Below are 57,671 nucleotides of genomic sequence, written 5' to 3' on the forward strand. Positions count from 1 at the left end.
ACCAGACGCCGGAGCAGGCGCTGGAACTGGTGAAGGCCCTGCAGCGCGGGGAGAAGCCCGCTCCGACGCGCGGTCCGGCGCTGTCCGACTTCCGCGGCGCGGAGCGCCAGCTGGCCGGGTTCTTCGACGACCTCGAGTCCACTGCGGCGGGCCCGTCGGCGGCGGTCGAGACGCTGCGCGGCGCGCAGCTGGCCCACGAGCGCGGCTGGACCGCGCCGAGCATGCCCGACGACGTGGAACTGCCGCCGGTGCCGGAGAAGAAGTGAGGGCATGGCCATGAGCGAACCGAACACCAGCCCGGTGACGCCGGTCCTGACCAAGCGGTGGCTGTCGCCGAACTCCTGGACGCTGCGCACCTACGAGCAGCTGGAGGGCTACACCGCGCTGCGCAAGGCGCTGGCGGGCACCCCCGACCAGCTCGTCGAGCTGGTCAAGTCGGCCGGGCTGCGCGGTCGCGGCGGGGCCGGGTTCCCCTCCGGGGTGAAGTGGAGCTTCATGCCCAAGGAGCCCACCAAGCCGCACTACCTGGTCATCAACGCCGACGAGGGCGAGCCGGGCACCTGCAAGGACATCCCGTTGATGATGGCCGACCCGCACTCGCTGATCGAGGGCTGCATCATCGCCAGCTACGCGATGCGCGCCAACAACTGCATGATCTACGTGCGCGGCGAGGCGCTGCACCCGATCCGGCGGCTGAACAACGCGGTGCGCGAGGCCTACCAGGCCGGGTACCTGGGCAAGGACATCCTGGGCTCCGGGTTCGACCTGGACATCGTGGTGCACGCGGGCGCCGGCGCCTACATCTGCGGCGAGGAGACCGCGCTGCTGGACTCGCTGGAGGGCAAGCGCGGGCAGCCGCGGCTCAAGCCCCCGTTCCCGGCCGCCGCGGGCCTCTACGCCTGCCCGACCACGGTGAACAACGTCGAGACCATCGCCACCGTGCCCTACATCGTCAACGGCGGCGCCGACTGGTTCCGCACGATGGGCAGCGAGAAGTCGCCCGGCCCGAAGATCTACTCGATCTCCGGGCACGTGGAGCGGCCGGGCCAGTACGAGGCGCCGCTGGGCACCACGCTGCGGCAGCTGCTGGAGCTCGCGGGCGGCATGAAGGACGGCATCCCGCTGAAGTTCTGGACCCCCGGTGGTTCGTCGACCCCGATGTTCACCGCCGAGCACCTGGACGTGCCGCTGGACTTCGAGGGCGCGGCCGAGGCCGGGTCGATGCTGGGCACCACCGCGGTGATGGTGTTCAACGAGACGGTGTCGGTGCCGTGGGCCGTGATGAAGTGGACCCAGTTCTACGAGCACGAGTCCTGCGGCAAGTGCACCCCCTGCCGCGAAGGCACCTACTGGCTGGCGCAGGTGCTGGAGCGGATGGTCGACGGGCGCGGCACCCAGGAGGACATCGACACCCTGCTGGACGTCTGCGACAACATCTTCGGCCGCTCGTTCTGCGCCCTCGGGGACGGCGCGGTGAGCCCGATCGTCAGCGGCATCAAGTACTTCCGCGAGGAGTTCCTCGCGCTGTGCGACAAGAACAAGACCGGCGAGCCGGAACTGGTAGGAGCGGCCCGATGACGGTGGCACCAGAATCAGAAGCCCGCCCGGTGCCGGAGGGCTACGTCCGCCTGACCATCGACGGGATCGAGGTCGATGCGCCCAAGGGCGAGCTGCTGATCCGCACCGCCGAGCGGATGGGCATCACCATCCCGCGCTTCTGCGACCACCCGCTGCTGGACCCCGCCGGGGCCTGCCGGCAGTGCCTGGTCGAGGTGGAGATGGGCGGGCGGCCGATGCCCAAGCCGCAGGCGTCGTGCACCATGACCGTCGCCGACGGCATGGTGGTCAAGACGCAGCGGACCTCGCCGGTGGCGGACAAGGCGCAGCAGGGCGTGATGGAGCTGCTGCTGATCAACCACCCGCTGGACTGCCCGATCTGCGACAAGGGCGGCGAGTGCCCGCTGCAGAACCAGGCGCTCAAGCACGGTCGGGCCGAGTCCCGCTTCCACGAGACCAAGCGGACCTTCGCCAAGCCGGTGCCGATCTCCTCGCAGGTGCTGCTGGACCGGGAGCGCTGCGTGCTGTGCCAGCGCTGCACCCGGTTCTCCAAGCAGGTCGCCGGAGACCCGTTCATCGAGCTGCTGGAGCGCGGGGCGCTGCAGCAGATCGGCATCGGCGAGCAGCAGCCGTTCCAGTCCTACTTCTCCGGCAACACCATCCAGATCTGCCCGGTCGGCGCGCTGACCAGCGCGGCCTACCGGTTCCGGTCCCGGCCGTTCGACCTGGTGTCCACGCCGGGCCAGTGCGAGCACTGCGCGTCGGGCTGCGAGATCCGGCACGACTGGCGGCGCGGCAAGGTGATGCGGCGGCTGGCCGGGGACGACCCGGAGGTCAACGAGGAGTGGATCTGCGACAAGGGCCGGTTCGCCTTCCGCTACGCCACCGCCGCTGACCGCATCACCCGACCACTGGTCCGGGAGGGCGGCGAGCTCCGCGAAGCGTCCTGGACCGAGGCGCTGCAGGCCGCGGCGAAGGGCCTTGCCGAGGCGCGCGACGCGCGCGGGGTCGGCGTGCTGCCCGGCGGTCGGCTGACCGTCGAGGACGCCTACGCCTACTCGAAGTTCGCGCGGATCGCCCTGCGCACCAACGACATCGACTTCCGCGCGCGGCCGCACTCCGAGGAGGAGCTGCGGTTCCTGGAGTCCACCGTGGTCGGGGTGACGCCGGGGACCGGGGTCACCTACCGGGACCTGGAGTCCGCGCCCGCGGTGCTGTGCGTGGCCTTCGAGCCGGAGGAGGAGTCGCCGATCGTCTTCCTGCGGCTGCGCAAGGCGGCCCGCCAGGGCGGGACCAAGGTGTTCCACCTCGGGCCGTGGTCCTCGCCGGGCGTGGAGAAGACGACGGTCATCGTGCACAACGGCGGCCCGGTCGGGACCGGTGAGCTGGTGCCGTGCGTCCCGGGTAGCGAGGCCGCCGCGCTGCGGTCGCTGCCGCCCCAGGTGGAGGAATCGCTTCAGCAGCCGGGTGCGGTGCTGGTCGTCGGCGAGCGCGCGGCGCAGGTCCCCGGGCTGTACTCGGAAGTCCTGCGCGCCGCGCAGCGCACCGGTGCCAGGGTCGCCTGGATCCCGCGCCGGGCGGGGGAGCGCGGCGCGGTCGAGGCGGGCGCGCTGCCGACGCTGCTGCCCGGCGGTCGGTCGGTCGCGGACGCCGCGGCCCGCGCCGAGATCGAGCAGACCTGGGGCGTGGGCTCCGGCGCGCTGCCCGCTGCCGTCGGCCGCGACCTCACCGGCATCCTCGCCGCCGCGGCGTCCGGGGAGCTGTCCGGCCTGGTCGTCGGCGGTGTCGACCCCAACGACCTGCCCGACCCGGCGCTGGCCGAGCGGGCCCTGCGCCAGGCGGGCTTCGTGGTCAGCCTGGAGCTGCGGCCCAGCGCGGTCACCGAGCACGCCGACGTGGTGCTGCCCATCGCGCCGAGCGCGGAGAAGGCGGGCAGCTACCTGAACTGGGAGGGCCGCCGCCGCGAGTTCCGCACCACCCTCGAGGGCACCGGGGCGCTGCCGGACTGCCGGGTCCTGGACACCCTCGCGGTGGAGATGGACGCCGACCTGTTCACCCAGACCCCGGCCGCGGCGGCCGCCGAGCTCAACCGGATCGGCCCGAACACCGGCGAGCGGCTGCCCGCGCCGGACGCCCCGGCGTCCACCGCGCCCGCGCCTGGCCCGGGCCAGGCGGTGCTGGCGACCTGGCGCCAGCTGCTGGACAACGGCTCGCTGCAAGCCGACGAGCCGAACCTGGCGGGCACCGCGCGCCGCACCGCCGCCGTGCTCTCGCCGCGCACCGCGCAGCGCATCGAGCTCGGCCCCGAGCAGCGCATCGAGGTCCGCACCGCCAAGGGCGCGATCGTGCTGCCGGTGGAGCTGGCCGACATGCCCGACGACGTCGTGTGGTTGCCCAGCGACTCCGGGCCCTCGCGGGTGCACCGCGCGCTCGGTGCCGGGCACGGCGCGCTCGTCGACATCGCCGCCACCACGCCGATGTCCCCCGCGGCCACCAACGGCCACGGCACCACCCACCTCGACGGGGGGAGAGCATGACCACAACCGCGGAACTGCTCGCCGACGACCCGCTCTGGCTGATCCTGCTGAAGGTCGTGGCGATCTTCGTCTTCCTGGTCGTCATGACGCTGCTGACGATCTGGGCGGAGCGCCGGGTGATCGGCCGGATGCAGAACCGGCCCGGCCCGAACCGGGCGGGCCCGTTCGGCATCCTGCAGTCGCTGGCGGACGGCCTGAAGCTGGCCTTCAAGGAGGACATCCGCCCGGTCCTGGCCGACAAGTGGATCTACTTCCTGGCCCCGGTGATCTCCGCGACGCCCGCGCTGGTGTCGTTCTCGGTGATCCCGATCGGCCCCGAGGTGACCATCTTCGGCGAGCGCACCGCGCTGCAGCTGGTGGACCTGCCGGTCGGCCTGCTGGTGGTGCTGGCCTGCGCATCGGTCGGCGTGTACGGCATCGTGCTGGCCGGGTGGGCGTCCGGGTCGCCGTACCCGCTGCTCGGGTCGCTGCGCTCGGCGGCGCAGGTGATCTCCTACGAGATCGCGATGGGCCTGTCCTTCGTCGCGGTGATCATGTACGCGGGCACGATGTCCACCTCGGGCATCGTCGAGGCCCAGGAGAGCGGCTGGTTCTTCCTGCTGCTGCCGTTCAGCTTCGCGGTCTACGTGGTCTCCATGGTCGGCGAGACCAACCGGGCCCCGTTCGACCTCCCGGAGGCCGAGTCGGAGCTGGTCGGCGGCTTCCACACCGAGTACTCCTCGCTGAAGTTCGCGCTGTTCTTCCTCGCCGAGTACATCAACATGGTCACCGTCTCGGCGCTGGCGACCACGCTGTTCCTCGGCGGCTGGCACGCGCCGTGGCCGCTGTCGCTGGTCGGCGACGGGATGTTCAACACCGGCTGGTGGCCGGTGCTGTGGTTCCTCGGCAAGACCCTGGCGTTCCTGTTCTTCTTCATCTGGCTGCGGGGCACGCTGCCCCGCCTGCGCTACGACCAGTTCATGAACCTGGGCTGGAAGGTCCTGGTCCCGTGCAGCCTGCTGTGGATCATGGCGGTGGTCGTGATCCGGGCGCTGCGCAACGACGAGGCGGTCAGCACGCAGCAGTTCCTCATCGGTGGTGCCGTGGTGATCGCGGTGCTGCTGGTGGCCACCTTCCTGATCCCGGACCGCCGTCCGGCCCAGGACACCGACGAAGTACCGCTGGCCGGCAGCGGCTACCCGATTCCGCCGATCGACCTGCAGGTCCCCGAGTCCCCGCCGCGCCCGGTGCGCGCGGGGGCCGCGGGCGAGGTCGAGCGCGCGGAGGGCGAGGAGGCGCCTCATGGGAATGTTTGATCCGATCAAGGGCTTCGGCGTCACCTTCTCGACGATGTTCAAGAAGGTCGCCACCGAGGAGTACCCCGAGGTCAAGAAGATCCCGGCGCCCCGGTTCCACGGCAGGCACCAGCTCAACCGGCACCCGGACGGGCTGGAGAAGTGCGTGGGCTGCGAGCTGTGCGCCTGGGCGTGCCCGGCCGACGCGATCTTCGTGGAGGGCGGGAACAACACCGAGGAGGCGCGCTACTCGCCCGGCGAGCGCTACGGCAAGGACTACCAGATCAACTACCTGCGCTGCATCGGCTGCGGGTTGTGCATCGAGGCGTGCCCGACGCGGGCGCTGACGATGACCAACGAGTACGAGACCGCCGACGACAACCGCCAGGACCTGATCTACACCAAGGAGGACATGCTGGCGCCGCTGCTGCCCGGCATGGAGCAGCCGCCGCACCCGATGCGGCTGGGCGAGGACGAGCAGGACTACTACGTGCGTGGTCCTGAGCTGGCCCGGCAGCGCGGGGTCCCGGCGGACGAGACGGTCGAGTCCGGGCACGAGGAGGCCAGGCGATGACCCTCGCAACCGCGCAGGTGCTGGCGCAGGGCGCCCCCGTCGGAGCCGGTGAGACCGCGGCCTTCTGGATCCTCGGGCCGCTGGCGCTGGTCGGCGCGCTGGGCATGGTGTTCGCGCGCAACGCGGTGCACTCGGCGCTGTGGCTGGTGCTGACGATGCTGTGCCTGGGCGTGCTCTACATGGCGCAGAGCGCGCAGTTCCTCGGGTTCACGCAGATCATCGTCTACACCGGCGCGATCATGATGCTGTTCCTGTTCGTGCTGATGATGGTCGGCCGCGACTCCTCCGACTCGGTGGTGGAGGTGCTGCGCGGGCAGCGGCTGTGGGCCGGGCTGGGCGGCATCGGCCTGGCCGCGCTGCTGGTGACCGGGCTGGCGCGGGCGTTCACCGACGTGCCGGTGGCCGCGCCGCTGAACCCGTGGGACCCGCAGGGCGGCGGGGCGGGCGGCCTCGGTCGGCTGATCTTCACCGACTACCTGTTCCCGTTCGAGCTGACCTCGGCGCTGCTGATCACCGCCGCCATCGGCGCGATGGTGCTGGCCTACGGCGGCAAGGGCCGCGGCCCGAAGCTCAGTCAGAAGGAGCGGGCCAACGCCCGCTTCCGCGGTGCGCGCCCCTCGCCGCTGCCCGGCCCGGGCGTGTACGCCACCACGAACTCGGTGGCGGTCCCGGCACTGCTGCCGGACGGTTCGGTGGCGCCGGAGTCGCTGTCCGAACTGCTGGAGAACCTGCCCGCCGACCGGCTCGGCGAGGAGCGCCGGGCGGTCTCGGGCGACACGGCCGCACCCGACCCGCACGCGCTGACCGGCGGGCACCACGAGGAGTCCCCCGAGGTGCCCGAGCAGCAGGCGGCGGAGCCGAGCAGCAACGGCAACGGGTCGAGCGGCGGGCACGAATCCGAGCACGTCGCTGGCGAGGAGGTCCGGCAGTGACTCCCACCTACTACCTGCTGCTGTCGGCGTTGCTGTTCACCATCGGCGCGGTCGGCGTCCTGGTGCGGCGCAACGCGATCGTGGTGTTCATGTGCGTCGAGCTGATGCTCAACGCGGTCAACCTGACGCTGGTGACCTTCGCCCGCATCGAGGGATCGGTGCACGGGCAGGTCATGGCCTTCTTCGTGATGGTGGTCGCGGCGGCCGAGGTGGTGGTCGGCCTGGCCATCATCATGTCGATCTTCCGGACGCGTCGCTCGGCCTCGGTCGATGACGCCAACCTGCTGAAGTACTGAGAGGGCGCGTGGTGACGGCAATGATGACTACCGGGGCCTTCCTCGCCAGCCCCGAAGTGACGGCGGCTGCCGGTGGCATCCAGCAGAACGCCTGGCTGCTGGTCGCGTTCCCGGCCCTGGGCGCGCTGGTCCTGCTCGTCGCCGGACGCCGGGCCAACGGCTGGGGGCACGTCCTCGGCTGCGCCACGGTGATCGCGTCCTTCGTGTACGGGGTGCTGCTGTTCAGCTCCGTCGCCGGGGCACCGCAGGGCGAGCAGCTGCGGGAGCTGCACCTGTTCTCCTGGATCCCGGTCAACGCGCTGCAGGTCGACTTCGGGCTCCGGCTGGACCCGCTGTCCATGGTGTTCCTGCTGCTGATCACCGGTGTCGGATCGCTGATCCACATCTACTCGGTCGGCTACATGGCGCACGACCAGGAGGGCCGCACCGGCCGGGACAACACCGAGCGGCGCCGGTTCTTCGCCTACCTGAACCTGTTCGTGGCCGCGATGCTGGTGCTGGTGCTGGGCAACAGCTTCGTGACGCTGTACCTGGGCTGGGAGGGCGTCGGCCTCGCCTCCTACCTGCTGATCGGCTTCTGGCAGGGCCGCCCGTCGGCGGCCGCGGCGGCGACCAAGGCGTTCGTGATGAACCGGGTCGGCGACGTCGGCCTGGCGCTGGCCATCTTCCTGCTGTTCGCGAACCTGGGCACCACGCAGTACACCGAGGTGTTCGCCCGTGCCGGGGAGCTGTCGCCGGGCGTGCTGCTGGCCATCACGCTGCTGCTGTTGTTGGGTGCCTGCGGCAAGTCCGGCCAGGTGCCGCTGCAGGCGTGGTTGCCGGACGCGATGGAGGGCCCGACACCGGTCTCCGCGCTCATCCACGCCGCGACCATGGTCACCGCGGGCGTGTACCTGATCGCCCGCGCCAACCCGCTGTTCTCGCTCTCGCCGGGCGGGCAGCTGGCGGTGACCATCGTCGGTGCGGTCACGCTGCTGGTCGGGTGCGTCATCGGCTGCGCCTACGACGACATCAAGAAGGTCCTGGCGTACTCCACGGTCAGCCAGATCGGCTACATGATGCTGGCCGTCGGGCTCGGCCCGGCCGGGTACGCGCTGGGCATCATGCACCTGCTCACCCACGGCTTCTTCAAGGCGGGGCTGTTCCTCGGCGCCGGTTCGGTGATGCACGGCATGAACGACGAGGTCGACATGCGCAAGTTCGGCGGCCTGCACCGCTACATGCCGATCACCTTCGCCACCTTCGGGCTCGGCTACCTGGCGCTGATCGGGTTCCCGTTCCTGTCCGGCTTCTACTCCAAGGACGCCATCATCGAGGCGGCGTTCGGCCAGGAGGGCTGGCGCGGCTGGGTGTTCGGCGGCGCGGCGCTGCTGGGCGCGGGCATCACCGCGTTCTACATGACCCGCCTGGTGCTGATGACGTTCTTCGGCGAGAAGCGCTGGAAGGGGTTGAAGGCCAGCAACGGCAAGGACTTCCACCCGCACGAGTCGCCTGCCGTGATGACCGCGCCGATGATCGTGCTGGCCATCGGCTCGGTGGCGGCGGGCATGTTCTTCGCCGGTGGCGACCGGCTGGTCGGCTTCCTGTCGCCGTCGCTGGGCGAGCTGCAGGAGTCCGGCCACAGCGCCATCCCGCACGCGGCGATCCCGGTGCTGACCGTGGTGATCTCCGCGCTCGGCGCGCTGGTCGCCTGGCTGGTGGTCGGGCGCAAGCCGGTGCCGGTGGAGCGCCCGGTGCGGGTGTCGCCGGTCGTGCGCGCGGCCCGCGCCGACCTGGGTGGCAACGCGCTGAACAACGCCATCGCGGTCAAGCCCGCGTTCGGCCTGGCGCGCGGACTGGTCACTGTGGACAACAAGGGGGTGGACGGCGCGGTCAACGGCCTGGCCGGGGTCCTGGGTTTCACCTCCGGGCGGTTGCGCCGCTGGCAGACCGGGTTCGTCCGGTCCTACGCCCTGTCCATGCTCTTCGGCGGCGTCGTGGTGATCGCCGCCCTGATGGCCGTGGGGATCCCGACATGACGACCTCATCGCGCACCGGACCGTGCGTCCACTATGGAAATGCCTGTTCGGGTGAACTCCGGGAGGAGATCCGATGACACCCCCTGCGTCAACCTCAGTCGTCCCGAACCGCACCTCAGGGGAACGTGACGCAAACCAGCCACAAGAAACCGCGAAACGGGAGATCGGGCTGGGCGCGACCACCACTGCAAATCGCGGAGAGGCGGAACAGTGACCCTGCTCGTCGCACTGATCCTGCTGCCGATCGTCGGGTCGGTGGTGGTGGCGCTGCTGCGCGGCCACGCGCCGGTGGCGAAGTGGACCGCGCTCGGGTTCTCCCTGGCGGAGGTCGCGCTCGCGGCCGCCGCGTGGGCCGCCTACGACCCGGCCGGACCGCGGCTGCAGCTCACCAGCTCGGTGCCGTGGATCTCGGCGTTCGACATCAACCTCTCGCTCGGCGTGGACGGCATCGCGCTGGTGATGATCGCGGTGATCGCGCTGCTCACCCCGCTGGTGCTCGGCTACAGCTGGGGCGAGCGGCTGCCGGAGGGCCGCACGCACGGCGGGTTCTTCTCGCTGCTGCTGCTGGAGCAGGCGCTGACGGTGGCGGTGTTCGCCGCGACCGACCTGTTCCTGTTCTACGTGCTGTTCGAGATCATGCTGGTGCCGATGTACTTCCTCATCGGCGGCTACGGCGGCGAGAAGCGCACCTACGCCGCGGTGAAGTTCTTCCTGTACTCCTTCCTCGGCGGCCTGATCATGCTGGCCTCGGCGATCGGCGCCTACGTCTACGCCGCCGACGTCACCGGTCGCGGCACCTTCGACTGGGCGCAGCTGGTCCCGGTGCTGCGTGACGCGCCGACCAGCGTGCAGGTGTGGCTGTTCCTCGGCTTCTTCGCCGCGTTCGCCATCAAGGCCCCGCTTATCCCGTTCCACACCTGGCTGCCGGACGCCGCGCAGCAGGCGCCGATCGGGGTCGCGGTCATCGTGGTCGGCGTGCTCGACAAGGTCGGCACCTTCGGCTTCCTGCGCTACAGCCTGCCGCTGACGCCGGACGCCTCGCAGCTGCTGGCCCCGCTGGTGCTGGTGCTCGCGGTGGTCGGCGTGCTCTACGGCTCGTTCCAGGCGTTCGGCCAGACCGACTTCAAGCGGTTCATCGCCTACGTCTCGATCGCGCACTTCGGGTTCATCGCGTTGGGCATCTTCGCGTTCACCTCGCAGTCGCACGTCGGCGCGGTGTCGTACATGGTCAACCACAGCATCGCCACCGGCATGCTGATCCTGGTGGTCGGCATGGTGATCACCCGCGGCGGCTCCACCCGCATCGCCGACTACGGCGGCATGGCGAAGGTGACCCCGCTGCTGGCGGGCACCCTGCTGATCGCCGGGCTGAGCACCCTGTCGCTGCCCGGCACGAACTCGTTCATCAGCGAATTCCTGGTGCTCATCGGTTCTTTCGAGACGCAGCCGGTGTACACCGTGCTGGCCACCGTCGGCATGGTGCTGGCCGCGGTCTACGTGCTGTGGCTCTACCAGCGCACCATGCAGGGCCCGGTGCGCGGCGACGCGCTGCTGGGCACCGCGGGCGGGCCGGGCGCGGTGGCCGACCCGGCCAAGCCGGGGGCGCACCGGCTGCGGGTCGCCGACCTCGGCGCCCGCGAGATCGCCGTGCTGACCCCGCTGATCGTGCTGGTACTCGCGTTGGGCTTCTACCCGAAGCCGGTGCTGGACGTGATCAACCCGTCGGTCGCGGCAACCATGAGCGAGGTCGGCGTCACCGACCCCGTGACCTCGCAGGGAGGTAACTGACAGTGGGTGTCTTGACGAGGGATCTGAGTGCGCTGGCGCAAGTGCGACCCGTCGAGGTCCCGCCGATCGACTATGCGGCGATCGCCCCGGTCCTGGTCATCCTCGGCGCGGCCTGCCTGGCCGTCCTGGTCGAGGCGTTCCTGCCGCGGCACCAGCGCTGGTCGGTGCAGGTCGGGCTGAGCCTGCTGGCGATCGTGGTCGCCGGGGTGGCGCTGGCGCTGCACGCCCGCTCGGGCGGCACCGGAGTGACCACGCTGTCGGACACCCTGGCGATCGACCAGCCGACCCTGTTCCTGTGGGGCACCCTGCTCGCGCTCGGCCTGGCGGCGATGCTGCTGATCGCGGACCGCTCGGTGGAACCGGGTGGCGCGTTCGTCGCGGAGTCCCGGGCCGCCGAGGGCCCGGGCACCATGAGCCGGGCCGCCGCCGCTGTGTCCGGCATGCGCACCGAGGTCTTCCCGCTCGCCCTGTTCTCCCTCGGCGGGATGATGGTGTTCATCGCGGCGAACGACCTGCTCACCATGTTCATCGCGCTGGAGGTGCTGAGCCTCCCGCTGTACCTGATGTGCGGCCTGGCCAAGCGGCGCCGCCTGCTCTCGCAGGAAGCGGCGGTGAAGTACTTCCTGCTCGGTGCCTTCGCCTCGGCGTTCTTCCTGTACGGCCTGGCGCTGCTCTACGGCTACGCGGGTTCGGTGAAGCTGCAGGCCATCGCCGACGCCACCGCCGGTTCGGACCGTTCCGACACGCTGCTGTTCGCCGGGCTCGGCCTGCTGCTGGTGGGGCTGCTGTTCAAGGCCTCGGTCGGCCCGTTCCACACCTGGACCCCCGACGTGTACCAGGGCGCGCCGACCGCCGTGACCGGTTTCATGGCCGCCTGCACCAAGGTCGCCGCCTTCGGCGGGATCCTGCGGGTGCTGCAGGTCGCGTTCCAGGCGTCGAGCTGGGAGTGGAAGGGCGTGCTGTGGGCCATCGCGATCGCCTCGATGGTCATCGGCGTGGTGCTCGGCCTCACCCAGAGCGACATCAAGCGGATGATCGCCTACTCCTCGGTGGCGCACGCCGGGTTCATGCTGATCGGTTCGATCGCCCTCACCGATCGCGGCCTGTCCGGCACGCTGTTCTACCTGCTGGCCTACGGGTTCACCACGATCGCCGTGTTCGGTGTGATCAGCCTCGTCCGCCGGGCCGATGGTGAGGCAACTCACCTGTCCGACTGGGCCGGGCTGGCCAAGCGCTCCCCGCTGGTCGCCGCGGTGTTCGCCTTCCTGCTGTTCGCTCTCGCCGGCATCCCGATGACGAGCGGTTTCATCGGGAAGTTCGTCGTCTTCGAGGCCGCGCTGGCCGACGGGATGGCGCCGCTGGTGGTGGTGGCCCTGCTGGCCAGTGCGGTTGCCGCCTTCTTCTACCTTCGTGTCATCGTGCTGATGTACTTCAGCGAACCGGCCGCGGACGGGCCCACCGTCAGCGTGCCGGGTGCGTTCACGACAGCCGCGATCACGCTCGGTGTGGTCGTCACGCTGTTGCTGGGCGTGCTGCCGACCTTGGCGCTGGACTGGGCGAACGTCGGCGGCTTCGTGTCGTAGAGTGCACGCCGGTAGGGCGATCGTTGGGGGAGCGAAGGCGACGGTGACGTGAGCAGGCCAGCGGGAGACCCGATCAGCGAGCTGATCAAGGGCAGTGGGATCGGGATCGACATCGCCGACGCGGCGTTGGCCGACTCGGTGCAGCAGGGCATCGGTCGGGTGGAGCAGTTGCTGCACGACTCGGTGCAGAGCGACTTCGAGTTCGCCACCCGCACCTCGCTGCACCTGGTCGAGGCGGGGGGCAAGCGGTTCCGCCCGCTGTTCACCCTGCTGGCCGCGCAGTTCGGGGACCCGCAGGCCGACGAGGTGATCACCTCCGCCGCGGTGGTGGAGATGATCCACCTGGCCACGCTGTACCACGACGACGTGATGGACGAGGCGACCATGCGGCGCGGCGCGACCAGCGCCAACGCCCGCTGGGACAACTCGATCGCCATCCTGACCGGGGACTTCCTGTTCGCCCAGGCCTCGGCGCTGATCGCCGACCTGGGCGCGGAGGCGGTCCGCGCCATGGCGCGCACCTTCGAGCTGCTGGTCACCGGGCAGATGCGGGAGACCGTCGGGGTCGGTCCCGACGACGACGCCGTCGAGTTCTACCTGCGGGTGATCTTCGAGAAGACCGGTTCGCTGATCGCCACCGCGGGCCGGTTCGGCGCCTGGTTCTCCGGCGCGGACGCGGCGACCGTCGAGTCGCTGGAGCGGATCGGCCGGTTGGTCGGCATCGGGTTCCAGATCTCCGACGACATCATCGACATCGCCTCGCCCGCTGACGAGTCCGGCAAGACGCCGGGCACCGACCTCCGCGAGGGCGTGCGCACCCTGCCCATGCTGTACGCGCTGGCGGACCCGGACACCGACCCGCGGCTGCGCGACCTGCTGTCCCGCCCGCTCACCGAGGACGCCGAGGTGCGCGAGGCGCTGGAGCTGCTGCGCGCGTCGAACGGCCTGGAGCGCACCCGGGCGACCTTGGACGAGTACGCCAACGACGCCCGCAAGGAGCTGGCCTCGCTGCCGGGCACCCCGGCCCGCGAAGCCCTGTCGGGGCTGGTCGACTACGTGGTGGCCCGGACTCGCTGAGTGGTGTTCGAGGTGATCACGAGCAGGTCACACCGCCTCGGTGCGGCGGTGCTGCGTGGTAGGCATTCCGGGACCGACCGGCGGCGCCGCCGGAGCCCGTGAGGAAGGACATCTCTCGTGATCACCTGGCTGTTCACCCAGGTGTGGCTGTGGAGCCTCGCAGCGTTCGCGCTCGGCGCCCTGATCACCTGGTTGCTGTTCGTCCGCCCGCTGCAGCGGCGCCTGGCCGAGTTCGCCGCCGAGTACCCGGACTACGAGTACGACGAGGCGGACTACCAGGATCCGGACACCGCGCGGGAACCGATGGACCTGCTGGACCAGGCTCGTCCCCGCGTCCCGGACGAGCCGCCGATCGGCGACTGGGACCGCCCGCCGCGCGCGTGGGCGGACCCGCGCCTGCGCCCGGCGGAGGACGACGACACCGAGAACTCCTGGTTCCGCAAGTGGGACGAGGAGGCGCAGCACGCGCCGGACGACCCGCCCGACGTGGCGGTGACGGCGGTGCAGCCGCGCGTCCCGGCGGCTGCGGAGCCGCTCCCCCCGCGGAACGGCTCGGACACGATCGCCTGGGGCACGGCGGACACCATCGTCCCGGAGGCGGACGCCGCTCGTGACGAGAAGCCGGACCGCGACCGCAAGCCGGTCGAGGAGGCGGACACGGCGGTGACCCCGGTCGCTGGCGTGGCCGAGGTCGCGGAGAACGCGGGGACGCCGGTCGCTGACGCGGCGGATGCGCCGGTCGCTGGGGGAGCCGACAGCACCGTGGCGCCGGTCGCGGAGCACTCGGGGACGCCGGTCGGTCAGGAGGCCGACACCGCGGTGACGCCGGTCCAGCGCGAGGCGGCGCCCGAGGTGCAGGAGAACCCCTCGGCGGCGACCAGCTTCTCCGGCCAGCTGGCGGACGCGGAACGCCTGTCCGGGCAGCTCCGGTCGCTGTTCGAGTCGGAGCCGAAGGGCGACACCCCGTACGTGCCGCCGGTCGGCGCGGAAGCGACGCAGGTCATGCCCGCCGTCGTCGACGACGAGGACGTGCCGCCGCTGCCGCGCCGCACCCCGGGCGCCGGCCCGCACCCCGGTCGCGACAGCGGCTGGTCCGGCCCGATGGTCAAGGGGCATTCGGCGTCCCGGCAGTACCACACCCCGGAATCGCCGCAGTACGAGGAGATCGTCGCCGACGTCTGGTTCCGCTCCGCGGCCGACGCAGAGATCGCCGGGTTCGAGCCCTGGAACGGCCAGCGGGCCCGCGACTGACCGCTCACTCCGGCTGGGGCTGGCGCTCCAGGAGCCGGGACAGGACGACGGTGGAGACGGTCCGGCTCACGAACTCGACCGAGCGGAGGCGCTCCATCGCCTCCTCCAGGTGGTGGATGTTCGCCGCGCGCAGGTGCACGATCGCGTCCGCCTGGCCCGAGACGGTGTAGGCCGCGACCACCTCCGGCAGCGGTTCCAGGCCGGTGCGGATGCGGTGCGCCGGGACGTTCCCGGAGCAGTGCACCTCCACGAACGCCTCGGTGCCCCAGCCCAGCGCCTCCGGGTCCACCACCGCGGTGAAGCCCTGCAGCACGCCGAGGTCGAGCAGCTTGTCCACCCGCCGCTTCACCGCCGGGGCGGACAGCCCCACCTCCGAGCCGATCTCCGCGTAGCTGGCCCGGGCGTCGGCGACCAGGTGCGAAATGATTCGTTGATCCAAGGCGTCCATACGCAACATTCTGCCGCAGAAATCAAATGGAGCGGCGTTGATGCCTGTTCCCGCCACCGCTTACATTTCGATTCATGACGGTCATCGCCGATCAGGCTGCCCAGACGATCCAGACCCCGCGAGCCACCCCGCGGCACTACCTGATGTGCCCGCCGAAGTACTTCACCGTCGAGTACTCGATCAACCCGTGGATGGACCCGGGCGCCCCGGTGGACACCGACCGGGCGATGGCCCAGTGGGACGAGCTCAAGCGCACCTACGAGCGCCTCGGCCACACCGTCGAGGTCATCGAGCCGCAGCCGGGCCTGCCGGACATGGTCTTCGCGGCCAACTCGGCGACCGTGATCGACGGCCGGGTGCTCGGCGCCCGGTTCCGCGCGCCGCAGCGGGCGGCGGAGGCCGAGCACTTCCGGCGCTGGTTCACCACCCGCGGCTACCGCGACCTGGTCATGCCGTCCCGGATCAACGAGGCGGAGGGCGACTTCGCCTGGACCGGGCAGGTGCTGCTGGCGGGCTCCGGCTTCCGCACCGACCCGGAGGCGCACGCCGAGGCGCAGGAGGTGCTGGGCGTTCCGGTGGTCTCGCTGCGCCTGGTCGACCCGCGCTACTACCACCTGGACACCGCGCTGTTCGTCCTGCAGCGCGGTGCGGACGCGCGGATCGCCTACTACCCGGAGGCGTTCTCGGCCGGGTCCCGCCGGGTGCTGCAGCGGATGTTCCCGGACGCGGTGATCGCCTCCGCCGCCGACGCGGCCTGCCTGGGCCTGAACGGGGTCTCCGACGGCAGGCACGTGGTGCTGCCGAGCGAGGCGACGGGCCTGGCCGCGCAGCTGGCCGACCGCGGGTACGAGCCGGTCCTGCTGGACATCTCGGAGCTCCGGAAGTCGGGCGGCGGCCCGAAGTGCTGCACGCTCGAACTGCACTCCTGACCGAGGGGGCGGACGCGGAGGGCGCCGCGCACCAACGGCGCCCTCCGCCTGGAGCTGCAACCACATCGAGTCCTCCACAACCCCCGGCCTGTCGGGCCCCGACACGCCGGGGGGCCGCGATTCCAGTGGAAACCACGGGAATCGCGGAGGGATCACTGCTCCAGGACGGCCTGGATGCCGATCTCGATGTCGATGGTGGGTCCGACCACCGCGATGCCCTTGGCCAGGGTCGCCTTCCAGTCCACCGAGAAGTCCTCGCGGCGCAGCGTCGCGGTGGAGCGGCAGGCGACCCGCAGGTCGCCGTCGAAGCCCGGCCCCTGCCACTTGCGCTGGCCCAGGTAGGTGGTGGCCAGCTCGACCGGGCGGGTGGTGCCGCGCAGCGTCAGGTGCCCGCTGACCGACCAGCGGTCCGCCCGCAGGTGGGTGAACCGGTCGCTGGTGAACCGGATGTGCGGGTGGTTGGCCACGTCGAAGAAGTCCGCCGAGCGCAGGTGGTCGTCGCGCATCTTGACGCCGGTGTCGATGCTCGCCGCGTTGATCGCCACCTCGATCCGCGAGTCCTCGAACCGCTCGGCCACCTGCACGACGCCGTCGAACTCCTTGAACATGCCGTGGATCTTGGACATGCCGATGTGCGGGGCGACGAACCGGATCTCGGTGTGGTACGGGTCGAACCGGTACCGGCCGGGCAGCGGCGGCTCCAGCGTCTCGTCCGGTGCCAGCTGGATGGTGCCGAGCTGCACGTGCCGGTTGACCCCCACCTCCACCTGGGTGCTGTGGCGGCGGTAGCCACCCGCGCTGATCAGCAGCCGGTGCGTGCCGGGCGCGATCGAGGTGGCGAAGCTGCCGTAGCTGTCGGTGGTGCCGTGCGCGGTCTGCTGGTTGAGCCGTCCCGTCAGCGTGACGGCCGCTCCCGGCAGCAGCTGCCCCCGCTCGTCCTGCACCTGGCAGGTGATGACGCCGCTGTCCAGCGGCGTCGGGAGGAGGTTGGCGACACCGGGGCGCGGCGAACCGCTCCTGCCCGCGGTGCGCCGTCGCCGCAGCTTGGCGAAGATCATCTGGGTCCTTCCTGCCCGACCGCCGGGTACGGTGGACAAAGTTTCAAATTCAACTACCGGCGGGTCATGCTAGATCGCGGCGCCGGAGCACCTCGCGTTGCCTTCGGCACATCCGCCCAGCGGAACTACGACTCGCGCCGGCTCGTTCTCTGGGTGACCTTCGAGAAGAGCGGGGAGGAGATCGTCCGCAGCGGCCATCCGGTTGGGTGTCGGCCCCCGTTGGGCCCTTGGTGGAGGCAGTCACGGTGCACAGTCACTTCAACGGTGTGAAGACGGCGTTGCTGCTCGGCGGCATGAGCGCGCTGGTGCTCCTGGTCGGGTCGCTGTTCGGGCGATCCGGCCTGGTCATCGCGCTGTTCGTGGCGCTGGGCATGAACGGGTACGCCTACTTCAACTCGGCGAAGTTGGCGCTGCGCGCGATGCACGCCCGGCCGGTGTCGGAGGCCGAGCAGCCCGCGATGTACCGGATCGTCCGGGAACTGGCGACCTCGGCCAAGCAGCCGATGCCCGCGCTCCACGTCAGCCCGACCCGCGCCCCGAACGCCTTCGCCACCGGCCGCAACCCGCGCAACGCCGCGGTGTGCTGCACGACCGGGATCCTTGAGCTGCTCAACGAGCGCGAGCTGCGCGCGGTGCTCGGGCACGAGCTCTCGCACGTGTACAACCGGGACATCCTGATCTCCAGCGTGGCCGGGGCGCTGGCCAGCGTGGTGACCTTCCTGGCCAACTTCGGGTTGTTCTTCGGCATGTCCGGTGGGCACGGCGAGGACCGCCCGAACCCGTTCGCGATGCTGCTCGTCGCGCTGCTCGGGCCGATCGCGGCGGCGGTGGTGCAGATGGCCGTCAGCCGCTCCCGCGAGTACCAGGCCGACGAGTCCGGGGCCCACCTCACCGGCGATCCGCTCGCGCTGGCCTCCGCGCTGCGGAAGCTGGAGCGCGGCACCCAGCAGGCACCGCTGGCGCCGGAACCGCAGCTGGTGTCGCAGTCGCACCTGATGATCGCCAACCCGTTCCGCCCCGGCGAGCGGCTGACCAAGCTGTTCTCCACCCACCCCCCGATGGCGGACCGCATCCGCCGCCTGGAGGGCATGGCGGGCCGCCAGCTGCCCCCCGCCTGGTGAGGCGGGGTCAGGCGCCGACGCGGCGGGCGATGTCCATCACGTACTGGCCGTAGCCGGACTTCGCCAGGCGGGCCCCGAGCTCGTAGCAGTCGTCCGCGGAGATATAGCCCATGCGCAGCGCGATCTCCTCCAGGCAGGCGATCCGCACGCCCTGGCGGTGCTCCAGGACCTGCACGAACTGCCCGGCCTCGACCAGGGAGTCGTGCGTGCCGGTGTCCAGCCAGGCGAACCCGCGGCCCAGCGAGGTCAGCCGGGCCCGGCCTTCGCGCAGGTAGGCGAGGTTGACGTCGGTGATCTCCAGCTCGCCGCGCACCGACGGGCTGAGCCCCTTGGCGATGTCCACCACGTCGTTGTCGTAGAAGTACAGGCCGGTGATGGCCATGTTGGACTTCGGCTCGGTCGGCTTCTCCACGATGGACACCAGGCGGCCCTCGTCGTCCACCTCGCCGACGCCGTAGCGCTCCGGGTCGCGGACCGGGTAGCCGAACAGCGTGCAGCCGTCGAGGTCCCGCACGCACTGCTGGAGGATCCCGGAGAAGCCCTGCCCGTAGAAGATGTTGTCGCCGAGCACCAGTGCCACCGGGTCGTCCCCGACGAAGTCGGCGCCGATCACGAACGCCTCGGCGAGCCCGTTGGGCTCGGGCTGCTCGGCGTAGGAGATCTCGATGCCGAACTGCGACCCGTCGCCGAGCAACCGCTGGAACAGCGGCAGGTCGGCGGGCGTGGTGATGAGCAGCACCTCCCGGATCCCGGCCAGCATCAGCACGGAGATCGGGTAGTACACCATCGGCTTGTCGTACACCGGCAGCAGCTGCTTCGACACGACCTGGGTCAACGGGTGCAACCGGGTCCCACTACCCCCAGCCAGCACGATCCCCTTCACCTGCGCACCTCCACGTAGAACCCCCCAACGAACCGCAGCACCACCCCAGCACACCAACCACCACCAACCAAAGCGACCACCACCAGTCCAGCACCCCGGAGGAAACCCCGACCCCAGGCACTGAGACCAGTCGCACCCGGCGGTTGGCTGCTGACCGGCGTTGCCACCACCGTGCCAGCGGCAGCGAGGCGATTTCGGCAACCAGCCAAGGCGTTGAGACCAGTCGCACATGGCGGTGCACCGGTGACCGGCGTTGCCGCCACTGTGCGAGCGGCAGCGAGGCAAGCCCGGCGATCAGCCATCGTCAGGCAAGCGGCGAAGCCGCTTCCAGCGGTGAACAGCAACCGCGACGGGCGTCCGGCACTGATCGCAAGGTCGTCGCATGCGCCGCAGGCGCATAGCCCACCCTCGCAACTGGCACCGCCGCGGGCCCTCAGCGTTCGCCTGGCGAGGACGGCCCAACTGCCGTGTAGTGGCATACATCAAGTTGGGCACCCGCAGTCCAGGCGGACGCTGAGGTTCCGCTACCCGCACCGCCACGCAAACCAGCCACTAGAGGAAAAAGATCAGCGGAAGTTTTCGAATTGCAGGGGGGCGTCGAAGTCCGACTGCTTGAGGAGCTGGATGACCGCCTGCAGGTCGTCCTTCTTCTTGCCGGAGACGCGCAGCTGCTCGCCCTGGATCTGGGCTTGGACGCCCTTGGGGCCTTCGTCGCGGATCTTCTTGGAGATTTTCTTCGCCACGTCCTGCGAGATGCCCTGCACGATCTTGCCGGTGACCTTGTAGAGCTGACCCGAGCTGGCCGGTTCGCCCATGTCCAGGGCCTTCAGCGAGATGCCCCGCTTGATCAGCTTCTCCTTGAAGACCTCGATCGCGGCCTTGCAGCGCTCCTCGGTCTCGGACTCCAGCGCCACCGCGTTCTCCCCGGACCACTGGATCTTGGTGCCGGTGCCGCGGAAGTCGAACCGGTTGGCGAGTTCCTTGGCCGCCTGGTTCAGGGCGTTGTCCACCTCTTGGTGGTCCACCTTGCTCACCACGTCGAAGGACGGGTTTGCCACGTGTCTTACCTCCCGTTGAGACGCAGCCTCGTGTCGTGCGAACACGCTACCGGGTGCGGCGGCGGGCCGGGCGGGGACGAACCGGAGTCCGCTCATGACGAAACCGGCCCCGCGACCTGCTGGTCACGGGGCCGGTTCGGCGGGTGCCAGGTGGAGGATTCGAACCTCCGAAGGCAATGCCGGCTGATTTACAGTCAGCTCCCTTTGGCCGCTCGGGCAACCTGGCGTGCGCTCACCAGCAGCGCTGGCTTGCGGGAAAAAGAATACATCCCCGCGTCGACCGGGTTTCGCCGGGGGTGGCCCTGCGGTGGGTTCAGTCCCGCTCGGCGTCGTAGATCAGCGCGTTGGCCTGGGCGGAACCGGTGTCGAGCGCGGCTCGCGCCGCTTCCGGCAGGGTGCTGCGGAAGTCCGGTCCGGCTGCCTTGACCAGCACCAGCAGCCGCTTGGCGAGGCCGCGGGCCTGGGTGAGCCGGATCTCGTCGGCGGCCAGCGTGCGCTGCGAGTCGGTGAGCATCCTGCGGTAGCGGTGGTCGAGTTCGGCGTGCTGGTCGACCACTCCCAGCGCCCGCTGGAGGTCGGTGAGTTCCGCGGTGCTGACCTGGACGAAGTACGGATCGGGCACGGGTTCGCAGCGTACGCGAGGTGTGGCGCATTGACGGCAGGTCCGGTTCCGGTGCGTTTCGTCCGGCTAGCCTGGGGTCATGGCCATTGACCGGGCGGCGCGCGCGAGGCGGCGGCAGGAGCAGCGAGCGGCTGCGCGACCGGAGGCCGAGCCGCGCCCAGGCGGGTCGGCGGTGCTGGGGGTGGAGGGCCTGTTCAGCGCGGGCGCCAAGCACCAACTCGAGCAGCTGGCCTGGGTGGAAGTGGTGAAGGAGGACGACCGGGAGTCCGGCGGCGGCCCCCTGGACCTCGAGTCCGACGTCATCCACCTGGACCCCCGCAACTGACCAGCCCGCTGCGGCCAACCACAGTTTCAACTGAAACTGTACTCCCCGGGTACCCACGACCCAGGCACACACAACCACAGTTTCAACTGAAACTGTGGTCCCTCTCGGGTGTCCAGGGCCACAGTTTCAACTGAAACTGTGTTCCCTCTGAGGTGTCGAGGGTCGCAGTTTCAATTGAAACTGCGGTTCCTGGGCGTGGACGATCGCAGTTTCAATTGAAACTGCGGTTCGCCGGGTGGCCCGGGGTGGACGGGGCGGGGTGTCAGGGGTGCCAGCCGGTCCACCGTTTCACCTGGATCACGATCAGTCGTCCGGTCGGGGGTTTTCGGCGGTATTGCGGGTACTTCTCGACGAGCGCGGCGACGAGGTTCGGGTGCTCGGCCGCGCCGGTCACCTCCGCGTGGCCGTCGGCGCGGGTCCACCACAGCTGGTCCCAGTCCTCGTCGTAGTGGTCCGCGAGCAGCGTGACCTGCGGGTTCTCCGCCACGTTGCGCAGTCTGCGGAGATCCGCCGTCCGCTTCGGCTTGTGGTCGACTGCGGTGACGATCACATCGCCGCGGACCGCGAAGACGATCGGCACCAGGTGCGGCCGCCCCGCGGCATCCGCGCTGGCCAGGCGGGCTACCCGCGCCCGCTGGAACCAAGCGCGGGCCTGCTCCCGGTCGATGCGCACGATCCCGTTCACTCCGTATGTTCGACGTGTGCCTTCGAGCGCTCCATCCACCCCAGGGTCCGCCACCGACGTCGGCCCCGGCTACCGCGAACAGCTCTACTGGCTGCGCTACCAGGACTTCTTCCCCGGGGCCCTGCGGGTCTCCGCGGCGAACGCGCCAGCTGAGCAGTGGTGGTCGTGGCGGGACGTCCGGGTGCACGTCGACCGCGTCGCGCGCGAGCACGCGCCGACCAAGCTGATCGCGCTGCACGGCATCGGCACCTACGGCCGGGTGCTCGCCCCGTACGGGCGGCTGCCGACGCTGGCAGACCTCGAGTTCATCGCCCCCGACCTGCCCGGCTTCGGCCTCACCCGGGCGTCCCGGCGCGGCACCACCTACCAGGACTGGGTGGACTGCGTCCTGGACCTGGTGGAGCTGGAGCGCGCCCGCGACGACCGCCCGATCGTGCTGCTCGGCGTGAGCACCGGCGGTCGGCTGGCCTACGACGTCGCCGCACGCGCCGGAGGCGGGGTGGCCGGGGTGATCGCCACCTGCCTGGTCGACCCGCAGCGCAGCGAGGCGCGCCGCCGCCTGGCCGCCCGCCCGGAGATGGCCCGCTGGTCGGGGCTGCTCGGGCTGGTGCCCGGCCCGTTGTCGACCGCGCGGGTGCCGACGCACTGGCTGGCCAACATCGCCGCGGTGTCCAACCACGCCCAGCTGGCCAACCTGGTGTGGGCCGACCCGGTCGGCGGCGGCAGCTGGCTGGCGCTCGGCTTCGTCCGCAGCTGCCTGGCCGCGCCGCCCGCGGTACAGCCGGAGGACTTCACCGGCCCGCCGGTGCTGCTGGCGCACCCGGCGGAGGACAACTGGACCCCGCCGCTGCTGTCCCAGCGATTCCACGACCGGATCGCCGGGCCGACCCGCTTCGCCGCGCTGAGCGGTGCTGGTCACCTGCCCGTCGAGGAGTCCGGGCTGGCCGACCTGGACCGCGCGGTCCGCGACTTCCTGGACGAGTTCGGACTGCAGTGGTGACCCCGCGTGATCGCCGTGCGCGGACCGTGCGCGGCGGTTTGGTTGCTGCGGCAATCCTCACAGGATCCTCGCGGTCGGTGCGCTGAGCCCAACGAGCGCTGGTGCTCGTGGATCGTTGTGAAATATTTGCAGGTCAACTCCCGATATCGGATGAAGATGTCCGGACCTGCTGTCGGCATCGGCGCCGATGTTCGCGTCCGCCAGGTGCGACGGGGGCCATTCGCCCCTGGCCAAGGCGTGCGGGCGTGCGTCACGATCGGCAACGGCGTTTTCATGGCACGCCCGCACGGCTCGGGCGGGGAGGAGCGTGGATGATCGGGCGTCACCGCTCCCTCGGTCCGCAGTCCGATCTGGAGCCCACGCGACCGCCGGTGCGCCCCGAGGTCGACCCGGCGCGCCGCCGCGCCTTCACCGGCTTCTCCTTCGCGGTCCTGACCGCGGGTGTGCTGGCCTCCGTGCTGGCCTCGGTCGTGCTGCCCTTCCACTACCGCGCTGACCTGCTGTTCCTCGGCCCGCTGCTGGCCATGGGCTTCCTGCTGGCCGAGCAGCTGACCATCGACGTGGACGTCAAGCGGGTCGGCTGGACGATCTCCTTCACCGAGATCCCGCTGATCCTCGCGCTGCTCACGGTCCCGTTCGAGGTGGCGCTGGCCGCGAACCTGCTGGCCGGACTGGGTGCGCAGGTCGGCCGCCGGGCGGCCACCCACGTCGCCTACAACGCCGGGGTCATGTGCCTGGAGATCGCGGTGCCCTTCGCGGTCGCGCACGCGGTCAACCAGGCGCTGGTCACCGTGGCCCCGATCTGGTTCGGGCCGGTCGTGGGCACCCTGACCTCCTCGCTGATCAGCTGCGGCCTGGCGCTCGCCGCACTGCACGTGCTGGGCGGCGCCATGCGGGTCGCCGCCGGGGCGCGGCTGGCGGTTCGCACGTTGGCCGTCGGCCTGCTGAACACCTCGGTCGGCCTGGTCAGCTACGAGGTGGCGCTGAGCACCCCGTGGGGCTGGCTGCTGGTGGCGCTGGTCGCCGCCGCCGTGATCGGCCTGTACCGGGCCTACTCCGACCTGATGCGCGAGCAGCGCGACCTGGAAGCGCTCAGCGACGTCAGCCTGAGCGTGGCCCGCTACGGGCAGCGCAGCGCGCAGAGCCCGGGCGAGACCGTGGAGGCGGAGCCGGAGGCAGGGGAGTGGGAGCCCGTCGCCGAGCGGATCCGCGAGCAGCTCAACGCCACCCGGGTGGTCCTGCGCCTGCGGTTGGACCCGAGCGGCGAGGTGAGCACGCTCGTCGCCGGCGAGACCCTGCCGGACGCGGCTTGGCAGGCCGCCCCGTCAGCGCTTCGCGACGACCCGCTGCTGCAGCTGCCCGGCAGCCACGTGCGCTCGTTCCGGACGTTGGAAGCCCCGGAGGAGGTCCGCCGGGCGTTGCGGCAGCGCGGCGCGTACGAGGCGCTGGTCGTCCCGCTGCGCGGCGCGACGCAGCTGCTCGGCGCCGTGGAGGTGCACGACCGGGTCAGCCGCTGGCGCGGCTTCGGCCGAGCGGACGTGCGGCTGCTGCACACCCTCGCCAGCCACCTCGCCACCGCCATGGACAACCGCCGCCTGCTCGCGCGGCTGCGCCACGACGCCTACCACGACCCGCTGACCGGGCTGCTCAACCGCACCGGGTTCCGCGAGATGGCCGCGGAGGAGCTGCGCAACGGCCGCACCGCGGTCGTGCTGCGCGTCGACCTCGACGTGCTCACCACGGTCAGCGAAGCCCTCGGCTACACCTGGGGCGACCGGATGGTGGTGGCCGCAGGGCAGCGGATGGGCGAGGAGCTCGGCGACGCCCCGCTGGCCCGCCTGGAGGCCAACTCCTTCGCGGTCCTGCTGCTGGACCGCAGCGAGTCCCAGGCCCACGAGGTGGCCCAGCAGCTGCGCGAGACGATCGCCCGCCCGTACCCGCTGGACCGGATCGTGGTGGAAGCCGCCGGCGTCGCCGGGTACGCCTCGTCCGCGCCCGCCGACGGCGAGTGCGAGAACGACATCGACACCCTGCTGCAACGCGCCGACGTCGCGGTGCGTGCGGCGCGCAACGGCGAGGACGGGGTGCGCGGCTACGCGCCCGCGATGGGTCAGGTGTTCCTGCGCCGCTTCCAGCTGGTCACCCAGTTCCGGCAGGCGCTGGACACCGGCCAGGTCGAGGTGCACTACCAGCCCAAGGTGGCGCTGCCGGAGCGCCGGGTGGTCGGCGCGGAGGCGCTGGTGCGCTGGTCGCACCCGGAGTACGGGCGGCTGGACCCGGACGAGTTCGTGCCGCTGGTCGAGGCCACCGGCCTGGTCGACGCGCTCACCTCGTTCGTGATGGAGTGCGCGCTGATCAAGATCCGGCAGTGGCTGGACGGCGGGCTGCGCATGTCGGTGGCGGTGAACCTCTCGGTGCGCAACCTGGCCGACGAGACCTTCCCGGACCGGGTGGGGGAGGCGCTGCTGCGCCACGACATCCCGCCCGAGCTGCTCACCTTCGAGCTCACCGAGTCCAGCGTGATGGCCGACCCGGAGCGCTCGCTGCCGGTGCTGCGGCGGCTGCACGCGATGGGCGTGGTGCTGGCGGTGGACGACTTCGGCACCGGGTATTCGTCGCTGGCCTACCTGCGGCAGCTGCCGGTCGACGAGGTGAAGATCGACAAGAGCTTCGTGCTCGGCATGGGCACCGACCTGGGTGACATGGCGGTGGTCCGCTCGATCGTCGAGCTGGGCCACTCCCTGGACCTGGCGGTGGTCGCCGAGGGCGTCGAGGACGACGCGGCCCGGGACCAGCTGGTGCGGATGGGTTGCGACGTGGCGCAGGGCTACCTGATCTCCCGGCCGCTGTCCGAGGAGCGGTTCGAGGCGTGGTTGCAGGCCCGCACCAAGCGCGACGTCGGTGCCCGGTCCGAGACCGTCCTCACACTCCTGCACTGATCCCGGTTCCCCCGCCCAGAACGCCCAAACGGGCCAAAAAAGTGGCCTTGACCAGGGTTTTCACCAAAAGGGGACCCCCCTGTTCCAGGGGTCTGCGGGGGTGTGTAAAGTTCTAGACGTTCCGCAAGGACACGCCCCAATAGCTCAGTCGGCAGAGCGTCTCCATGGTAAGGAGAAGGTCTACGGTTCGATTCCGTATTGGGGCTCGAAAGACAGCCGCAGTGCTCGGTAAACTAGGTGCTGTGGCTGTTTTGCGTGGGATATCCTGCGTCGGCTGAGGCTGCCGGTGCTCGCATCGAAGGTCCCAGCATGGCGGTGTAGCTCAGTCGGTAGAGCAAGCGGCTCATAATCGCTGTGTCGCCGGTTCAAGTCCGGCCACCGCTACCAGTCACCGGTTCGCGCGGATCACCCGCGAACCGTCCCAGCAGTACCACCGAGACAGAAAGGCACCCCCGTGGCCGCCACCGACGTCCGACCCAAGATCACGCTGGCGTGCGAGGAGTGCAAGCACCGCAACTACATCACCAACAAGAACCGGCGCAACGACCCGGACCGCTTGGAGATGAAGAAGTTCTGCCCGAACTGCGGTACGCACAAGCTCCACAAGGAAACCCGCTGAGCTAGGTGTGCTCGCGGAACGCGCTCGCCTGTCTGGGGTTTCCTTGGTGTTGATCTGGGGGGCCGAGCCCCCCAGGCCCCCACGGTGCGGTGGTTGCCTCTCGCTGGCTGCTTGCGGGGGGTGGCGTTCCCGGCCTGGTCAGTGACCAGCCTTCGTGGCTTTGAGCCCGTCCCCGGCATCCGGGGGCGGGCTTTTTCGTGCCCTAGGTGTGCTCGAGCTCGCGCTCTCGGGCTTCGTGCGTCGACTGCGGTCGCCGTGCTCGCGGTTCGCGGCTTCCTGTGCCGACTGTTGTCGGGTGCTCGATGGTTCGGGCAGGAGCTGCCCACCCCACCCACCAAGGTCAAGCAAGAAGCCCGGACCCTGCTCGTGGTGTTAGGGCTTCTGGTTGGGGTGGGGGGGCTGTTTGTGGGGTGGGGCACTGGTGTTCGTGTGGGGGGATTTGGGGTGGGTGGGGTCGGGTAGCCTGCGCGGGTGCCGCTTGACCAGTCGTTCGTTGGACGTGAGTACCCCCCTACCGCTCCTTACGAGGTGGGGCGGGAGAAGATCCGGGAGTTCGCCGCTGCGATCAAGGACGAGTCGCCGCTGCACCGGGACGTCGCGGCCGCGCAGGCCGCTGGGTACCCCGACGTGATCGCGCCGCCCACCTTCGCGGTGATCCTGTCCATGGGGTCGCACGACGCGATCGTCGAGGACCCGCAGCTCGGGTTGGACTACAGCCGCGTGGTGCACGGGCAGCAGGAGTTCACCCACCACCGGCCGATCCGGGCCGGTGACCGGCTGGTCACCGTGGTGCACGTGGACGACATCAAGACCCGTGCGGGCAACGACTTCCTCACCGTCCGGTCCGAGATCAGCACCGTCGACGGCGAGCCGGTGTGCACCGCGAAGTCGATGCTGGTGGCCCGCGGCGCGGCGGAGGGCGAGGCGTGATGAAGGTGCGGATCTCCGAGGTCGCCGTCGGCGACCAGCTGCCCGAGCTGAGCGTGCCGCTCACCCGCGCCGACCTGGTCCGGTACGCGGGCGCCTCCGGCGACTTCAACCCGATCCACTGGAACGAGCGGTTCGCCACCGAGGTCGGGCTGCCGGACGTGATCGCGCACGGCATGCTCACCATGGCCCTGGCCGGTCGCGTGGTCAGCGAGTGGACCGGGGACCCCGGCGCGATCGTCCACTGCAGCGTCCGCTTCACCCGGCCCGTCGTGGTGCCCGACGACGGCACCGGCGCCCGGGTGGACCTCGCCGGCAAGGTCTCGGCGATCAACGACGACGGCACGGTCAAGGTCGCCATCACGGCCAAGAGCGCGTCCCAGGGCGTCCTGGGCGGCGCCACTGCCCTCGTCCGCCTGCCCCAGTAGCGGGTCAGGGGCACCCGCGGGTGCCCCTGACGACTACTCCGCCTCGGAGAGCAGGGACGCCAGGCGGGTCACGCCGGTGACCAGGTCCTCGTCACCGAGGGCGTAGGACAGCCGGAAGTAGCCGGGTGTGCCGAAGGCCTCACCCGGGACCACCGCCACCTCGGCGTGCTCCAGGGCCAGCGCCGCCAGCTCCACGCTGGTCTGCGGCCGCACCCCGCGGATCTCCTTGCCCAGCAGCCCCTTCACCGACGGGTACGCGTAGAACGCGCCCTGCGGCTCGGGGCAGCTGACACCGGGGATCGCGGACAGCAGCTCGACCATCTTGCGGCGGCGCCGGTCGAACGCCGCGCGCATCTCGTGGACCGCGTCCAGCGAGCCGCTGACGGCCTCCAGCGCGGCCCGCTGCGAGACGTTCGCGACGTTGGACGACAGGTGCGACTGCAGGTTCGTCGCCGCCTTGATCACGTCCGCCGGGCCGATCATCCAGCCGACCCGCCAGCCGGTCATCGCGTAGGTCTTGGCGACGCCGTTGAGCACCACGCAGGTGTCGGCCAGCTCGGGCACCACCGCGGGCATCGACACGTGCCGGGCGTCCCCGTAGACCAGGTGCTCGTAGATCTCGTCGGTGATCACCCAGATGCCGTGCTCGACGGCCCAGCGGCCGATCGCCTCGACCTGCTCCGGCGGGTGGATCGCGCCGGTCGGGTTGGACGGCGAGTTGAACAGCAGCACCTTGGTCCGCGGCGTGCGCGCCGCCTCCAGCTGGTCGACGGAGACCAGGTAGCCGGTCGACTCGTCGGCCGGGACCACCACCGGAACTCCACCCGGAAGCGTGATCGCCTCCGGGTAGGTGGTCCAGTACGGGGCGGGCAGCAGCACCTCGTCGCCCGGGTCCAGCAGCGTCTGGAACGCCTGGTAGACGGCCTGCTTGCCGCCGTTGGTGACCAGCACCTGGCTGGGCTCGACGGAGTAGCCGGAATCCCGCTGGGTCTTCGCGGCGACGGCTTCGCGCAGCTCCGGCAGGCCCGCGGCCGGGCTGTACCGGTGGTTCTTCGGGTCGGAGCAGGCGGCGATGGCGGCGTCCACGATCGGCTGCGGCGTCGGGAAGTCGGGCTCCCCGGCGCCGAACCCGATCACCGGGCGCCCGGCGGCCTTGAGCGCCTTCGCCTTGGTGTCCACGGCCAGCGTGGCGGACTCGCTGATGCCGCCGATCCGCGCGGACACCCGCGCTCCGGTCTGGCGGTCTGGGTCAGGTGTGGCCATGCCGGCATCCTGGCAGACGTGGTGGTCGCCACGCTCCTCACCTGCGGTGGAGTTGTTCTTGGCGCGGCGCAGGGGGGTGCCGTTGGAAACCGGTTGTCGGTGTGCCGTACACTTTCGAACCTGGGATGCCTGAGCACCGTGGAACTCCGGTTCCATGGCGGTGCAGGGTGTCCCGAACTGCGGTCGAGCTCGATGGCCGCGGAGGGGTGTAGCTCAATTGGCAGAGCAGCGGTCTCCAAAACCGCAGGTTGCAGGTTCAAGTCCTGTCACCCCTGCGTCGATGCGACGGTGAGCGGAGGATTGGCGTGAGCGAGGACCGCGAGCAGGAGCAGGGCGGGGCGCGCGACGACGCCAACCGTCCGTCCAGCGCTGCGGCGCGGCGCGAGCGCCGTGCTTCCTCCCGTCCGGCCGGCCGCAAGGGCCGGTCCGGCGAGTCGGGTTCCGGCTCGACGCGCACAACTGAGTCGAAGGGTCGGCCGACCCCGTCGCGGGACGGCCGGCAGGGTCGGGTTTCGCTGTTCCGGAAGATCGGACGCTTCCTGCGCGAGGTCGTCGCCGAACTGCGCAAGGTCATCTGGCCGACGCGCAAGTCGCTGGTGACCTACACGTTCGTGGTGCTGGTGTTCGTCAGCGTCATGGTGGCGTTCGTGGCCGGCGTGGACGTGCTCTTCGCCAAGGGCGTGGGCTGGCTGTTCGGCTCCGGCTGAGCCTCCAGGCCCGCGCTTGAGGGTGGTGCCGGCGGAGCAACGGACCCGGCACGGAACGCACGAGAGGAAGCGAGACCGACTGTGACCTCCCACGAGGGCCAGGAAACCACCGGCCTCACCGACGAGCAGGTGCAGCCAGCGGCCGACGAGGTCGAGGCGGCCGCGGACTCGGTCGACGCAGTCGAGTCCGCCGAGGGTGCCGACTCCGGCGAGGACACCGGTTCCGCCGCCGACGCCGAGGCGTCGGCCGGGACCGACGCCGACGAGACCTCCGACGCAGACGCTGACGCCGACACCGCCGAAGAGGCCGGTGCCGAAGGCGAGGACGAGAGCGAGGAGCCCGACCCGGTCGAGGAGCTGCGCGCCGCGCTGCGCCGCGCGCCCGGTGACTGGTACGTCGTGCACTCCTACGCCGGCTACGAGAACAAGGTCAAGACCAACCTCGAGACCCGCGCCCAGACGCTGGACGTCGAGGACTTCATCTTCCAGGTCGAGGTGCCGACCGAAGAGGTCACCGAGATCAAGAACGGCCAGCGCAAGCTGGTGCAGCGCAAGGTGCTGCCCGGCTACATCCTGGTCCGGATGGAGCTCAACGACGCGTCCTGGAGCGCGGTGCGCAACACGCCGGGGGTCACCGGCTTCGTCGGCGCCACCTCCAAGCCGTCGCCGCTGACCATCGACGAGGTGCTGAAGTTCCTCGCGCCGCAGGTGGAGGAGAAGAAGGCCGAGCCGGGCAAGAAGGCGGCGGCCGCTCCGAGCGCCACCAAGCCCGCGGTGGAGGTCGACTTCGAGGTCGGCGAGTCCGTCACCGTCATGGACGGGCCGTTCGCGACCCTGCCCGCGACCATCAACGAGGTCAACCCGGACGCCCAGAAGCTCAAGGTCCTGGTGTCGATCTTCGGCCGCGAAACGCCGGTTGAGCTGTCGTTCAACCAGGTTTCCAAGATCTGACCGGCTCCCATCGGGAGCACGGCGGCTGCGCGCGGATCTGGCAGGACCGCGCGCAGAAGCGGGCGATGCCACCGTTTCGTGGTCTCGCCAGATTCGGCCTCGCAGCCAGGCGGGGCCGGGCAACCGGATAGCGAAGACACAGGAAGCAAACATGCCGCCCAAGAAGAAGAAGCTGGCAGCGATCATCAAGCTGCAGATCCAGGCGGGCCAGGCCAACCCGGCCCCGCCGGTCGGCCCCGCGCTGGGTCAGCACGGCGTCAACATCATGGAGTTCTGCAAGGCCTACAACGCCGCCACCGAGCAGCAGCGTGGCAACGTTGTCCCGGTCGAGATCTCCGTCTACGAGGACCGGTCCTTCGACTTCAAGCTGAAGACCCCGCCGGCCGCGAAGCTGCTGCTGAAGGCCGCCGGTGTGCAGAAGGGCAGCGGCGAGCCGCACAAGACCAAGGTCGGCAAGGTGTCCATGGAGCAGGTCCGCGAGATCGCGCAGACCAAGATGGAAGACCTCAACGCCAACGACATCGACCAGGCCGCCAAGATCATCGCCGGCACCGCCCGGTCGATGGGTCTGAACGTCGAGGGTTGACCCGGGGCCGGTTCCGACCGGACACCTCTGTGGGAGGGCTCCAGCGCAGCCCGACCAACCACAACTGATCCACCGCTGATAGGGACAGAAATGGCAAAGCGCAGCAAGGCATACCAGCAGGCGGCCGAGCTGATCGACCGGGCGCGGCTGTACGCGCCGGCGGAAGCCGCCGAGCTGGCGAAGAAGACCGCCAAGGTCAAGTACGACGCCACCGTCGAGGTGGCGCTGCGGCTGGGCGTCGACCCCCGCAAGGCAGACCAGATGGTCCGCGGCACCGTGAACCTGCCGCACGGCACTGGTAAGACTGCCCGCGTCATCGTGTTCGCCGTCGGCGACAAGGCCGCTGAGGCCGAGGCCGCCGGGGCGGACGCGGTTGGTTCCGAGGACCTGATCGAGCGCATTCAGGGCGGCTGGCTCGATTTCGACGCGGCGATCGCCACCCCGGACCAGATGGCCAAGGTCGGCAAGGTGGCCCGCATCCTGGGCCCGCGCGGCCTGATGCCGAACCCGAAGACCGGCACCGTCACCCCGAACGTCACCAAGGCGGTCGCGGACATCAAGGGCGGTAAGATCAACTTCCGCGTCGACAAGCAGGCCAACCTGCACTTCATCATCGGCAAGGTGTCGTTCGACACCGAGAAGCTGGTGGAGAACTACGCGGCCGCGCTGGACGAGGTCCTGCGCGCCAAGCCGTCGGCGTCGAAGGGCCGGTACCTGAAGAAGGTCACCTTCACCACGACGATGGGCCCGGGCATCCCGGTCGACCCGAACGTCACCCGCGGCATCACGGCTTCCGCCTGACCCCGCACTTCCGCCGAGAGGGCGGGCCGACCACCCCGGTCGGCCCGCCCTCTCGCGTTTGACCCCCTCCGCGCAGGCCCCCGACACCCCTTCGGCGTGTCGGGACGCGACACGCCGAAGAGTGTCGGGGTGTCGCGCCTGTGGGGCCGTTGGTGGCGTCAGGGGCAGGTGGAGGTGTGGTTGGCGTAGGCGCTGATCGCCCAGCCTCCGTCTTGTTGCTGGGTGAGCTTGAGGCTGCCGAGCTGGGGGCCGCCCGCCACCTGGATCCGGCAGCCGTGGACCACGGCTTCGCGGCCGGTCGTGGCGATCGCGTCGTAACCGATCTTCGGGTTCGCGTACGCACCGCCGTTGGTGATCTGGTCGTGCACCTGGCGGGCGGCGGCGGCGCAGTCCGGGGCTCCGTGGGCGATGGCGAAGCCGTTCTGCCCCGCCGTGTCGAACAGACCGCACGCCAGCGCCGGATCGTCGCCGCGCAGCAGGTTGTAGATGTCGAACAGCGCGTCCTGCGGGGTCGGCGCCTTGCGCGGTTGCGGGCGGACCGGGGGTTGGCCGCTGCTGGAGGTGTCCGAGCTGTTGCTGGTGCCGAAGTAGTAGTCGTAGGCGTAGTTCAGGAGGAGCAGGAAGATCAGCAGGTAGACGAGGCGGCGGACGAACTTGTAGCGGAGGAGGCCGAGGGCTGTCTTCCACCAGGGCTTCTTGGGCTTCTCCGCCGTTCGGGGGCCGGTGGGTGGGGGGACCGCGACGTCGCCGTCCTGGGCCTGCTGCCACTCGCGGAACTTCTGGAACTGCAGGAACTGCTGGTACTGCCGGAACTCCTCGTCGTCGGTCGGCTTGGCCGGTCGGGCCGGTTCCGGCGCGGCGACGACCTCGCTCTCCACGACTTCGGCGTCGACGACGTCCGCGGGGCGGGGCTTGTCCGGCAGGTTCGAGCCGGGCTCCGGCGACTCGTGCTGATCAGCCACGCCCCACATGATGCCCGCCCGTGCGGTCGAGGTCACCACCAGCGCGGATGTGGAGGGGTGGTTGGAAGGGTCGGGGAGGCGTCGCGTACTCTTGACGAGGTTCCACCCAAGACCGCTGGTCTTCTCCGCTCCCCGCGAGGGGTGCGCGGAGAACTAAGGTCCCGTGAGATGCGGGCGGCCCGCGCAGGAGGGACGAGGCTCCGCGTGCGCGCTCCGGCGCGCCCATGATCTTGACGCCCCGTGCTTGCTGCGCCGGGGCGTTTTGTCGTCTCAGGACCGACTGGATGCGGATCACAGTCGGAGATGAGAGAGGAGGCGACATGGCGAAGCCCGACAAGGTCGATGCGGTCACCGAGATCGCTGAGCACTTCAACACCTCGACCGCTGCGGTCGTGACCGAGTACCGCGGGCTGTCCATGGCGCAGCTGTCTGAGCTGCGTCGCGCCCTCGGGGCGGGTACGACGTACCGTGTCGCGAAGAACACGCTGGTCAAGCGTGCTGCCGAGCAGTCGGGCGTCGAGGGGCTCGACGACCTGTTCGTCGGCCCGACCGCGATCGCCTTCGTCGAGGGCGAGCCGGTCGACGCCGCCAAGGCCATCAAGGAGTTCGCCAAGACCAACGAGGCCTTGGTGATCAAGGGCGGTTACATGGACGGCCGCGCGCTGTCCGTGTCCGAGGTCGAGAGCATCGCCGACCTCGACTCGCGCGAGGTCACGCTGAGCAAGCTGGCCGGTGCGATGAAGGCCAAGATGGGCCAGGCCGCCGCGCTGTTCGCCGCGCCGGCGTCCCAGGTGGCTCGGTTGGCTGCTGCTCTGCAGGAGAAGAAGGGCAGCGACGCCGACGCCTGAGTCCCCTGTGGATGCAGTTGTCGGTCGCAAGAACTCCCCTCCCGGGTGCCGCCGGTGCTCGGGCACTGAACGGAAAGGAACGCCGCCGTGGCGAAGCTGAGCAACGAAGAGCTGTTGGACGTCTTCAAGGAGATGACCCTCCTGGAGCTGTCGGAGTTCGTGAAGCAGTTCGAGGAGACCTTCGACGTCACCGCCGCTGCCCCGGCCGCCGTCGTGGCCGCCCCGGGTGCCGCGGGTGCCGCCCCGGCCGCCGAGGAGCAGGACGAGTTCGACGTCGTCCTCGAGGGCGCTGGCGACAAGAAGATCCAGGTCATCAAGGTCGTCCGTGAGATCGTCTCCGGCCTGGGCCTGAAGGAGGCCAAGGAGCTGGTCGAGGGCGCTCCGAAGGCGATCCTGGAGAAGGTCGAGAAGGAGAAGGCCGAAGAGGCCAAGGCCAAGCTGGAAGAGGCTGGCGCCTCCATCACCCTCAAGTGAGCTGACGCCCGTCCGTGGGACCCGCGGACGGGCCGGGGTGGTCACCGCCGCCCCTGACTCACCGTGGAAGGGCGGGCACTCGCAGTTGCGGGTGCCCGCCCTTCTTTTGCTTCGCGGAATTGTCGGATCCCGCTATCCGGACCTTTCCGCCATTCTTCCGATTGGCCATCCGCGCTGGTGAAAGCGCTGGTCCCGGGTTTTCCGCGAAAAGAAGCTCGATGGGCAGAAGTTCTGGTGAACTGGTGAGTAACCCCTTCGCGTCGGGCTCGTTGCACAGGTGTGACGCCGATGACCTTCGTTGTCCGCGTCACATGTGCCAGGCTGCCCATCCGGGTGGTTCGGCTGAGTTGCACACGAGGACGCGGAGGTTCGGATGGGCGTCGAGGTGGTTGTCGACGGGCTGTCGAAGTCCTTCGGCGCGCAGACCATCTGGCGGGATGTCACGCTGACGCTTCCTCCCGGCGAGATCAGCGTGCTGCTGGGGCCTTCCGGGACCGGGAAGTCGGTCTTCCTGAAGTCGTTGGTGGGGCTGCTCAAGCCGGAGCAGGGCAAGATCGTCATCAACGGCGTGGACATCTGCACCTGCAAGGAGCGCGAGCTCTACGAGATCCGGAAGCTGTTCGGCGTGCTGTTCCAGGACGGGGCGCTGTTCGGGTCGATGAACCTGTTCGACAACATCGCCTTCCCGCTGCGCGAGCACACCCGCAAGAGCGAGTCGGAGATCCGCCGGCTGGTGCTCGAGAAGATGGAGATGGTCGGGCTCATCGGCGCCGAGGGGAAGCTGCCCGGTGAGATCTCCGGCGGGATGCGCAAGCGCGCCGGGCTGGCCCGGGCGCTGGTGCTGGACCCCGAGATCATCCTGGTCGACGAGCCGGACTCCGGGTTGGACCCGGTGCGCACCGTGCTGCTGAACCAGGTGATCGTCGACCTCAACGCGCAGATCGACGCGACGATCCTGATCGTCACCCACGACATCAACACCGCCCGCACGGTGCCGGACAACATCGGCATGCTCTACCGCCGGAACCTGGTGATGTTCGGTCCGCGCGAGGTGCTGCTGACCTCGCCGGAGCCGGTGGTGGTGCAGTTCCTCAACGGCCGCCCGGACGGACCGATCGGCATGACCGAGGAGAAGGACACCGGCGCCGACGAGCTGGCGCGGCTGAGCGAGATCTCGGTGCCGCCGATGATGCCGCAGCTGGACGTCAGCCCGGGCATGCCGGAGCGGACCGCGGTGCGCCGCCGCAAGGACCGGGTGTTGCGGCAGCTGCGCGGCCTGGCGCCGTCGGCGCAGCAGGAGATCCTGAAGACCCTGACCCCGGAGGAGCTGGCGCTCTACGGCTTCTCCGCGCCCGCGACCGGCGCCTGGCCGCAGCACACCGAACCGGTCGCGTCGCAGCCGCTGCACACCGGACCGGCCGCCCCGCTGCCGCAGGCCGAGGTCGCCGACGTGCCGCAGCAGGCGCGCCCGACGCCGTACCCGCGGGAGCCGGAGGCGCCGCCGTGGGCCGGTGCGCCGGAGCAGAGCACGGAGCCTGTCGAGTCGTCGCGGCGCCGCTGGTTCGGCCGCAAGCGGGGTGAGAAGTGAGTTCGCCGTCGCAGGCGCGGTTCCCGGGCGCGGCGGGTTTGCGGGAGACCGGGCGCCTGTTCGCCCTCGGGCTGGAGGTGCTGCGCTCGCTGCCGAAGCGCCCGTTCCAGCTCCGCGAGTTCATCCAGCAGTGCTGGTTCATCGCCAGCGTGACGATCCTGCCGACCGCGCTGGTGTCCATCCCGTTCGGCGCGGTGATCGCGCTCCAACTGGGCTCGCTGACCAGGCAGATCGGGGCGCAGTCGTTCACCGGCGCGGCCAGCGTGCTGGCCATCATCCAGCAGGCCGCGCCGATCGTGACCGCGCTGCTGATCGCCGGTGCCGGTGGTTCGGCGATCTGCGCGGACCTCGGTTCGCGGACGATCCGCGACGAGATCGACGCGATGGAGGTGCTGGGCATCTCGCCGATCCAGCGCCTGGTGGTGCCGCGGGTGCTTGCCGCGATGCTGGTGGCGGTGCTGCTCAACGGCATGGTCAGCGTGGTCGGCGTGCTGGGCGGCTACACCTTCAACGTGATCATGCAGGGCGGTACGCCCGGCGCCTACATGGCGAGCTTCAACGCGCTCGCGCAGCTGCCGGACCTGTGGATCGGCGAGATCAAGGCGTTGATCTTCGGTTTCCTGGCCGGGGTGGTGGCGGCCTACCGCGGCCTGCACCCGCCACCCGGTCCGAAGGGCGTGGGTGACGCGGTGAACCAGTCGGTGGTGATCACCTTCCTCCTGCTGTTCGCGGTGAACTTCGTGCTCACGACCATGTACCTGCAACTAGTGCCGCCCAAGGGCATGTGACGGCCATGAACGGAGCTTTCGAACTCATCTTGCGCCGGAGTCGGGGCTGTCCTCGCGAGGCGACCTCTGGGAACCCGCGGGTGGGCGGGCTGAGCGGCTTCGCCGCTTCAAGATCAAAGACGGCGGAATGGACATGGTGACGATCTCGCAGCGCGCCAAGCGCGCGGCCCGGCGGCCGTTGCAACTGCTGGACGAGCTGGGCGACCAGCTGTCCTTCTACCTGCGGTCGCTGGTGTGGATCCCGCGCGCGATCACGCGCTACGCCAAGGAAACGCTGCGGCTGCTGGCCGAGGTGAGCTTCGGCAGCGGCGCGCTGGCGGTCATCGGCGGCACGGTCGGCGTGATGATCGGGCTGACCCTGTTCACCGGCACCGTGGTGGGCCTGCAGGGCTTCGCCGCGCTGGACCAGCTGGGCACCTCGGCCTTCGCCGGGTTCGTCTCGGCGTACTTCAACACCCGCGAGATCGCACCGCTGGTGGCCGGGTTGGCGCTGTCGGCGACGGTCGGGTCCGGCTTCACCGCGCAGCTGGGCGCGATGCGGATCTCCGACGAGATCGACGCGCTCGAGGTGATGGGCGTGCCGAGCCTGCCGTACCTGGTGACCACGCGGGTGATCGCCGGGTTCATCGCGGTGATCCCGCTGTACGTGCTGGGCCTGCTCACCTCGTACGTGGCGGCGCGGGCGGTGACGGTCTACGTCTACGGCCAGTCCGCGGGCACCTACGACCACTACTTCAACCTGTTCCTACCTCCCGAGGACGTGCTGTGGTCCTTCGGGAAGGTGCTGGTGTTCAGCGTCGTGGTGATCATGACGCACTGCTTCTACGGCTACCGGGCCAGCGGCGGCCCGGCCGGGGTCGGGGTCGCGGTGGGCCGCGCGGTGCGGACCGCGATCGTGACCACCGCGCTGCTGGACTTCTTCCTCAGCCTCGCGATCTGGGGCACCACCACGACGGTTCGGATCACCGGATGAGTAGCTTGGGTGTTCTCAAGACGTTGCGGCGCCGGGCCCTGGGCCTCGCGTTCCTGCTGTGCATGGTGCTGTTCGTCAGCCTCACCGTGGCGACCTACCAGAAGGCGTTCACCTCCAGCGTGGACGTGGTGCTCAAGGCCGCGTCGACGGGCAACCAGCTGCTGCCCGAGTCGGATGTGAAGGTGCGCGGCATGGTCGTCGGCCGCGTGGTCGAGGTCAAGTCCACAGGGGACGGTGCCGAGCTGCACCTGGCGCTGGAACCGGACAAGGTGCAGCACCTGCCGTCCAACGTCTCGGCGCGGCTGCTGCCGCGGACGCTGTTCGGCGAGCGCTACGTCTCGCTGGAGCTGCCGGATCAGGCCGCGTCCACCACGCTGGCCGCCGGTGACGTCATCGAGCAGGACCGCACCAGCGCGGGCATCGAGCTGGAGAAGGTGCTGGCCGACACCATGCCGGTGCTGCAGGCGGTGCACCCGGACGACCTCGCGGTCACGCTGAACGCGCTGGACCAGGCGCTGTCCGGGCGCGGTCAGCAGGTGGGCGAGACGCTGTCGCAGCTCAACACCTACCTCGACGGCCTCAACCCCTCGGTGCCGGACCTGCAGCGCAACCTCAAGGAGCTGGTCGGCGTCGCCGAGACCTACGAGGACGCCGCACCGGACGTACTGGAGGCGCTGGACAACTTCAGCACCACGGCGCGGACCCTGGCGGCGCAGCGGGAGAACCTGCAGACCCTCACCAGCCAGCTGACCACCACCGCGGGCGAGACCACCACGTTCCTGGCGGACAACCGGGACAACATCATCCAGCTCGGCGAGGCGCAGCGGCCGACGCTGGACGTGCTGGCGAAGTACTCCCCGGAGTACAAGTGCTTCCTGGACGAGATGGCCGCCTTCGTGCCGCGCATCCGCAAGGTCTTCGGCGAGGGCACGAACGAGCCCGGCCTGCACATCACGCTGGAGGTCGTGGCGCACCGCGGCAAGTACCGCCCGAACCAGGACGAGCCGGAGTTCGCCGACAAGCGCGGCCCCCGCTGCTACAACCTGATGCCGATGCCCGACCCGATCCCCGAGTACCCGCCGGACGGGCCGTTCGAGGACGGCTCGGTGCCCCCGGCGCCGTCCCACCAGGTCGACAAGGGCCTGAACCCGCCGCAGATGGGCGAGGGCTACCTGCCGGCCAGCACCTCCGCGCAGTGGGTGAACTCCCCGGCGGAGCGGGACATGGTGGCGATGGTGCTGGCCCCGGCCGTCGGCCGCAGCGCCGCTGACCTGCCCGACTGGGGGTCGCTGCTGGTCGGCCCGGTCGTCCGCGGAGCGGAGGTGAGCTACCGGTGAACGGTCGCAGCATCGCCGGACCGCTGGTCAAGTTCCTGGTCTTCGTGCTGGTCACCGTGTTGGCCACCGGGCTGCTGGTCCTGACCATCGCCAACCGCGACCTGCGCTCGGCGGAGTCCTACAGCGCGCGGTTCACCGACGTGACCGCCCTCAACGAGGGCGACGAGGTGCGCATCTCCGGGGTGAAGGTCGGCGAGGTGGAGAGCATCGACCTGGTCGACCGCCGGGTGGCCGAGGTGCGGTTCAACGTGGCCGACCGGCCACTGCCCGCCACGGTCACCGCGACCATCAAGTACCGGAACCTGGTCGGCCAGCGCTACATCGCGCTGGAGCCGGGCCCGGGCGAGAACGGCGTGCTGCGGCCGGGGTCGACGATCCCGCTGGAGCGCACCAAGCCCGCGCTGGACCTCACGGTGCTGCTGGGCGGGTTCAAGCCGCTGTTCCAGGCGCTGTCGCCGGAGGACGTCAACAAGCTGTCCTTCGAGATCATCCAGGTGCTGCAGGGCGAGGGCGGCACGGTGGAGAGCCTGCTGGCCCACACCGCCTCGCTGACCTCCACCATCGCCTCCCGCGACGAGGTGATCGGGCAGGTCATCGACAACCTCAACGGCGTGCTGGACACGGTCAACGCCCGCGACCAGCAGCTGTCCGAGCTGATCGGCCAGCTGCGGCAGGTGGTCTCCGGGTTGTCCGAGGACCGGGACGCCATCGGTGACGCGGTGACCGCGATGGACGGCCTGACCAACAGCACCGCCGGGCTGCTCACCGAGGCCCGCCCGGGGCTGCAGCAGGACATCGCCGGGCTCGGCTCGCTGTCGCAGAACCTCAACAACAACGAGCCGGTCGTCGAGCAGTGGATGCGGAACCTGCCGGGCAAGGTGGAGATGCTCAACCGGACCGCCGCGCACGGCTCCTGGTTCAACTTCTTCAACTGCAAGATGACCGGGAACGTGGGCGTCGGTGAGCTGAACGTGCCGCTGCCGCTGGTGCCGGTCTCCCAGCCGAGGTGCCAGCGATGACTGCATTCACCAAGCGCGACCCGCTCAAGATCGGCATCGGCGGCCTGCTGGTGCTGGTGCTGATGTTCCTGCTCGCGATGAACTTCGAGCGGTTGCCGCTGGTCGGCGGCACCACCTACACCGCGCAGTTCAGCGAGGCGGCCGGGCTGCGGCCGGACAACGAGGTGCGCATCGCCGGGGTGAAGGTCGGCACGGTCTCCGACGTGGAGCTGGAGGACGGGCACGTGCTGGTCAGCTTCCGGGTCGACGACGCCTGGATCGGCGACCACACCACCGCCGCGATCAAGATCAAGACGCTGCTGGGGCAGAAGTACCTGGCGCTGGACCCGCAGGGCGGCCAGGAGATGGACCCGTCCGAGCCCATCCCGCTGCAGCGCACCATGTCGCCCTACGACGTGATCGACGCCTTCAGCGATCTGTCCTCCACAGTGGACAAGGTGGACACCCGGCAGCTCGCGGAGAGTTTCCGGGTCATGTCGGAGACCTTCTCCGACACCCCGGACGAGGTCGGCGGCGCGCTGGACGGGCTGTCCCGGCTGTCGCAGACCATCTCCTCCCGCGACGAGCAGCTCGAGCAGCTACTGAACAACACCTCGCAGGTCTCCCGCACCATCGCCGACCGCAACGCCGACTTCGAGAAGCTGCTCGCCGACGGCAACCTGCTGCTGGAGGAGATCCGGGCGCGGCGGGACTCGATCAGCTCCCTGCTGGACGGCACCCGCCAGCTGTCCCGGCAGCTGACCGGCCTGGTCGACGACAACGCCGAGCAGATCGGCCCGGCCCTGCAGCAGCTGGACCGGGTCACCGGGATGCTGCAGCGCAACCAGGACAACCTGGACCGGAGCCTGGAGATGTTCGCCCCGTTCACCCGCCTGTTCTCCAACGTCGTGGGCAACGGCCGGTGGTTCGACAGCTACGTCTGCGGTCTGCTGCCGCCCGCCGTCGGCCCGATCAACCAGAAGGGCTGCCAGCCATGACCAGCGCACGCCCCTCGCCCGTCCGCATCCTGTCGATCGCGGTGGTGCTGGTGCTCGCCGCGACCACCGCCGTCTGGTGGCTGTTCTTCGGCGCCGCCGAGCGCAAGGTCACCGCCTACTTCAACGCCGCGGTCGGCATCTACCCCGGCGGTGACGTCCGGGTCCTCGGGGTGCCGGTGGGCACCGTCGACGAGGTCGTCCCGCAGGGGCGGCTGGTGCGGGTCGTGATGAGCGTGGACCGCGACGTCGAGGTGCCCGCCGACGCGGGTGCGGTCGCCGTCGCGCCGAGCGTGGTCAGCGACCGGTACGTGCAGCTGACCCCGGTCTACCGGGGCGGGCCGACGCTCGAGGACGGGGCGGTGATCCCGAAGGAGCGCACCGCAACCCCGGTCGAGCTCGACTCGATCTACCGCAGCCTCAACGACCTGGCCAGCGCGCTCGGCCCGGACGGCGCCAACGCCGACGGCGCGCTGACCGACCTGCTCAACACCGGCGCGGCCAACCTGCAGGGCAACGGGCAGGCGCTGTCGGAGACCATCCGCAACCTCGGCGAGGCCGGGACCACGATGTCCGGCAACAGCGAGCAGCTGTTCGCCACCGTCGACAACCTGCAGCAGTTCACCTCGATGCTGGCCGCCAACGACGACCAGGTGCGCCGGTTCAACACCCAGATGCAGCAGGTCAGCTCGTTCCTGGCGGGCGAGCGCGAGGACATGGGCGCGGCGATGGCCGAGCTCGCCGTCGCGCTGGGCAAGGTGGAGACCTTCGTGCGGGACAACCGCGAGCTGCTCAAGTCCAATGTGGACCAGCTGCACGGGGTGACCGAAGTGCTGGTGCGGCAGAAGGAAGCGCTTCGCGAGTCGCTGGTGAACACCCCGCTGGCGCTGTCCAACCTGAACAACGTCTACAACGGCGCCTCGGGCACCCTGGACACCCGGATCGCCATCAACGAGCTGGCCCAGCCGCCCGTGGTCGCGGCGTGCAAGCTGCTGGAGCAGCACGCCCCGGCGGAGGTGCCGAAGGAGGTCAGCGACGCGTGCCAGTCGCTGCAACCGGTCCTCGACGGCGTGGTGAAGCTGCCGACGCCCGCGGAGGCGCTCAACGCCATCCAGAACGGCAAGCTCCCAGCCCTGCCGCTCCCGCTCTCCCCGCAGGGAGGTACCCGATGAACCTCCGCCGCCGCCGACCCCACCCCGCAGTTTCAATTGAAACTGCAAATTCCCCTGAGGGGCAGCCGCAGTTTCAATTGAAACTGCGGAACCCCGTGGGCCCCGGTGAGGTGAGTTCGAGGGGGGTTGCGGGGCGTCGGGTGCGGCGTGCTTGGCGCGTGGGGGTGGCCGCCGCCGTGGCGCTGGTCGTGCTCGGGGGGTGCAGTTCTCGTGGGGTGTACGACATGCCCCTGCCCGGGGGCGCCGACGTCGGTGACCACCCGTACGAGGTGAAGGTGCACTTCGCCGATGTGCTGGACCTGGTGCCCAACGCCGGGGTCCGGGTCAACGACGTGCCGGTCGGCCGGGTCAGCAACATCGCGCTCGCCCCAGGCTCCTGGGACGCCGAGGTGACCGTGCTGGTCAACGGCGACGTGCAGCTGCCCGCCAACGCCACCGCCCGGTTGCGCCAGTCCAGCCTCCTCGGCGAGAAGTACGTCGAGCTCGCCGGGCCGCCCGAGCCGCAGCCGCCGGTCGGCCGACTCGCCGACGGCGACCTCATCGACCGGGCCAGCACCGGCCGCAACCCCGAGGTCGAGGAGGTGCTGGGCGCGCTGTCGATGCTGCTCAACGGTGGTGGCGTCGCCCAGATCCAGAACATCACCAAGGAGCTCAACGCCGCGCTGGAGGGCCGCGAGTCCGACGTGCGCAGCCTGCTGTCCAACCTGGACGAGCTGGTGTCCGGCCTGGACGCCCAGCGCGACGACATCACCCGCGCCCTGGACAGCGTGAACAGGCTCAGCGCCCGCCTCAACGAGCAGCGCGGCAGCATCGACACCGCGCTGCGCGACCTGGAACCGGGCCTGCGGGTGCTCAACGAGCAGCGCACCCAGCTGGTCGACATGCTCAAGGCGCTGGACCGGCTCTCCGTGGTCGCCACCGACGTGGTCAACCGCTCCGGCGACGACCTGGTGCACAACCTCGACCAGCTCGCCCCGGTGCTGCAGCAGCTCACCGCGGCCGGGGACAGCCTGCCGAGGTCGCTGGAGGTGCTGCTCACCTTCCCGTTCCCGGACAACGTGGTGGACGGCATCCAGAACAGCGACTACGTCAACCTCTACACCAACGCCGACCTCAACCTCACCACCGTGCTGGAGAACCTGGGCCGCAGCAGGCAACCGCTGCTCCCGCTGCCGGACGCGGTGCAGGACCTGCCGCTGCCGCTGTCCCAGCCTGAGCAGACCACCGCACCACCGCCCGCCGAGCCCGAGCCGGACTCCGGCGGCGGCCTGCTGGGCTCGCTGCTGGGAGGTGGCCGCTGATGCTCACCCGTCGAGTTCGCCTGCAGATCGTCGCGTTCGTCGCGATCGCCCTGGTCGGCGTCAGCTTCGCCGGGGCCCGCTACGCCGGACTGGACCGGCTGTTCGGCCCGCGCGGCTACGTGGTCACGCTGCAGCTCGCCGACACCGGAGGGGTCTTCGAGAACGCCGAGGTCACCTACCGCGGCGTGCCGGTCGGCCGGGTCGGCACCATCGAGCTCACCTCGACCGGTGTGAACATCCCGCTGGACATCGAGTCCAGCGCCCCGAGCATCCCGAGCGACGTCGAGGCCGTGGTGACCAACCGGTCCGCGGTCGGCGAGCAGTACGTGGACCTGCGGCCCAAGCGGGACGACGGCCCGTTCCTGGCGCAGGGCTCGGTGATCACCCAGGAGTCGGCGACCACCCCGCTGCCGGTGGAGACGCTGATGACCAACCTGGACGGGCTGGCCAACTCGGTGCCGGAGGACTCGCTACGCACCGTGGTCAGCGAGCTGGGCACCGCGTTCCGCGACAACGGCGGCCACCTGCAGACCATCGTCGACACCAGCCGCGAGTTCGTCTCCACCGCCCAGCAGCACCTGCCGCAGACCGTGCAGCTGCTCGAGGACGGCAAGACCGTGCTGGCCACGCAGAACGAGCAGGGCTCGTCGATCCGGTCCTTCGGCCGCGACCTCCGGCTGCTGTCCGAGCAGCTGGAGCGCTCCGACGGCGACCTGCGCGCGGTGATCGAGCGGGCCCCGCCAGCCGCCCAGCAGGTCAGCGGGTTCATCCGGGAGAACCAGCAGCTCACCCCGCTGCTGGCGAACCTGACCACCACCTCGCAGCTGATCGCCAAGCACGTCGACGGCATCGAGCACGCCCTGGTGCTCTACCCGGCCGCGGTCACCGCGAGCCGCACCGTGGTGCCCGGCGACGGGACCGCGCACTTCGGCCTGGTGCTCAACGCCTTCGACCCGCTGCCCTGCACCAAGGGCTACGAGGGCACCGAGCGCCGCAACGGCATCGAAATGGATCCGGTGCCGGTCAACACCGACGCCCACTGCGCGGAACCCCCGGGCAGCGACACCTCGGTCCGCGGCGCGCAGAATGCACCCGGGCAGTAGGAGAGGAGCCCGATGATGTCCGCAGGAACCCGACGGCGCCCGGTCGTCGCCCTGGTCCTGTTCGCGGTCAGCCTGGTCGCGTGCCTGACCACCGGGGTCTCCTGGGTGCTGGCCGCGAACGACTCCTCGATCGCGTACGCGGAGGTCCGCGACGAAGCGCTGCGCGACGGGCAGAACGCGATCATCAACTTCAACACCCTGGACCACCGGGATGTGGAGCGCGGCCTGCAGAAGTGGGAGGACAACTCCACCGGCCCGCTGCGCGAGGAGATCCGCCAGGGCCGCTCGGACTACGCGAACCAGATCCGGGAGAAGCGCAGCACCACCACGGCCCGCGTCCTCGACGCCGGGATCGTGGAGCTCGACGAGCGCGCCGGGAAGGCCCGGATGATCGCGGTCCTGCAGGTCACGGTCGCCGTGGAGGGGCAGCCACCGGCCACCAAGCAGGACCGCTACCAAGCGGAGCTGACCCGCGAAGGCGACACCTGGAAGCTCAGCGCCCTCGGCCTGGTGCCGGTGGGCTGACCCACCGGCCCGCGCAAGCAACACGAGGAGTCACCCCCAGTGCCAACGAACCGCCGCCCCCACGCGCAACCCACCCGCCGAACCAAGGTCGCAGGCCACCGCAAGCGCCAAACCCGCCCCACCGAGACCCGACCCGCCAACGCACCGGAACCCACCGACCCACTGCAGCCGAAGGCGCCGGAGCGGTCCGGTGCGGAGCGGCCGGAGGTCGTGGAGCGGTCTGGCGGTGAGGTGCTGGAGGCTGGTGCGGCGGAGGTCGCGGAGCCGTCTGGTGCGGAGGCGTCCGAGGCTGCTGATGTGGGGGCCGCGGAGCGGTCCGGTGGGGGTCCGGAAGCTGCGGAGCAGATCGGCCGGGACCGGTCGGGGACTGCGGAGTCGGAGACTGCGGAGCGGTCCGTTGGGGCAGTGGCGGAGCCGGACGGCGGCCAGGCTGCGGAGCGGGGAACGAGCGGCGTCGCGGAGGAGCCGGAGGTTGAGGAGACCGCGCGCATCGACAGCGCTTTGGTGGAACGTGCGGGCGGAGCCGCAGCGGAGCGGCGCGGAGCCGGGGAGGCGGAGCGGGCTGGTCGCGCCGCTGGCGCGGAGCGCGGAAGCGGCGGCTCGGCGGAGGCTGCGGAGCGCGGCGGAGCCGCGGCGACGGTGCCGGTGGCGATGCCGGGGAGCGCCGGGCAAGGCGCGGGCGGCGCGGAGCCCCGCGGAGCGGGCGGAGCGGCGTCCCGGGGCGGCAGGCGCGGGCAGGCCTGGCTGCTGTGGGCGGCGTCGGTTGTGCTGGTGGCCTTGGCGGTGTGGTTCGGCTTCGAGACCTACGCGGCTCGCTACACCGGGCCCGCCGCGAACGAGGCGTTGGTCTCCGCGGGGGCGACCAGCGAGGTCAGCGGCCAGGTCTCCGACGCGGTGGAGAAGCTGTTCTCCTACGACTTCAACGACACGGCCAAGACCGAGGAGGCGGCCCGGAACCTGCTGACCGGAGACGCGGTCCAGCGCTACGAGGAGCTGTTCGCGGTGGTCAAGGACCAGGCCCCGCAGCAGCAGTTGATCGTCACCACCACGGTCAAGGAGCGCTCGGTGACCCGCCTGCAGGGCGACCGCGCGGAACTCCTGCTCTTCGTCGACCAGCACGCCAGGCGGGCCAACGCGCCCGGGGAGAACGCGGGTCCGGCGCAGATCTCGGTGAGCGCGGTGAAGCAGGGCGGAACCTGGAAGATCAGCCAGATCACCCTCCGCTGACCACCGGCCGAGAGCCACGCCGTCCCACTGACGGCGGCGTCGGCCGTACCGGGGGAGTCGTGCGATTTCCATGGAAATCACACGTCCGATGTCCAGTTGAGCTGATCTCGGTGAACTCGCCCCGACGCACCACCGGCGTGTCGGGCACCCAACACGCCGAAAATCCGCAGTTTCAATTGAAACTGCGAGCTCGTCACCCCGGACTACAGTTTCAGTTGAAACTGTAGTCCCGTCACCCCTGGTTACAGTTTCAACTGAAACTGTAGGTGTCCCGCGCCGTCAGGGCCCGTCGGGTGGGTGTGTGGGATGGGTGTGGTTGTGCTTCGGCGGGTGAGTCGGAGGGGGTGTGATTTCCATGGAAATCGCCTCGTTGGGCCCGGTCGTCCACGGAACCGGACTCGGTGCGCGCCGGGAAACGGGTATCACCGCAGGTCATCAAGGCCCTTCAGCGCACAGTCATCATCGGCAACGGCGGACCGCTGCTCGCCGGTGCGGCCCTCTCGGCGGACGCGGGGTACTCGGCCCGCTGCTGATCGCCGCCGGGCTGGGCGCGGTGGGACTGCTGCTGGCCTGGCTCGTGGGTCGGGTCTGACGCCTTACTCCGGCGGACTGCGGTCTCCCCAGTCGGGCCACGGTGTCGTTCTGACCGGACCACGGTGTGGTCTGCCCGGATCACGGTGTCGTTGTCCCGGCGCATCACCGGCCCCATCCGTCCGACGACGCGTCACCGCTCTCGCGGCCGAAGTGAAAAGCACATTTCACCGGCTCGGGCGGAGAAGGCGCCCTTCATCAACGCCCGCGATCGGCGCTGGGTGCTGGTGGAGGCGGTTTCGGCACCTGCTTTGAACCACAGTTTCAGTTGAAACTGTGGTTCAAAGGTCGGCAACCACTACGTGTCGACCTCCGCGCATTCGCCGTTCACCACGCGGCCGATCGTCCAGCGGGTGCACCCGGAGGTCCACCACATGCTCGACGGTTTCACCCTGAACACCCAGTACCCGGACGGCACCGGCGAAACCCGCGAGGTGGAGCGGGCCGCGCTGCCGGAGGTTCTGTCCGGGACCTTCGACATCGACCTCGACGAAGCGGACCCGAAGCGGCTCGTCGAACAGCCGTGGGGTGCGGACCAGCGCGTCTGAGCAGGTCAGACCCGTGAGCGGTTCGGGGTGCCACAGCGCCCCGAACCGCTCACGGGCCGATGTGGACGTGAGCGGACCAGCGCGAAGGCTCGTCCGGGTAGTGGGCCCGGAGCTGGCGGACCGCGTTGTGTAGCGCGTAGGCCGCGCGGTCGGTGTCGAAGACGTCGGTGAACAGGTCGGCGTAGACGTCCGCGTGGACCGCCACCGCGCTGTCCTCGTCGACCTCCCACAGGGTGCCGATGGTGTGGGTGTAGCCCGCGAAGCCCAGCGCGCCCGGCAGCGACACCGCCGCCGCGCACGGCTCGTCGGCCGCCGTCGCGCACTGGCCGAGGTAGCAGAACTCCGCTTCGTCCAGCGACACCTGGCCCAGCTCGACCAGGCCCAGCGGGCGCTGCGGGGATTCGCGGTCCAGCAGCATGCCCGCCGCCGGTTGGGTCGGGAACTGCGAGCTCGGCTCGCACACGTGCAGCCACGGGTGGTTCGGGATCATCCGCAGCATCTCCGCCGCGTTGGCCGTCTCCACCGCCGCGATCTCCGCAGACGGCCAGCGCTGCGCCAAGACCTGGTTCTGCCGCGGCAGCTCGCGCGCCACCAGCTCCGCCGACCCGGCCGCCACCAGCGGGGTCCCCGACTCCGGGACCGGCCGCTGGCTCGCCCGCAGCAGGCAGCCCAGCGTCGGCGTGTAGGAGGAGACGACCCTGTCCAGGGTGGACTCACCGGTGCGGGCGGTCGCCGCGTGCACCGGCAGGAACGCCGGGGCGCCGAAGGCGCTCCACCAGATCCGCGGCCACCGCGCGCCGGGCTCCGGGGTGCTCAGGTAGCCCATCCGGTCCAGCACCGGCCGGGCGAGGCGGCGCCACGTCCAGTCCAGGCCGTCGACCAGCACCTCGTGCTGGTCCTGGTGCGCGGCCGCCAGCATCTCGGCGGCGCGCTCGGCCGCCTCCTCCGGGGAGATCTCGGGCAGCGGCACGGTCAGCACCCGGCCCGCGATGAGCACCAGCGCGTCGCTGCGGTAGCGGCTGAGGTTGATCAGCACCGCCGAGCCCTCCGGCGCGGCCTCGGCCAGCTTCGCGATCGGGGTGCGCCGCAGGTGGTCGGGCTGCACCGCGCGGGCCTCGACCAGCAGGTCGTCCCAGGCGCGGGCCAGCCGCGCCCGGTCGTCGGACTCGGTCAGCCCCGGCTCGGCCACCGGGCGGTCCAGCAGCCGCCGCAGCCGGACCACCTCGTCGGCCAGGTCCGGGTGGGTGCGGTGCAGCTCGCCGAGCTCGCCGCCGGTGGGCAGGAAGTCGGCCAGGATCGCCGCCCGCCCGTGCTCCAGCAGCTCCACCGCCAGCTCCGGCTCGCCGCTCTCCACCGCGCACGCCGCCGCGTCCGCGGCGATCAGCGCCCACCGCTGCTGCGCGGCTGGCGGCGCCACGACGCGCTTGCCCCGGGTGACCAGCGGCAGCAGGTCCACGGCGTAGCTGAACGACTCCAGCGCCTCGGACCAGCGGCTGGCCTGCGCGCAGATTCGCCCGGCCAGCGCTGCTGCCCGCAACCGCTGGTCGGCGGGGGCGCTGTTCTGCTCCGCCGCCTCCATGAGCACCTTGCGCGCCCACCGGTAGTAGCGGCGGCGCCCGCTGCGCTGGTAGAGCGACTGCAGCGCGCGGCCCTGGTGGATCGCCGCGTTCGCGCGCTCGGGCGCGTCCAGTGGCATGGCGTTGAGGGCCTGCTCGAACAGCTCGATCGCCGTCTCGATGTCACGGGTCTTGGTGGACAGCCGGTACCGGTGCGCCGAGATGACGCCCAGCTGAGTCCACGCGGTCTGCTGCGCGGCCGGACCGCTCTTGGCGGCCTCCCGCGCCAGCTCCGCCGCCCGGTCCAGGTCGACGCTGTCCCCGTTGTGCTCGAAGCGCTCGATGAGCGTCGCGATCAGCGAGTTGAGCGCCGCACCGCGCTGCTCGGGTGCGGCCGCCTCGGTCGCCGCCTCGCCCGCGGTGACCGCGGTGTCGAGCACCTTGGCCTCGGCACCGTGCAGGAAGTGCCTGCGCAGCAGGGTCGCGTAACCGCTGAGGGCGATGGCCCGGTTGGGGTCGTCGGCGGACATCGCGCGCACCGCCGGGGCGATCGGGCGCAGCACCCGGCGCAGCTGGCTGGCCTCGCCGGTGGCGTCGACGTGCTCGACGGTGGTGGCCGCCAGGTTCCAGATCGCGGTGCCGAGCAGCGGGTGGCCGGTGTCGAGCACCCCGAGGACCCCGACCACCTCGCTGATCGCCGAGTTGAGGTCGGTCAGGTCGCCGTGCTCCCGGAACCGCAGCCGCAGCGCCCGCGCCAGCTGGCACAGCGCGCTGCGCCGCGGGTCGCCGTCGGCCAGCGCCCCGGCGCCGGAGCCGAGGTGCTTGATGGCCTCGTCCAGGTCGTCGGCGGAGCCGCCGCGCTCGTACCGGCGCAGCAGCGCCGCGCCCAGGTTGACCAGCAGCTCGGAGGTGGCGGCGTCGTTGGCCGGGGAGATCCGCGCGGCCTCCCGGAACACCTCGATCGACTCCTCGTCGGAGGCGGCCGAGTCGGCCAGCTGGGCGTGCAGCTTGAGGGCGTTGGCCAGTCTGATCAGCGCCATCGCGCGCCGCTGGTCGCGGCGCGGCGCCTGCTCGACGGCCTCCCGGGCGACCTGCGCGCTCTCCGCCGCGGTCGCCGCGCGCTCCGTCTTGGCCGCGAGGTCGGCCAGCGCCAACGCGAGGTTGCACTGGTAGAGGACGCGGTCGCGGTCGGTGTCGTGCGCGGCGGTGGTGGCCGACCGGTAGTAGCCGATGGCGTCCTCGAGGTCGGCCAGGTCGCCGGTGCGCAGGTGGGTCAGCTGCGCCGCGCTGCCCAGGTTGTTGAGCACGCCCGCGCGCGCCGGGTCGCTGTCGCGTAGCACGCCCGCGGTCGCGCGGAACACCTCGGTGACCCAGGGGAGTGGTTCGAAGTCGAGGGTGGTGACGATCTGGTTCATCACCGCGATCGCGTCGGCGTAGCGCTGCTCGGCGCTGCGCCGGGGGTCCGCTGCCGGAGCCGCGGGTTCCGGGGCCGCTGGCTCGGAGGTGGCTTCCTGCTCATCGGTGAACCAGCTGGAGCGGGTCCCGGCGCGACCTCCTTGACCTCCGGTCCAACGCTGCAGCCCGCCGAACCGCTCGCTCGCGCGGCTTGCATCGTCTGTCATCGGTATTTCTCCTGTGGCTTGCTCACCAGGGCCACCGCTCGGGAAGTTCGGTGGCGTAACACGCTACCGGCGCGCGGGGTCGCCGAATAGCCCATGTGCATCACCTGAGATCGCTCCGGTGGGCAGTTGCGCCCTCCGGAGCGGTCCGCTGATCTCCGAACCTACTCGGCCCGCGCGGCGGGGGGTTCTGGTTGAGATCATTAATACTGACGGCTAATGCGCAGTGCTGGAGTTCCGACTGCGCTTGATGGGGCCGGGGTGGCCGTTGTGCGGCGAACCGGCTGGAGTGCCCGGGTGGGGCTGCGGGAGCGGGAGCGGCGCGCGAGTTCTGGCGCCGAGCACGGTGGGTGTCGGGGGCGCGGCGCTGGGTGCTCGGGCGCAAATCTGCCTCCCCGTTCTGGATCGCGAATTCGAAGATCGAATTCTGCGGTTGGCGCTGACCGCTGGTGCCGATGTGAGCACAAGGGGTGAGGGGGTGAGAGCGGCTTCACCGAATTGACTCCGTTCGGCCCAGTCGTCCCGGGAATGCGATCGGGGGTGCCGGGCGTTGAGTCGCTCGTCACCCCGGCGGGCGCGCTGGCCGATCCGGCGGGGGAGTGTCAAGGGCCGTTCGGAGGGGTGCCGGAGTGCTGCGCGGAGGTGTCCCGAGGGGTTGCGCAAGGGTGCTCTGACCTGCTAAAAGCACGCTCCTGGTGGTCACGTCCGGTGATCGTGTTTTGCGCCACGAGGGTGATCGGGACGTGATCTCTTGACTGGCGGCGCGCTGGGGTTCACTCTGGTGCTCAACGCGGGGCTGGGCCGCCATCGGTGGGCCCCCTCGACAGCTGGCGAGGTTCCGGCTAGACTGCTACTTTGCGCTGCCCTCTTTCCGCCTACTCGTGCACCGGGTCGTAGGATTGCGGGCGCCACTTGCACCCTTGACAGCTGTGTTAGCGGACTGTGCGTTCGCGTAACGCGCGCTTTGATGACGCGGCTGTAGCCAGTTCAGAGTCCCGGAAGGACGCATCTTGGCAGTCTCCCGCGCGACCAAGGTCTCTGCAGCTTCCAACTACACGTCGGGGATCCCTGGGGCACCCAAGCGGGTCTCGTTCGCGAACATCCGCGAACCGTTGAACGTGCCGAACCTGCTAGACCTGCAGATCCAGTCCTTCGAATGGCTTGTCGGTAACGAAGCCTGGTTCCAGCGCCGGGTTGACGCCGGCGAGGAAGTTCCGGTTGGTGGTCTCGAGGAGGTCCTCGGCGAGATCTCCCCGATCGAAGACTTCTCCGGATCGATGTCGCTGTCCTTCTCCGACCCACGCTTCGACGAGGTCAAGGCCTCCGTCGAGGAGTGCAAGGACAAGGACATGACCTACGCCGCGCCGCTGTTCGTCACCGCGGAGTTCACCAACCACACCACTGGCGAGATCAAGAGCCAGACGGTGTTCATGGGTGACTTCCCGATGATGACGGACAAGGGCACCTTCATCATCAACGGCACCGAGCGCGTCGTCGTCTCCCAGCTCGTCCGGTCCCCCGGTGTGTACTTCGACCAGTCGGTCGACAAGACCACCGACAAGGACGTCTTCAGCGTCAAGATCATCCCCAGCCGCGGTGCGTGGCTGGAGTTCGACGTCGACAAGCGCGACACCGTCGGCGTCCGCATCGACCGCAAGCGCCGCCAGCCGGTCACCGTGCTGCTGAAGGCGCTGGGCTGGTCGGCCGAGGCGATCCGCGAGCGGTTCGGCTTCTCCGAGACCCTGATGGCCACCCTGGAGAAGGACCACACCGCCGGCACCGACGAGGCGCTGCTCGACATCTACCGCAAGCTGCGCCCGGGCGAACCGCCGACCAAGGAGAGCGCGCAGACCCTCCTGGAGAACCTGTTCTTCAAGGAGAAGCGCTACGACCTGGCCCGCGTCGGCCGCTACAAGGTCAACAAGAAGCTCGGCCTGGGCATGCCGTACGAGACCGGCGTGCTGACCGAGGAAGACATCGTCACCACGATCGAGTACCTGGTCCGCCTGCACGCCGGCGAGACCGACATGCCCGCTCGCGGTGAGGGCGAGGGCGCCACCGTGCCGGTCGAGGTCGACGACATCGACCACTTCGGCAACCGGCGCCTGCGCACCGTGGGCGAGCTGATCCAGAACCAGGTCCGGGTCGGCCTGTCCCGCATGGAGCGCGTCGTCCGCGAGCGGATGACCACCCAGGACGTCGAGGCGATCACCCCGCAGACCCTGATCAACATCCGCCCGATCACGGCGGCGATCCGGGAGTTCTTCGGCACCTCGCAGCTGTCCCAGTTCATGGACCAGACCAACCCGATCGCGGGCCTGACGCACAAGCGCCGCCTGTCCGCGCTCGGCCCGGGCGGTCTGTCCCGTGAGCGCGCGGGCATGGAAGTCCGCGACGTGCACCCCTCGCACTACGGCCGGATGTGCCCGATCGAGACGCCGGAAGGCCCGAACATCGGTCTGATCGGCTCGCTGGCGACCTTCGCCCGCGTCAACCCGTTCGGCTTCATCGAGACGCCGTACCGCAAGGTCGTCGACGGCCGGGTCACCGACCAGATCGACTACCTGACCGCCGACGAGGAGGACCGCTACGTCAAGGCGCAGGCCAACGCGCCGATCGACGACGACGGCCACTTCCTCGACGACCGCGTGCTGGGTCGCCGGAAGGGCGGCGAGGTCGAGCTGCTCGCCCCCACCGAGATCGACTACATGGACGTCTCGCCGCGGCAGATGGTCTCCGCCGCGACCGCGATGATCCCGTTCCTCGAGCACGACGACGCCAACCGCGCCCTGATGGGTGCGAACATGCAGCGCCAGGCGGTGCCGCTGCTGCGCAGCGAGTCCCCGCTGGTCGGCACCGGCATGGAGCTGCGCGCCGCGGTCGACGCCGGTGACGTGATCACCGCCGAGAAGGCCGGTGTGGTCGAGGAGCTGTGCGCCGACTACGTCACGATCATGGCCGACGACGGCACCCGCCGCTCGTACAAGATGCAGAAGTTCTCGCGGTCCAACCACGGCACCTGCATCAACCAGAAGCCGATCGTGAACGAGGGCGACCGCATCGAGGCCGGCCAGGTCATCGCGGACGGCCCGTGCACCCAGAACGGCGAGATGGCGCTGGGCAAGAACCTGCTCGTCGCGATCATGCCGTGGGAGGGGCACAACTACGAGGACGCGATCATCCTGTCCCAGCGCCTGGTGCAGGACGACGTGCTCACCTCGATCCACATCGAGGAGCACGAGGTCGACGCCCGCGACACCAAGCTGGGCGCCGAGGAGATCACCCGGGACATCCCGAACGTCTCCGACGACGTGCTGGCCGACCTCGACGAGCGCGGCATCATCCGCATCGGCGCCGAGGTCCAGGGCGGCGACATCCTGGTCGGCAAGGTCACCCCGAAGGGCGAGACCGAGCTGACCCCGGAGGAGCGGCTGCTGCGCGCCATCTTCGGCGAGAAGGCCCGCGAGGTCCGCGACACCTCGCTGAAGGTGCCGCACGGCGAGACCGGCAAGGTCATCGGCGTCCGCGTGTTCAACCGCGAGGACGACGACGAGCTGCCCCCGGGCGTCAACCAGCTGGTGCGGGTCTACGTCGCGCAGAAGCGCAAGATCCAGGACGGCGACAAGCTCGCCGGCCGCCACGGCAACAAGGGCGTCATCGGCAAGATCCTGCCCGCCGAGGACATGCCGTTCCTCTCCGACGGCACTCCGGTCGACATCATCCTGAACACCCACGGTGTGCCGCGACGGATGAACATCGGCCAGGTGCTGGAGACGCACCTCGGCTGGATCGCCTCCCAGGGCTGGTCCATCGACGGCGACGCCGAGTGGGCCAAGCGCCTGCCGGAGGAGCTCTACGACGTCGAGCCCGGCACCAACACCGCCAGCCCCGTCTTCGACGGTGCGCGGGAGGAGGAGATCACCGGTCTGCTGGCCTCCACGAAGCCGAACCGCGACGGTGAGCGCATGGTCGGCGGCGACGGCAAGGCCCAGCTGTTCGACGGGCGCAGCGGCGAGCCGTACCCGTACCCGACCGCGGTCGGCTACATGTACATCCTGAAGCTGTCGCACCTGGTGGACGACAAGATCCACGCCCGGTCGACCGGTCCGTACTCGATGATCACCCAGCAGCCGCTGGGCGGTAAGGCCCAGTTCGGTGGCCAGCGCTTCGGTGAGATGGAGTGCTGGGCCATGCAGGCCTACGGCGCCGCCTACACGCTGCAGGAACTGCTCACCATCAAGTCCGACGACGTGGTGGGCCGCGTCAAGGTCTACGAAGCGATCGTCAAGGGCGAGAACATCCCCGAGCCGGGCATCCCGGAGTCCTTCAAGGTGTTGCTGAAGGAGCTCCAGTCGCTCTGCCTGAACGTCGAGGTGCTCTCCAGCGACGGTGCGGCGATCGAGATGCGCGACAGCGAGGACGAGGACCTGGAGCGCGCTGCGGCCAACCTCGGCATCAACCTGTCCCGCAACGAGTCGCCGTCGGTCGACGACATCGCGCACTGATCCTCGCCGCCGGTCCGCGGGGCTGACCCCGCGGACCGGCGACCGACCCAACCTGGCACCTCTGCCGCAGTGCGGCAGCACCTTTCGACCAAGGGAGAAGACCCGACGTGCTTGACGTCAACTTCTTCGATGAACTCCGCATCGGCCTGGCCACGGCCGACGACATCCGCCAGTGGTCGTACGGCGAGGTCAAGAAGCCCGAGACCATCAACTACCGCACCCTGAAGCCGGAGAAGGACGGGCTCTTCTGCGAGAAGATCTTCGGTCCGACCCGGGACTGGGAGTGCTACTGCGGCAAGTACAAGCGGGTCCGCTTCAAGGGCATCATCTGCGAGCGCTGCGGTGTTGAGGTCACCCGCGCCAAGGTGCGCCGCGAGCGGATGGGCCACATCGAGCTGGCCGCCGCCGTGACCCACATCTGGTACTTCAAGGGCGTCCCGTCCCGGTTGGGCTACCTGCTCGACCTGGCCCCCAAGGACCTCGAGAAGATCATCTACTTCGCGGCGTACGTGATCACCGGGGTGAACACCGAGCTGCGGCACAACGACCTGTCCACGCTCGAGAGCGAGATCAGCGTCGAGCGCAAGCGGCTGGCCGACCAGCGCGACGCCGACCTCGAGGCGCGGGCCCAGAAGCTCGAGGCCGACCTGGCCGCGCTCGAGGCCGAGGGCGCCAAGAGCGACCAGCGCCGCAAGGTCAAGGAAGGCGCCGAGCGCGAGATGAAGCAGCTGCGCGACCGCGCGCAGCGCGAGCTCGACAAGCTCGACGAGATCTGGGAGACCTTCACCAAGCTGGAGCCCCGCCAGCTCATCGCCGACGAGGTCCTGTACCGCGAGCTCTACGACCGGTACGGCGAGTACTTCACCGGCGGCATGGGCGCCGAGGCCATCCAGTCGCTGCTGGCCAACTTCGACATCAACGCCGAAGCCGAGCTGCTGCGCGAGACCATCCGCAGCGGCAAGGGCCAGAAGAAGCTGCGCGCCCTCAAGCGGCTCAAGGTCGTGGCGGCCTTCCAGGCCACCGGCAACGACCCGAGCGGCATGGTGCTCAACTGCGTGCCGGTCATCCCGCCGGACCTGCGTCCGATGGTGCAGCTGGACGGTGGCCGCTTCGCGACCTCCGACCTCAACGACCTGTACCGCCGGGTGATCAACCGGAACAACCGCCTCAAGCGGCTGATCGACCTCGGCGCGCCCGAGATCATCGTCAACAACGAGAAGCGGATGCTCCAGGAGTCCGTGGACGCGCTGTTCGACAACGGCCGTCGCGGGCGTCCGGTCACCGGCCCGGGCAACCGGCCGCTGAAGTCGCTGTCCGACCTGCTCAAGGGCAAGCAGGGCCGCTTCCGCCAGAACCTGCTGGGCAAGCGCGTCGACTACTCGGGCCGTTCGGTCATCGTGGTCGGCCCGCAGCTGAAGCTGCACCAGTGCGGTCTGCCGAAGGAGATGGCGGTCGAGCTGTTCAAGCCGTTCGTCATGAAGCGGCTGGTCGACCTCAACCACGCGCAGAACATCAAGTCCGCCAAGCGGATGGTGGAGCGCCAGCGCCCGCAGGTGTGGGACGTGCTGGAAGAGGTCATCGCCGAGCACCCGGTGCTGCTCAACCGTGCTCCCACGCTGCACCGCCTCGGCATCCAGGCCTTCGAGCCGCAGCTGGTCGAGGGCAAGGCCATCCAGCTGCACCCGCTGGTCTGCGAGGCGTTCAACGCGGACTTCGACGGTGACCAGATGGCGGTGCACCTGCCGCTGTCGGCCGAGGCCCAGGCCGAGGCCCGGATCCTGATGCTGTCCAGCAACAACATCCTGTCCCCGGCGTCCGGCCGCCCGCTGGCGATGCCCCGCCTGGACATGGTGACCGGCCTGTACCACCTGACCAAGCAGGTGGACGGGGCCAAGGGCGAGGGCCTGGCGTTCTCCTCGGTCGGCGAGGCGATCATGGCCTTCGACCGCGGTGCGCTGGACCTGCAGGCCAAGGTCAAGATCCGGCTCCGCGACGTGGTGCCGCCGCGCGCGAACATCCCGGAGGGCTGGGAGCCCGGTCAGCCGTGGCTGGCCGAGACCACCCTGGGCCGGGTGTGGTTCAACGAGCTGCTGCCCGAGGACTACCCGTTCGTCGACGATTTGCTGCCGAAGAAGAAGCAGGCCGCGATCGTCAACGACCTCGCCGAGCGGTACCCGATGGTCACCGTGGCCCAGACGCTGGACAAGCTGAAGGACGCCGGTTTTCACTGGGCGACCCGCTCGGGCGTGACCGTGTCGATCTCCGACGTGGTCGTGCCGCCGAACAAGACCGAGATCCTGGACTCCTACGAGGCCAAGGCCGAC

48 protein-coding genes, 4 tRNA genes and 1 pseudogene (2 of these 53 only partly in view) are annotated in these 57,671 nt (G+C 70.2%); 43 read left to right on the forward strand and 10 right to left on the reverse strand.

Going from position 1 to position 57,671, the window contains the following annotated elements; genetic code table 11:
* The 12 genes from nuoE to ABT324_RS13080 all read left to right on the forward strand — a co-directional run.
* Window positions 1–266, forward strand: the 3' portion of a protein-coding gene (nuoE, locus tag ABT324_RS13025) for an NADH-quinone oxidoreductase subunit NuoE (RefSeq protein WP_351175727.1). The gene continues 493 nt to the left of window position 1, outside the view; the window shows 266 of its 759 coding nt (coding positions 494–759); its start codon lies beyond the left edge, outside the window; it ends in the stop codon at window positions 264–266.
* 10 nt (window positions 267–276) lie between these two features.
* On the forward strand, window positions 277–1,578 hold the full coding sequence (gene nuoF / locus ABT324_RS13030; RefSeq protein WP_351175834.1) for an NADH-quinone oxidoreductase subunit NuoF: 1,302 nt from the start codon (window positions 277–279) through the stop codon (window positions 1,576–1,578).
* Window positions 1,575–4,094, forward strand: coding sequence for an NADH-quinone oxidoreductase subunit G (locus tag ABT324_RS13035; RefSeq protein ID WP_351175729.1), 2,520 nt, complete (start codon window positions 1,575–1,577; stop codon window positions 4,092–4,094). The genes nuoF and ABT324_RS13035 overlap by 4 nt, the downstream gene beginning before the upstream one ends.
* Window positions 4,091–5,389, forward strand: a complete 1,299-nt coding sequence (gene nuoH, locus ABT324_RS13040; RefSeq protein WP_351175731.1) for an NADH-quinone oxidoreductase subunit NuoH — start codon at window positions 4,091–4,093, stop codon at window positions 5,387–5,389. Before ABT324_RS13035 ends, nuoH begins: the two co-directional genes overlap by 4 nt.
* Window positions 5,376–5,942, forward strand: a complete 567-nt coding sequence (nuoI, locus tag ABT324_RS13045) for an NADH-quinone oxidoreductase subunit NuoI (protein ID WP_351175733.1) — start codon at window positions 5,376–5,378, stop codon at window positions 5,940–5,942. Before nuoH ends, nuoI begins: the two co-directional genes overlap by 14 nt.
* The gene (locus ABT324_RS13050) at window positions 5,939–6,874 is read left to right on the forward strand and encodes an NADH-quinone oxidoreductase subunit J (protein WP_351175735.1); all 936 of its coding nucleotides are present in this window, start codon (window positions 5,939–5,941) and stop codon (window positions 6,872–6,874) included. The genes nuoI and ABT324_RS13050 overlap by 4 nt, the downstream gene beginning before the upstream one ends.
* Complete coding sequence (gene nuoK / locus ABT324_RS13055) at window positions 6,871–7,170, forward strand: NADH-quinone oxidoreductase subunit NuoK (protein ID WP_270947525.1); 300 nt, start codon at window positions 6,871–6,873, stop codon at window positions 7,168–7,170. The genes ABT324_RS13050 and nuoK overlap by 4 nt, the downstream gene beginning before the upstream one ends.
* Window positions 7,171–7,190: 20 nt before the next feature.
* The gene (gene nuoL, locus ABT324_RS13060; RefSeq protein WP_502949733.1) at window positions 7,191–9,188 is read left to right on the forward strand and encodes an NADH-quinone oxidoreductase subunit L; all 1,998 of its coding nucleotides are present in this window, start codon (window positions 7,191–7,193) and stop codon (window positions 9,186–9,188) included.
* A 210-nt stretch (window positions 9,189–9,398) separates the two neighbouring features.
* The gene (locus tag ABT324_RS13065) at window positions 9,399–10,976 is read left to right on the forward strand and encodes an NADH-quinone oxidoreductase subunit M (RefSeq protein ID WP_351175737.1); all 1,578 of its coding nucleotides are present in this window, start codon (window positions 9,399–9,401) and stop codon (window positions 10,974–10,976) included.
* A gap of 41 nt (window positions 10,977–11,017) precedes the next feature.
* Window positions 11,018–12,559, forward strand: a complete 1,542-nt coding sequence (gene nuoN, locus ABT324_RS13070; protein ID WP_351175838.1) for an NADH-quinone oxidoreductase subunit NuoN — start codon at window positions 11,018–11,020, stop codon at window positions 12,557–12,559.
* Window positions 12,560–12,607: 48 nt separating this feature from the next.
* Window positions 12,608–13,636: a polyprenyl synthetase family protein gene (locus ABT324_RS13075; protein WP_351175739.1), complete on the forward strand. Its 1,029-nt coding sequence runs from the start codon at window positions 12,608–12,610 to the stop codon at window positions 13,634–13,636.
* A gap of 117 nt (window positions 13,637–13,753) precedes the next feature.
* A complete protein-coding gene (locus ABT324_RS13080; RefSeq protein WP_351175741.1) occupies window positions 13,754–14,887 on the forward strand; it encodes a sunset domain-containing protein in 1,134 nt (377 codons plus the stop codon).
* 4 nt (window positions 14,888–14,891) lie between these two features.
* Here ABT324_RS13080 and ABT324_RS13085 read toward each other — a convergent pair whose 3' ends face one another.
* Window positions 14,892–15,335 (reverse strand): Lrp/AsnC family transcriptional regulator, encoded by a 444-nt coding sequence (locus tag ABT324_RS13085; protein WP_351175743.1) that lies wholly within the window; start codon window positions 15,333–15,335, stop codon window positions 14,892–14,894.
* 74 nt (window positions 15,336–15,409) lie between these two features.
* On the opposite strand from ABT324_RS13085, the gene ddaH reads away from it, so the two are divergent.
* Window positions 15,410–16,264, forward strand: a complete 855-nt coding sequence (ddaH, locus tag ABT324_RS13090; protein WP_351175744.1) for a dimethylargininase — start codon at window positions 15,410–15,412, stop codon at window positions 16,262–16,264.
* 152 nt (window positions 16,265–16,416) lie between these two features.
* On the opposite strand, the gene ABT324_RS13095 is transcribed toward ddaH, so the two are convergent.
* A complete protein-coding gene (locus ABT324_RS13095; RefSeq protein ID WP_351175746.1) occupies window positions 16,417–17,322 on the reverse strand; it encodes a YceI family protein in 906 nt (301 codons plus the stop codon).
* Window positions 17,323–17,567: 245 nt separating this feature from the next.
* Here ABT324_RS13095 and htpX point away from each other — a divergent pair, with 245 nt between their 5' ends.
* The gene (gene htpX, locus ABT324_RS13100) at window positions 17,568–18,443 is read left to right on the forward strand and encodes a zinc metalloprotease HtpX (RefSeq protein ID WP_351175748.1); all 876 of its coding nucleotides are present in this window, start codon (window positions 17,568–17,570) and stop codon (window positions 18,441–18,443) included.
* Window positions 18,444–18,450: 7 nt separating this feature from the next.
* Here the strand turns inward: htpX and rfbA are convergent, their stop codons facing one another.
* From rfbA to ABT324_RS13120, 4 genes are all read right to left on the reverse strand, one after another.
* Window positions 18,451–19,326 carry a glucose-1-phosphate thymidylyltransferase RfbA gene (gene rfbA, locus ABT324_RS13105; RefSeq protein WP_351175750.1) on the reverse strand — a complete coding sequence of 292 codons (876 nt, stop codon included), beginning with the start codon at window positions 19,324–19,326 and terminating at the stop codon, window positions 18,451–18,453.
* Window positions 19,327–19,892: 566 nt separating this feature from the next.
* A complete protein-coding gene (locus ABT324_RS13110; protein ID WP_351175752.1) occupies window positions 19,893–20,384 on the reverse strand; it encodes a YajQ family cyclic di-GMP-binding protein in 492 nt (163 codons plus the stop codon).
* Between the two features lie 144 nt (window positions 20,385–20,528).
* Window positions 20,529–20,610: transfer RNA gene (locus tag ABT324_RS13115), tRNA-Tyr, on the reverse strand.
* Window positions 20,611–20,697: 87 nt separating this feature from the next.
* Window positions 20,698–21,006, reverse strand: a complete 309-nt coding sequence (locus ABT324_RS13120) for a hypothetical protein (protein ID WP_351175754.1) — start codon at window positions 21,004–21,006, stop codon at window positions 20,698–20,700.
* 79 nt (window positions 21,007–21,085) lie between these two features.
* Between ABT324_RS13120 and ABT324_RS13125 the strand changes: the two genes are divergently transcribed.
* Entirely contained in the window at window positions 21,086–21,331 is a 246-nt protein-coding gene (locus tag ABT324_RS13125) for a hypothetical protein (RefSeq protein WP_351175756.1), read from the forward strand.
* A gap of 262 nt (window positions 21,332–21,593) precedes the next feature.
* On the opposite strand, the gene ABT324_RS13130 is transcribed toward ABT324_RS13125, so the two are convergent.
* The gene (locus tag ABT324_RS13130) at window positions 21,594–22,004 is read right to left on the reverse strand and encodes a TIGR03668 family PPOX class F420-dependent oxidoreductase (RefSeq protein WP_351175758.1); all 411 of its coding nucleotides are present in this window, start codon (window positions 22,002–22,004) and stop codon (window positions 21,594–21,596) included.
* A gap of 28 nt (window positions 22,005–22,032) precedes the next feature.
* Between ABT324_RS13130 and ABT324_RS13135 the strand changes: the two genes are divergently transcribed.
* The 7 genes from ABT324_RS13135 to ABT324_RS13165 all read left to right on the forward strand — a co-directional run bounded on the left by ABT324_RS13135 (window position 22,033) and on the right by ABT324_RS13165 (window position 27,929).
* Complete coding sequence (locus ABT324_RS13135; RefSeq protein WP_351175760.1) at window positions 22,033–23,016, forward strand: alpha/beta fold hydrolase; 984 nt, start codon at window positions 22,033–22,035, stop codon at window positions 23,014–23,016.
* Between the two features lie 311 nt (window positions 23,017–23,327).
* A complete protein-coding gene (locus ABT324_RS13140; protein WP_351175762.1) occupies window positions 23,328–25,955 on the forward strand; it encodes a putative bifunctional diguanylate cyclase/phosphodiesterase in 2,628 nt (875 codons plus the stop codon).
* A 133-nt stretch (window positions 25,956–26,088) separates the two neighbouring features.
* Window positions 26,089–26,161, forward strand: a tRNA-Thr gene (locus tag ABT324_RS13145).
* A 105-nt stretch (window positions 26,162–26,266) separates the two neighbouring features.
* Window positions 26,267–26,342, forward strand: a tRNA-Met gene (locus tag ABT324_RS13150).
* A 67-nt stretch (window positions 26,343–26,409) separates the two neighbouring features.
* Window positions 26,410–26,574 (forward strand): 50S ribosomal protein L33, encoded by a 165-nt coding sequence (rpmG, locus tag ABT324_RS13155; RefSeq protein ID WP_010315521.1) that lies wholly within the window; start codon window positions 26,410–26,412, stop codon window positions 26,572–26,574.
* A gap of 471 nt (window positions 26,575–27,045) precedes the next feature.
* A complete protein-coding gene (locus ABT324_RS13160; RefSeq protein ID WP_351175764.1) occupies window positions 27,046–27,504 on the forward strand; it encodes an FAS1-like dehydratase domain-containing protein in 459 nt (152 codons plus the stop codon).
* Complete coding sequence (locus tag ABT324_RS13165) at window positions 27,504–27,929, forward strand: MaoC/PaaZ C-terminal domain-containing protein (protein WP_351175840.1); 426 nt, start codon at window positions 27,504–27,506, stop codon at window positions 27,927–27,929. Before ABT324_RS13160 ends, ABT324_RS13165 begins: the two co-directional genes overlap by 1 nt.
* 33 nt (window positions 27,930–27,962) lie before the next feature.
* Here ABT324_RS13165 and ABT324_RS13170 read toward each other — a convergent pair whose 3' ends face one another.
* Entirely contained in the window at window positions 27,963–29,192 is a 1,230-nt protein-coding gene (locus tag ABT324_RS13170) for a pyridoxal phosphate-dependent aminotransferase (RefSeq protein ID WP_351175766.1), read from the reverse strand.
* Window positions 29,193–29,394: 202 nt separating this feature from the next.
* Here ABT324_RS13170 and ABT324_RS13175 point away from each other — a divergent pair.
* From ABT324_RS13175 to rplA, 5 genes are all read left to right on the forward strand, one after another.
* A tRNA-Trp gene (locus tag ABT324_RS13175) sits at window positions 29,395–29,467 on the forward strand.
* 30 nt (window positions 29,468–29,497) lie between these two features.
* Window positions 29,498–29,899 carry a preprotein translocase subunit SecE gene (secE, locus tag ABT324_RS13180; RefSeq protein WP_351175768.1) on the forward strand — a complete coding sequence of 134 codons (402 nt, stop codon included), beginning with the start codon at window positions 29,498–29,500 and terminating at the stop codon, window positions 29,897–29,899.
* 81 nt (window positions 29,900–29,980) lie between these two features.
* Window positions 29,981–30,850 carry a transcription termination/antitermination protein NusG gene (gene nusG / locus ABT324_RS13185; protein ID WP_351175770.1) on the forward strand — a complete coding sequence of 290 codons (870 nt, stop codon included), beginning with the start codon at window positions 29,981–29,983 and terminating at the stop codon, window positions 30,848–30,850.
* A gap of 151 nt (window positions 30,851–31,001) precedes the next feature.
* A complete protein-coding gene (gene rplK / locus ABT324_RS13190) occupies window positions 31,002–31,436 on the forward strand; it encodes a 50S ribosomal protein L11 (RefSeq protein ID WP_351175772.1) in 435 nt (144 codons plus the stop codon).
* Between the two features lie 90 nt (window positions 31,437–31,526).
* On the forward strand, window positions 31,527–32,237 hold the full coding sequence (rplA, locus tag ABT324_RS13195) for a 50S ribosomal protein L1 (RefSeq protein WP_351175774.1): 711 nt from the start codon (window positions 31,527–31,529) through the stop codon (window positions 32,235–32,237).
* 158 nt (window positions 32,238–32,395) lie between these two features.
* Here rplA and ABT324_RS13200 read toward each other — a convergent pair whose 3' ends face one another.
* The gene (locus ABT324_RS13200; RefSeq protein WP_351175776.1) at window positions 32,396–33,199 is read right to left on the reverse strand and encodes a hypothetical protein; all 804 of its coding nucleotides are present in this window, start codon (window positions 33,197–33,199) and stop codon (window positions 32,396–32,398) included.
* A 320-nt stretch (window positions 33,200–33,519) separates the two neighbouring features.
* On the opposite strand from ABT324_RS13200, the gene rplJ reads away from it, so the two are divergent.
* The 14 genes and pseudogenes from rplJ to ABT324_RS13270 form a co-directional block, all read left to right on the forward strand.
* Window positions 33,520–34,047 carry a 50S ribosomal protein L10 gene (gene rplJ / locus ABT324_RS13205; RefSeq protein ID WP_351175778.1) on the forward strand — a complete coding sequence of 176 codons (528 nt, stop codon included), beginning with the start codon at window positions 33,520–33,522 and terminating at the stop codon, window positions 34,045–34,047.
* A gap of 87 nt (window positions 34,048–34,134) precedes the next feature.
* On the forward strand, window positions 34,135–34,521 hold the full coding sequence (gene rplL / locus ABT324_RS13210) for a 50S ribosomal protein L7/L12 (RefSeq protein WP_351175780.1): 387 nt from the start codon (window positions 34,135–34,137) through the stop codon (window positions 34,519–34,521).
* 373 nt (window positions 34,522–34,894) lie between these two features.
* A complete protein-coding gene (locus ABT324_RS13215; protein WP_351175782.1) occupies window positions 34,895–36,109 on the forward strand; it encodes an ABC transporter ATP-binding protein in 1,215 nt (404 codons plus the stop codon).
* On the forward strand, window positions 36,106–36,897 hold the full coding sequence (locus tag ABT324_RS13220) for an MlaE family ABC transporter permease (protein WP_351175784.1): 792 nt from the start codon (window positions 36,106–36,108) through the stop codon (window positions 36,895–36,897). The genes ABT324_RS13215 and ABT324_RS13220 overlap by 4 nt, the downstream gene beginning before the upstream one ends.
* A 133-nt stretch (window positions 36,898–37,030) precedes the next feature.
* Complete coding sequence (locus ABT324_RS13225; protein ID WP_351175786.1) at window positions 37,031–37,870, forward strand: MlaE family ABC transporter permease; 840 nt, start codon at window positions 37,031–37,033, stop codon at window positions 37,868–37,870.
* Window positions 37,867–39,207 (forward strand): MCE family protein, encoded by a 1,341-nt coding sequence (locus tag ABT324_RS13230; protein WP_351175788.1) that lies wholly within the window; start codon window positions 37,867–37,869, stop codon window positions 39,205–39,207. Before ABT324_RS13225 ends, ABT324_RS13230 begins: the two co-directional genes overlap by 4 nt.
* Window positions 39,204–40,226, forward strand: coding sequence for an MCE family protein (locus ABT324_RS13235; protein WP_351175790.1), 1,023 nt, complete (start codon window positions 39,204–39,206; stop codon window positions 40,224–40,226). Before ABT324_RS13230 ends, ABT324_RS13235 begins: the two co-directional genes overlap by 4 nt.
* On the forward strand, window positions 40,223–41,203 hold the full coding sequence (locus ABT324_RS13240; protein ID WP_351175792.1) for an MCE family protein: 981 nt from the start codon (window positions 40,223–40,225) through the stop codon (window positions 41,201–41,203). Before ABT324_RS13235 ends, ABT324_RS13240 begins: the two co-directional genes overlap by 4 nt.
* Window positions 41,200–42,372: an MCE family protein gene (locus ABT324_RS13245; RefSeq protein WP_351175794.1), complete on the forward strand. Its 1,173-nt coding sequence runs from the start codon at window positions 41,200–41,202 to the stop codon at window positions 42,370–42,372. The genes ABT324_RS13240 and ABT324_RS13245 overlap by 4 nt, the downstream gene beginning before the upstream one ends.
* A gap of 140 nt (window positions 42,373–42,512) precedes the next feature.
* Window positions 42,513–43,673, forward strand: coding sequence for an MCE family protein (locus tag ABT324_RS13250; protein ID WP_351175796.1), 1,161 nt, complete (start codon window positions 42,513–42,515; stop codon window positions 43,671–43,673).
* Window positions 43,673–44,776, forward strand: coding sequence for an MCE family protein (locus ABT324_RS13255; protein ID WP_351175798.1), 1,104 nt, complete (start codon window positions 43,673–43,675; stop codon window positions 44,774–44,776). Before ABT324_RS13250 ends, ABT324_RS13255 begins: the two co-directional genes overlap by 1 nt.
* A gap of 15 nt (window positions 44,777–44,791) precedes the next feature.
* On the forward strand, window positions 44,792–45,301 hold the full coding sequence (locus ABT324_RS13260; RefSeq protein ID WP_351175800.1) for an Rv1363c family protein: 510 nt from the start codon (window positions 44,792–44,794) through the stop codon (window positions 45,299–45,301).
* Window positions 45,302–45,340: 39 nt separating this feature from the next.
* A complete protein-coding gene (locus tag ABT324_RS13265; RefSeq protein WP_351175802.1) occupies window positions 45,341–46,528 on the forward strand; it encodes a hypothetical protein in 1,188 nt (395 codons plus the stop codon).
* 890 nt (window positions 46,529–47,418) lie between these two features.
* Window positions 47,419–47,667 (forward strand): annotated as a pseudogene (locus tag ABT324_RS13270) (arylamine N-acetyltransferase); the annotation flags it as partial.
* Window positions 47,668–47,716: 49 nt separating this feature from the next.
* On the opposite strand, the gene ABT324_RS13275 reads toward ABT324_RS13270, so the two are convergent.
* Window positions 47,717–50,845: a CHAT domain-containing protein gene (locus ABT324_RS13275; protein WP_351175804.1), complete on the reverse strand. Its 3,129-nt coding sequence runs from the start codon at window positions 50,843–50,845 to the stop codon at window positions 47,717–47,719.
* A 1,007-nt stretch (window positions 50,846–51,852) separates the two neighbouring features.
* Here ABT324_RS13275 and rpoB point away from each other — a divergent pair.
* Together rpoB and ABT324_RS13285 are read left to right on the forward strand one after the other, a co-directional pair.
* The gene (rpoB, locus tag ABT324_RS13280; protein WP_351175806.1) at window positions 51,853–55,347 is read left to right on the forward strand and encodes a DNA-directed RNA polymerase subunit beta; all 3,495 of its coding nucleotides are present in this window, start codon (window positions 51,853–51,855) and stop codon (window positions 55,345–55,347) included.
* 107 nt (window positions 55,348–55,454) lie between these two features.
* Window positions 55,455–57,671: the 5' portion of a DNA-directed RNA polymerase subunit beta' gene (locus ABT324_RS13285; RefSeq protein ID WP_351175808.1), read on the forward strand. 1,695 nt of this gene lie beyond the right edge of the window; 2,217 of the gene's 3,912 nt are visible here — the first part of the coding sequence; it begins with the start codon at window positions 55,455–55,457; the stop codon falls past the right edge of the window.

This window comes from Saccharopolyspora sp. NPDC000359, from assembly GCF_040300525.1.
Lineage (GTDB): Bacteria > Actinomycetota > Actinomycetes > Mycobacteriales > Pseudonocardiaceae > Saccharopolyspora.

Coding starts and splice junctions, on each gene's coding strand:
- nuoF (WP_351175834.1), top strand. CDS start 277: ATGAGCGAACCGAACACCAGCCCGGTGACGCCGGTCCTGACCAAGCGG.
- ABT324_RS13035 (WP_351175729.1), top strand. CDS start 1,575: ATGACGGTGGCACCAGAATCAGAAGCCCGCCCGGTGCCGGAGGGCTAC.
- nuoH (WP_351175731.1), top strand. CDS start 4,091: ATGACCACAACCGCGGAACTGCTCGCCGACGACCCGCTCTGGCTGATC.
- nuoI (WP_351175733.1), top strand. CDS start 5,376: ATGGGAATGTTTGATCCGATCAAGGGCTTCGGCGTCACCTTCTCGACG.
- ABT324_RS13050 (WP_351175735.1), top strand. CDS start 5,939: ATGACCCTCGCAACCGCGCAGGTGCTGGCGCAGGGCGCCCCCGTCGGA.
- nuoL (WP_502949733.1), top strand. CDS start 7,191: ATGATGACTACCGGGGCCTTCCTCGCCAGCCCCGAAGTGACGGCGGCT.
- ABT324_RS13085 (WP_351175743.1), bottom strand. CDS start 15,335: ATGGACGCCTTGGATCAACGAATCATTTCGCACCTGGTCGCCGACGCC.
- ddaH (WP_351175744.1), top strand. CDS start 15,410: ATGACGGTCATCGCCGATCAGGCTGCCCAGACGATCCAGACCCCGCGA.
- ABT324_RS13095 (WP_351175746.1), bottom strand. CDS start 17,322: ATGATCTTCGCCAAGCTGCGGCGACGGCGCACCGCGGGCAGGAGCGGT.
- ABT324_RS13125 (WP_351175756.1), top strand. CDS start 21,086: ATGGCCATTGACCGGGCGGCGCGCGCGAGGCGGCGGCAGGAGCAGCGA.
- ABT324_RS13140 (WP_351175762.1), top strand. CDS start 23,328: ATGATCGGGCGTCACCGCTCCCTCGGTCCGCAGTCCGATCTGGAGCCC.
- ABT324_RS13165 (WP_351175840.1), top strand. CDS start 27,504: ATGAAGGTGCGGATCTCCGAGGTCGCCGTCGGCGACCAGCTGCCCGAG.
- ABT324_RS13170 (WP_351175766.1), bottom strand. CDS start 29,192: ATGGCCACACCTGACCCAGACCGCCAGACCGGAGCGCGGGTGTCCGCG.
- rplK (WP_351175772.1), top strand. CDS start 31,002: ATGCCGCCCAAGAAGAAGAAGCTGGCAGCGATCATCAAGCTGCAGATC.
- rplA (WP_351175774.1), top strand. CDS start 31,527: ATGGCAAAGCGCAGCAAGGCATACCAGCAGGCGGCCGAGCTGATCGAC.
- rplJ (WP_351175778.1), top strand. CDS start 33,520: ATGGCGAAGCCCGACAAGGTCGATGCGGTCACCGAGATCGCTGAGCAC.
- ABT324_RS13215 (WP_351175782.1), top strand. CDS start 34,895: ATGGGCGTCGAGGTGGTTGTCGACGGGCTGTCGAAGTCCTTCGGCGCG.
- ABT324_RS13225 (WP_351175786.1), top strand. CDS start 37,031: ATGGTGACGATCTCGCAGCGCGCCAAGCGCGCGGCCCGGCGGCCGTTG.
- ABT324_RS13230 (WP_351175788.1), top strand. CDS start 37,867: ATGAGTAGCTTGGGTGTTCTCAAGACGTTGCGGCGCCGGGCCCTGGGC.
- ABT324_RS13240 (WP_351175792.1), top strand. CDS start 40,223: ATGACTGCATTCACCAAGCGCGACCCGCTCAAGATCGGCATCGGCGGC.
- ABT324_RS13245 (WP_351175794.1), top strand. CDS start 41,200: ATGACCAGCGCACGCCCCTCGCCCGTCCGCATCCTGTCGATCGCGGTG.
- ABT324_RS13255 (WP_351175798.1), top strand. CDS start 43,673: ATGCTCACCCGTCGAGTTCGCCTGCAGATCGTCGCGTTCGTCGCGATC.
- ABT324_RS13260 (WP_351175800.1), top strand. CDS start 44,792: ATGTCCGCAGGAACCCGACGGCGCCCGGTCGTCGCCCTGGTCCTGTTC.
- ABT324_RS13275 (WP_351175804.1), bottom strand. CDS start 50,845: ATGACAGACGATGCAAGCCGCGCGAGCGAGCGGTTCGGCGGGCTGCAG.